The following is a 57,671-nucleotide window of genomic DNA, read 5'->3' as shown; positions in this document are numbered from 1 at the left end:
GTGCCCGGCGCGGCCGGCGCGCTGCAGCAGGCGGGCGAGGCCCTTGGGGCTGCCGACCTGGATCACCTGATCGACCGCGGGGAAATCGACGCCGAGGTCCAGACTCGATGTCGCCACCACGCAGCGCAGGCGCTGCGCGCGCAGGCCATCCTCGACCTGTTCGCGGATCGAACGGTCGAGCGAGCCGTGGTGCAGTGCGAGCGTCGAGTCCTCTTCCAGCCACACCGCGGACAGCGCGCGGTGCCACAGCTCGGCCTGGGCGCGGGTGTTGGTGAACAGCAGGCTGGAGCGCGCAGCGAAGATCCGCGGCAGCACCTCATCCAGCTGGGACAGCCCGAGATGGCCGGCGAAGGGAAAGCGCCGGCCCTCGCGCGGCAGCACGGTGTCGATCTGCGGTGGGGGCTGCTTGAGCGCCTGCGCGGACACCCGCAGAAGTTGTGCGTCGGGCGACTGCGGGCAGAACGTGCGCAGGGCCTCAAAGGCATTGCCGAGCGTGGCCGACAGGCCCCAGCGGCGCAGCTTCGGATTCAAGGCCTGCAGGCGGGCGAGGCAGAGCTCCAGCAGCACGCCGCGCTTGCTGCCCAACAGCTCGTGCCATTCGTCGACGACGACCGCGGACAGGCCGGCGAGCACCTCGGCGGTGTCGGCATAGCTCAGCAGCAGGGCCAGGCTTTCGGGCGTGGTGATCAGCACATCGCAGTCCCCGCGGCGCGCGCGGGCGCGTGCGCCGCTGCCGGAGTCGCCGGTGCGCAGCTCGATGCGCAGGTCGAGGCCGACGCCTTTCGATGCGTTGCCGAGCGCCTCGCGCGTATCGGCGGCCAGCGCGCGCAGCGGGGTGATCCACAGCCAGCGCAGGCGGGGTTTGGGCAAGGGATTGCGCAGCGCTTCGATCAGCGCGCCGCCGAACACGGCCAGCGTTTTGCCGCTGCCGGTGGGGGCCAGCAGCAGGCCGGATTCGCCGGCTTCCCACGCGCGCCAGAGCTCGCGCTGGAAGCTCTGGACGTGCCAGCCGCGGGAGGCGAAGAAGGCTTCGAGGCGTGCTTCGGCGACGTGCGGGGAGAACGCTTCGGGTGCGCGTTCCCTAGTGGACGGGGCCCTCGTGCGAGGCATCAGCCGGAGCTCCATCGGGTGGTCCCTGCGGAACCCCATAGGGTGGGCCCCGGCCCACCATGGCCTTGACCTTGTTGGGACGTTTGCATGCGGCACATCGGTGGCGCGCGCAAGCGTTGCTGCCTTGCGTGACCGAGGCGAGCGTGGAGCTCATGGTGGGCCAGGGCCCACCCTATACGGGTGAGGTGGGCCAGGGCCCACCCTATGCGGGTGAGGTGGGCCAGGGCCCACCTTGTGGGCTTCGATGTCATTCGACTGGCCCGGCAGGCGCCCGCGCCAATCGTTCTGCCAGGCGACGAAGCGCGCTGAGCTGGTCCGCCTCGCGCGCAAGCTTGTCCTCGCGCCAGCGCAGGATGCGCGGAAAGCGCAGGGCGACGCCCGATTTGTGGCGGGACGACAGGTTGACGCCCTCGAAGCCCAGCTCGAACACTAGCTCGGCCTTGACCGATCGCACGGGTCCGAAGCGCTCCAGCGTGTTGGCGCGGATCCAGCGGTCGAGGCGCAGGATCTCGGCGTCGTCTAGTCCGGAGTAGGCCTTGGCGATCGGCAGCAGCTGCTCACCGTCCCACAGGGCGAAGGTGTAGTCGGTGTAGAGCGTCGCGCGGCGGCCGTGGCCGGCCTGGGCGTAGATCAGCACCGCGTCGATGCTCAGCGGGTCCAGCTTCCATTTCCACCAGGCGCCGCGCTTGCGGCCGGGCTGCCAGGGGCTGTCGGCGAGCTTGAGCATCAGGCCCTCGACGCCGCGCTCGCGGGCGCTGGCGCGCAGGGCCTCGGCTGCAGTCCAGTCCCGCACATCGATCCGCTGTGAAATGCCAAGCGTCGGCAAGCGGCCTCCGAAGACACTGTCTGGGGACTCGTGTGTTTCCGGGAGGAGCGCGCCCTCAACCGTGGCTGCGCTGATGTCGTTCGAGACTGGAGCACTTGCCTGTGCCGAAACGCCCGGTGTCGGCAGATCAGCTGAGCTCTCGACGCTTGCTCGCACCTGCGCCGTCGCGCGGGCACTACGCCGTGCGCCGACGCTCGGGGCGGCGGCTTGCACCTGCGGGTTCTCACCGGGGCTCGATCCCGTCGGGCTCTCAAGAAACAGAACCCTGAGCGATTGATCGTATTGGAGTGCTCTCACTGCCACGTTGCAGGGATGGGCGGTCGAAGACGACTCTGGCGACCCCGGTATTCGTCGCCCCCGCGAAGAGCCTGTCCTCGCGAAGGCGGGGACGGGGTCCAAGAGTAGTGGCCTCGGTCGCGAGAGGTCTGGATCCCCGCCTTCGCGGGGATGACGAACCCATGTTTCTTCGAGAACACCTGGCCCGCAATGCGGGGCTGAGAGGCTCTCAATCAGCAGGGCTTCAAGCGCGGATCGCCGCTGCGAAAGCGGCGACCCCCGCAGATCTTCCCCGCGCACGAACAGCGCGTCATAGGCGAGGAAGCGCAGCGGGCATTCGGCCAGCAGTCTGGGCCCGGGCTTCAGCCGGTTGATGCGCTTCTGCAGCTGCACGAAGGGCAGGGGAGCGCCGTCTTTCCAGGCGAGGATCTCGCCATCGAGCAGGCAGCCCTCGGGCAGACGCAGGGCGGCGGCTTCGAGTTCGGGGAAGCGGCCGTCGAGGCGCTCTTCGCCGCGCGACCAGAACACCACGCCGTCGGCCGTCCGCAGCAGCTGGGCGCGGATGCCGTCCCACTTCCATTCGAGCTGCCAGTCTTCGATCGCGCCCAGCGCCTCGGGCGGATCTTCCAGCGGCGAGGCGAGCTGGAAGGGCTGGATGGCGACGGCGTCGGCGCCGGCGGGTGCGAGCACGCGTGCCATGAACTCTGCCGCGGGCGTCCAGTCGCCGAGCAGACGCTGGGCGATCAGCGCCGCATTGACGCCAGCGATCTGCGCCAGCGCCTGCTGGACCAGGCCGGCGGACACGCCGATCCGCAGCGCGCCGGTCAGCAGCTTGTTGAAGACCAGGCGCTCCAGCTCGCGCAACTCGGCCCAGGCGGCGCTGAGCGCGCGCTGTCGCGTCTCGGCCGGCGCGCCGCGCAGGGGCAGCAGCACGTCCTCGACCCAGCTCGACAGCGCGCGCTCCCGGGGGGCAGTCGTGGGCTCGGGCAGCAGCAGGCTGAGCGTTTCGGCGAGATCGCCGACGTGGGCATAGCTGTCCTCGACCAGCCAGGGCGCGAGTCCGCTCGCGTCGCACACCCACGCCCGTAGCTCGCCGCTGCTGGCGATACGCGCGAGTTTTCGGCCGAGCAGGAAGTGCAGGGCCCAGGCGGCGTCGGCCTGCGGGGCGCGCTGGAAGTAGGCGACCAGCGCCTCGCGCTTGCGCTTCAGCGAGGTGCTGCCCTCGATCTCGCGATAGAGCCCGGCGAAGGCGCGCATCAGTTCTCGCCGCCCAGCTCGGTGGCCAGCGCGGCCGCTTCGACGCCGCGTTCGTTCAAGTAGCGCACGAACACGTCGGTGCTGCCGTGGGTGGCCAGCACGCGGCGGGCGCCGGTGGCGAGCACCGTGTCGATCAGGCCCGGCCAGTCGGCGTGGTCGCTCAGCACGAAGCCGCGATCGAAGCCGCGCCGGCGGCGATTGCCGCGCAGGCGCATCCAGCCGGACGCAAAGCCGGTGGACACCTGGCGGAAGCGGCGCATCCACGGCGTGCCGAGCGCGGACGGTGGCGCCAGCACCAGTTCGCCGGCGAGATCCTTGCCGCGCGCCTGCTCGCTGACGGCTTCGGTCGGCGGCAGGGCGATGCCGGCCTCGCGATAGATCTCCACCGCCGGCGCCATCGCCCCATGCAGCAGGATGCGTCGGCCGCGCGAACCTTCCAGCGCGCCGATCTCGGCGAGCAGACGCTGCGCCTTGCCCAGCGCGTAGCAGCCCAGCACGGCGGTCTCGCCGCGCGCCGCGCAGGCGTCCCACCAGGCCAGCACTTCTGCGGCGACGTCGCGGGTCGGGCGCCAGCGGTAGACGGGCAGGGCGAAGGTGGCCTCGGTGATGAAGGTGTCGCAGGGCACCACTTCGAAACCCGCGCAGGTCGGGTCGGGGTCGCGCTTGTAGTCGCCGGAGATGACCCAGACCTCGCCGCCGTGCTCGATCCGCACCTGCGCCGACCCCAGCACGTGGCCGGCGGGATGCAGGCTGACCTCGGCGTCGCCGAGGCGGAAGCGTTCGCCATAGGCGACCGGCTGCAGGTTCGCGTCCTCGCCCAGGCGCCAGCGCAGCAGGGGCAGGCTGTCGATGTGGGCGAAGTAGAGCGCGCTGCCGGCGCGGGCGTGGTCGCTGTGGGCGTGCGTGATCACCGCCCGCGGCACGGGGCGCCAGGGGTCGATGTGGAAGTCCCCGGCCGGGCAGTAGAGGCCGGAGGGGCTGAGCTGGATCAGGGCGCCTTGGCCGCGTCGAGACATGCGTGAAGCCTGCGGCAGCGCGCGTGTAGCCCGCGGCAAGCGTTGCTCCGGTGGCGGTCGACGCGGCTCCGTCAGCGCAGGCGGATGTAGTGTTCTCGATGAGCACTGCATCACACTTTTTCGCGGCGCCTAGGTACACTCGCGGCCTCTCTCCTCCCCACGCACGTCGGCATGCCTGCACTGCTGGAAACGCTGTTGGCCGTGCTGCTGTGCGTGGGCGTGGCCTTCCTGCCGCCCTGGCTGGTGGCATTGATCTGGCTGGGCGCCCTGGGGGCCTTCGCGCTGAGTTTCGCAATCGAGCGGCGCGGCCATCGACGCGCGCCGCATTTTCCGCGGGCACTGTCTGGACTGATGCCGCTCGCCCTGGCCGCGAGCCTGACGGCCTGGGCCCTGCCGATCCTCGGGCTCTGGCTGGCCGTGGTGCTGGGCCTGTGCGCCGCACTGCTCGGCTTCGTCCTGCACAGCCGCGTGTTCGGCTGGATGCTGCGGCCCGCGCCAGAGCTGGCGGCGCGCTATCCCTTCACCAGCGAGCATGCGCTGAGCGGCCCCGGTGGCCACGTGTGGTCACGTCTGCCCGGCAGCGGCCTGCGCTTCCGCATGGTGCCCGGCGCCAAGCCGCGTTCCTCGCAGCCGCAGGGCTGCACCTGGGTGTTCGAGGACGGCCACGTGCTCGAAGGTCGGGACCGCAGCCTGCACGTTTCGCGTGACGGTCGCTGGCTGGTGGCCCGCAGCCTGCGCAACGGCGGCGTGGTGGCGCTGGATCGACAGGCCTCAAGGCGCTATGTCTGGCAGGACGGCGCCGAGCTGTGGTCCACCGTCGAGGCGAGTGAGCGCTGGCCCAAGGCGATCGAGCACTGGCGAAGCCTGGCCGATGTGGACGAGCCCCTGCTGCTGAGGTTCGGGCTGTGGCTCAGCGAAGACGACTGCCAGCGGGCGGGGCCGGAGCGCATCGAGATTCCCGACCCTCTCGGCCGGCCGCGTCTGGCCTTTATCGCCCAGCGCGATTCTGCGCGCGTGGCGGAAGCGCTGAATCCGGCGGCGTATGCGCTGTCGCCACGCTATGAGGTCCGTCTCGACCGCGACCGCCTGCCGTTCACCGTGGCCGGACCCGACTCGGCCGTCTGGCGCGCCGACGGGGGCGCCCTGCTGCTGGTGCCGGATGACGGCGGCGGCGCGTGGCTGCACGAGGACGGCCTTGCGCCGCGGCGCGTGCCGCTGCGTTGGGATGCGCCGCATGGCCATCCCGCGCTGACCCTTGGACGCGTGCGCGTATTGGACCTGCAGCGCATCGGCATCGAGCTGAAGCAGGCGCATCCTGCGGCGAACTATCCGCAGCACTGGGACGCGGCCAGCGGCGAACTCGGGCAGCGCTTCGGCGGCAGCGTGGTCTGGGCGGAAGCGCTACCGGACGGCGCGGTCAGCTGCGTCGATGCTGTGGTGCCCGGCGAGTCCCTCCTGTGGCTGCCGCTGGACGATCTCACCGACAGCGAAAGTCGCGCTGAGGTCGAGAGTCTGGGCCCGGGCGGCCATGTCGCCGTGTTCCAGCGCCAGGCCGAGCGCTGCTGGCGCTGTCGCCTGGACGGCGAGTTGCTGCCCTTCAGTCCGCTGGCCCTGGTCCATCTGTGGTCCGACGACGGCCGCCATCTCGTGCTGCAGGCCGCCGCTGCCGGAGGCGCAGTACCGGACACCTGCATCGTGGTCGATACCTCCAGCCGCATGGTGCTCGCCGGCTCCGCGCGCGGCTTCGACCTGCGGCCCATTGCGATGCGCGAGGGCAGGCTGCAGGTGCGTCGCGTGCTGGGCCGGGTGCGAACGCCCGGAGGCCCGCTGCAGCAGGCGGTACCCGCTGCTGCGCAGGGTCCCGCCTTCCTGCAGCCGCGCCGCAACAGCTGGCTCCGTTTCGGCTGTGACCGCTATGAAGTCGGTGCGGACGGTCAGCGGCTGCTCGGACCGGTGCCGCGGCACGTGCGGGTGCGTGTGTCGCCTTCACCGCTGGCGGCATTCGATCTGCTGTACCCGGGGCCGATGGACAACTGGGCCTATCTCGAAGCCGCGCGCGGCCGCTACGACGATGCCGGCGTGCGTCCCCAGGATGCGCGCTTCGGTGCAGTCGCCTGCACCCGCGGTGGGCTCGGCTGTGCTGGATTGAGCCCGGCCATGGTGTGGTCCGCCGACGGCCGCTGGCTGCTGCTGGTGCATGCGCCCGACGCCAGTCGGCCGACCTGGACCCCTTGGCTGATCGATTCGGAGAACTCGATCCTGCATCGTCCGCATCCCGACGATCAGGGCCCCAGCGCGCTGCCCGGAATGCCCTTTTTTCTCGGCTTCCACGCGGGTGTGGCGCGCTACGAGTGGTGCGAGCATCCATGGTGGACCGCCGGCACGCCGCGGCGCAGCGGCGTGATTCCTCTGGATTCGTTGCTCGCCCGCTACGCGCGGGTCGCGCTGGTGGAGGCTGGCGGCCTGCGGGTTCCCGCTGAGCAGGCCGGCGCCCATGACTGGCGAGCCTTGGCACAGCGCGCCGCGCGCGCGGGCGGATGAGCGTGTCCGGCCCATCGGCTGCCTGGCCAAACGCGACCTGCCCCCTGTGTCTGTCGCATGCGCTGGCGGCGCTGCCGCCTGTCCGCGGTCGCGCGTATGCAGAGTGCGTGCGCTGCGGCCTCTCCTTCATGCGGCCAGCGGACTGGCCGACGCCATCCGCCGCACGTGCCGAATACGCGTTGCACCAGAACCTGCCCGGTGATCCCGGCTATCGCGGCTTCCTGGATCGTCTGGCGGCGCCGCTGTGCGAGCGCCTTGCGCCCGCGGCGCGCGGCCTCGACTACGGCTGCGGGCCCGGCCCGGCGCTGGTGGCGATGCTGCGCGAGCGCGGCTTCGACTGCCGCGGCTATGACCCCGAGTTCGCCAGGGACGTGGCCCTTCTGCAGCAGCGCTACGACTTCGTCACCTGCACCGAAGTGGCCGAGCACTTCACCTATCCGCACGCGGAGTTTCTGCGCCTGCGCGCCCTGCTTGCCCCCGGCGGCTGGCTGGCGCTGATGACGCAGTGGCGGCGCGATGGCCATCCGTTTGAACAATGGCGCTACGTGCACGATCCGACCCACGTCAGCTTCTACCGCGAGCACAGCCTGCGCTGGATCGCCGAGTGGCTGGGTCTCGCGTTCGAAAGCCCGGTGGCGAACGTGGTGCTGATGCGCGCTCCGCCGGATTGATCGCACGCTGATCATGGCGTGTCCGTCGCGGTGGGCACGCAAGTTGCTTCTGCAGTGGGAGGCGTGGCAATCACCCGCTCCGGAGCTCGCCATGGACGCGCACTACCATCTGCAGTCGCTCTCGCTGGCCATGGTTGTCGCCAGCCTGTTCAGCCTGGCCTGTCTCACGCCAGCCCTGCTGCGCCTGGCCAGCGAGTTCGGCGCCAGCCAGCGGGCCTGGTTGCTGGGTACCGCCCTGATCGTTGCCAGCGACGTTCTGTTCTTTGTCGGCTGGGAGCCGCACGCCCTCACCGCCGTGCTGACGGCGCTGGCCGGGCTGGGCATCGCCGAGTGGCTGCATGCGCTGCGTCTGTATCGTGGTGAGAGCCGCCGCCTGCGCTGGCCCTATGTGTTGATCGGCCTGGCCGGGCTGGGACTGCTGCAGGTCGAGGCCTATCCGCTCAGCGTGCTGCTGATGTCGACCCTGTTCGCCGGGCTGTATCTCGGCGGTGCGTGGCAGGCGCTGCAGATCGACACGCCGCCGCGCTCGGTCGGACGTTGGCTGCTGGTGGCGGTGCTGTCGCTGCTCGCCGTCGTCGCGCTGGTGCGGCTCGGCCTGCTGTTCTCGGGCCTGCGCTCCGGCGCACCCGCGGGATTCACCAGCGCACCGCGGGCCTGGCTGTTCGTGCTCAGTTCGATCGGGCCGGTGCTCGGCTCCTTCGCCTTCGTGCTCGCCTGCGGTGAGCGACTGGGTCAGCGCCTGCTGACCAGCAGCCTCAGCGACGGGCTCACCGGGGTGCCGAACCGCCGCGCCTTTCTGGAAGCCGTGCACCGCGCGCTGGCCGGCGCGCGCCGCCATCACAGCCCACTGGCGCTGCTGATGCTCGACGTCGACCATTTCAAGCGCATCAATGACGCAGCCGGTCACGCGGGCGGTGATCTGGTCTTGGTCGAGGTCTGCCGCCGCATCAACGCGGCGCTGCGCCCCGAGGACAGCCTCGCCCGCCTGGGCGGCGAGGAGTTCGGCGTGCTGCTGCCGGGCTGCGAGGGCGATGCCGCGCGCGAGGTTGCCGAGCGCATCCGCCGGCGGATCGCCGAGGCGCCGGTGCTGATCGAGGGCGAGCACCACCCGATCAGCGTCTCGATCGGCGTGGTGGCTTCATTGGCGGGCGAAGGCACGCCCGAGCTGCTGATGGAGGCGGCCGACCGGCACCTGTACGCGGCCAAGGCGCAGGGCCGCAACAGGGTGGTGGATGGGCTGGGGACGGGCGCCGCTGCGTAGGCGGGCGCGGAAACCGACGTGGACCGAAGGCCCTGACCGCGCGAGCGCCCTCCGGCGCCCGCGCTGTTCGGTCAGCTCGACATCACAGCCGCGCGCGCTGGGCGGCGAGGCCCTTCAGCTGGGCGCTGAAATCGCCGATGCGCTGGCGCTCCTGCATCACCACCTCGGCCGGCGCATTGGCGACGAAGTTGGCGTTGCCGAGCTTGCCCTCGCACTTGGCGATCTCGCCCTGGATGCGCTTGATCTCCTTGTCGAGGCGGGCGCGCTCGGCGTCGAGATCGACCAGACCTTCGAGCGGGATCAACAGGGTCAGCTCGCCCAGCACGGCCGGTGCGGCGGCGGGTGCGTCCGCTTCGCTGGCCAGCCAGGTCTGCGACTCCAGCTTGCACAGGAAGCCGATCTGCCGGCCGAAGCGTTCAAAGCGCGAACGGTCCGCGGCATCGCCACCGGCCAGCAGCAGGGGCACCGGCTTGCCGGGCGAGAGCTGCAGCTCGCTGCGGATCTGCCGCAGCGCGCTCACCACCTTCTTCAGCCACTCGATGTCGGCCTCGGACTGCGCGTAGTCGCTGCCGGCGCTGGCCTCGGGGTAACTGACTCGGCTGATGCTGTCGGCGCCGCGGCCCAGCTTGGGCGCCACGTGCTGCCAGATTTCTTCGGTGACGAACGGGATCAGCGGGTGCAGGGCGCGCAGCAGGGTTTCGAGCACGTGCAGCAGGGTGTGGCGGGTGCTGCTGGCGGCGTCGGCGTCCTCGCCAGTGAGCGCCGGCTTGGCCAGCTCGACGAACCAGTCGCAGAACTCGTTCCAGGCGAACTCGTACATGGCCTGCGAGGCCAGGTCGAAGCGATAGCCGGCGAACTGCGCGTGCACCTCGGCGACCATGCGGTCGAGCCGCGCCAGGATCCAGCGCTCGGCGTCGGTGCGCGGATTGGGGTGGCCTTCGAAGCTGGCCTCGCCAACGTTCATCAGCACGAAGCGCGCGGCGTTCCACAGCTTGTTGCAGAAGTTCTTGTAGCCCTCGCAGCGATTGAGGTCGAACTTGATGTCGCGGCCGTGGGTGGCGAGGCTGGCGAAGGTGAAGCGCAAGGCATCCGCACCGAAGGCGGGAATGCCCTCCGGGAACTCCTTGCGCGTGGCCTTCTCGATCTTCGGCGCGTCCTGCGGCTTCATGAGCCCGCTGGTGCGCTTGGCGACGAGATCATCGGCGCTGATGCCGTCGATCAGGTCGATCGGGTCGAGCACATTGCCCTTCGACTTCGACATCTTCTGGCCCTGCGCATCGCGCACCAGGCCGGTGATGTAGACGTGCTTGAACGGGATCTGGCCGGTGAAGTGGTCGGTCATCATCACCATCCGGGCGACCCAGAAGAAGATGATGTCGAAGCCGGTCACCAGCACCGAGGACGGCAGATAGCGATCGAAACCGCGCTCGGCCATGGCGGCCTCATCCGGCCAGCCTTGGGTGGAGAAGGGCCACAGCGCGGAGCTGAACCAGGTTTCCAGCACATCCTTGTCCCTGGATAGGGTGGGCCCTGGCCCACCATGGGCTGAAGCCTTGGCGTAGGCCTCCTCCTCCGAGCGCGCCACGATGATGTTGCCGGCTTCGTCATACCAGGCCGGAATGCGATGGCCCCACCAGAGCTGGCGGCTGATGCACCAGTCCTGGATATTCTCCATCCAGTGACGGTAGGTGTTGATCCAGTTCGGCGGCACGAACTCGATGGTTCCGTTCTCGACCAGCTCCAGCCCGCGCTTGCCCATGGCGTCCATGCGCACGAACCACTGGTCGGTCAGGTAGGGCTCGATCACCTGGCCGGTGCGGTCGCCTCTGGGCACCATCAGCTTGTGCTTCTTCTCCTCCAGCAGCCAGCCTTCGGCTTCGAGGTCGGCAAGCACCACCTTGCGTGCGGCGAAGCGGTCGAGGCCACGGTACTTCTCCGGCCCGTTGTCGTTGATCGCGGCCTCATCAGTGAGGATGTTGATCATCGGCAGGCCGTGCCGCTGGCCGACCGCATGGTCATTGAAATCATGCGCCGGCGTGACCTTGACGCAGCCGGTGCCAAAGGCCTTGTCGACGTAGGCATCCGCGATGATCGGGATCTCGCGGTTCGACAGCGGCAGGCGCACGGTCTTGCCGATCAGGCTGGCGTAGCGCGCGTCTTCCGGGTGCACCATCACCGCGGTGTCGCCGAGCATGGTCTCGGGGCGGGTGGTCGCCACCACAAGGTAGTCGCGGGTTTCTCGCAGGGTCTCGACGCCCTCGGCATCGACCTCGACGTGCTCGTAGCTCACGCCGTCCGCCAGCGGGTAGCGGATCGACCACAGCCGCCCTTCCTCTTCCTCGCTGACCACTTCGAGGTCGGAGATCGCGGTCTTCAGCACCGGGTCCCAGTTGACCAGCTTCTTGCCGCGGTAGATCAGGCCCTGCTCGTAGAGCTTCACGAAGCACTCGATAACGGCCTCGGACGGCATCGGGTCCATCGTGAACACGCTGCGCGACCAGTCGCCGGAGGTGCCCATGCGCCGCATCTGCCGCTCGATGGTGTCGCCGGATTCCTGCTTCCAGGCCCAGACGCGCTCGATGAAGCCGTCGCGGCCCAGGCTGTCGCGGGTTTCGCCCTTGCCCTCGAGCGCGAGGTTGCGGCTCACCACCATCTCGGTGGCGATGCCGGCATGGTCGGTGCCCATCTGCCACAGGGTGTCGTAGCCGCGCATGCGGTGGTAGCGCACCAGCGTGTCCATCAGGGTGTGCTGGAACGCATGGCCCATGTGCAGGGTGCCGGTGACGTTCGGCGGCGGCAGCAGGATGCTGTAGGCGGGGCCGGTGCCGGTCGGCTTGAAGCAGCCGCTCTGTTCCCAGCGTGCGTACCAGCTCGACTCGAAATCCTGCGGGTTGAAGCTCTTGTCCATGCGCGCGTTCGATGGGGCCGGCAGCGCAAGCCTGCGCGCGGCGCCCGCTCCGGGGTGGTAAGGGGGGCGCCAATTGTAGGGGAGGGGGCTGGAGCCCGAAAGCGCGCAGCTGCAGGCCATGGAAACGCTGCGGGTGTCGACCATGGCCGCATTCGCCCGGCTCGGTCAGGCGGGTCCCGCATGCTAGACTTCGGCGGTTTTCTGCCCGCGCCTGCGCCGCTTCGGGAGAAGCCGCGCACGTCGCCGGGTTGGCCCACCACACGAGGGTGCACATGCCCAAGCTTGCCCAGCGCATGGGGCGCGCGAAGCCCAGCGCGATCATGCAGATCGTCGAGAAGACCCGGCAGATGAAGGCCGCCGGCCGCGAGGTCATCAGCTTCTCGATCGGCGTGCCGAATTTCCTGCCCGGTCCGCATGTGTATGCCGCCGCGCGCGAGGCGCTGGAGCACGACAGCGGCCAGTACGGCAGCAACCGCGGCCCGGATGCGCTGCTCGATGCCTTCCTGAAGCACATCGGCGCAGCCGGTCTGACCGGCTACCAGCGCAAGCACTGCGCCACCGGCATTGGTGCCAAGCACATCCTCTACAACCTGGCCGAAGCCCTGCTCGATCCAGGCGACGAGATCGTCTTCCCCTCGCCCTACTGGACGACCTACGCCGACATCGCCGAGATCGTCGGCGCACGCGCTACCGCGCTGCCGTGTCCGGCCAGCCAGAACTACAAGCTGACGCCGGAGCAGCTGGATGCCGCGCTCGCGCGCGGGCCCAAGGTGTTCCTGTTCAACAATCCGTCCAACCCGACCGGCATGGTCTACAGCGGCGAAGAGATCGCCGCCATCGCCGACGTGGTGGCGCGGCATCCCGACGTCTGGATGATCTGCGACGACATCTACCACCGCATGGTGTTCAGCGGTCAGAGCTACCACAACGTGCTGCACTTCCGCCCGGAGCTGGCGGACCGCGTGATCTTCGTCGACTCGCTGTCCAAGACCTATGGCATGCCGGGCTGGCGCGTGGGCTTCATGGCCGGGCCGGAGTCGGTGGCGCAGGCGCTGACCACGCTCAACTCCAACCACATCACCAACGTGCCCGAGGTGGTGATCGCCGCCGCCATCGCGGCACTGTCGGGGCCGCAAGACGTGCCGGCTGCCAAGGTGCGCGAGTTCGAGGCCAAGCGCGACCAGGTGCTGGCGGCGCTGGCGCAGATCCCTGGCGTGGTATGCCCGAAGCCGGAGGGCGCCTTCTACGTCTTCCCCGACATCGCCTGCGCCTTCGGCCGCCGGCACGGCGATCGCGTGATCGCCAGCGACGTGGATTTCTGCGCGGCCCTGCTCGAAGCCAAGGGCGTGGCCTGCGTGCCGGGCTCGGCCTTCGGCGAGCCACGTGCGCTGCGCATTTCCTACACCTGCCCGGATGAGCAGCTCACCGAGGGTCTGAAGCGCATCCAGGCTTTCTTCGCGGAGCTTGCGTGAGCGCTCGCGTCTGGCTGCTGCTCCTTGCGGCGCTGGTGGCCATCGGCTTCTGGCGCTCGGGGCGGTCGCTCGACGCCGCCTTGAACAGCCTGCCGGGCGCGGGGGATCCCTCTCGCGTGGTGATGGTCAGCGCCGAGTGGTGCGGCTATTGCCAGAAGCAGCTGGCCGAGTTCCGTGCCGCCGGCGTGCGCTTCACCGAGCTCGATTTCGACACCGCTGCCGGACGTGATGCAGTCGAGGCCCTGGGCGGTCGCGGCGTGCCGACGACCGTCATCGGCGACGAGATCATCCATGGCTACAACCGGCCGGCGCTGCAGCAGCACCTCGCGGTGCTCGGCTACGAGATGCGCTGAGGCCAGTCATTGCCCCAGCGATGCAAGTGCAGACCTTCCACCCACCCCAGAAGACGACACAGGACCCTCCCATGAAGACCCCCGTCCGCGTTGCAGTCACCGGCGCCGCCGGCCAGATCGGCTACTCCCTGCTGTTCCGCATCGCTTCCGGCGAGATGCTCGGCAAGGACCAGCCGGTGATCCTGCAGATGCTCGAGCTGCCGATGGAGAAGGCCCAGGCGGCGCTCAAGGGCGTGATGATGGAGCTCGAAGACTGCGCCTTCCCGCTGCTGGCGGGCATGGTCGGCACCGATGATCCGGAAGTGGCCTTCAAGGATGCGGACGTCGCCCTGCTGGTCGGCGCCATGCCGCGCGGCCCGGGCATGGAGCGCAAGGATCTGCTGCTGAAGAACGCCGAGATCTTCACCGTGCAGGGCCGCGCCCTGAACAAGGTCGCCTCGCGCAACGTCAAGGTGCTGGTGGTCGGCAACCCGGCCAACACCAATGCCTACATCGCGATGAAGTCGGCGCCGGACCTGCCGGCGAAGAACTTCACCGCGATGCTGCGCCTGGACCACAACCGCGCGCTGTCGCAGCTGGCCAACAAGGCCGGCGTGGCCGTGGCCGACATCGAGAAGCTGGTGGTGTGGGGCAACCACAGCCCGACCATGTACCCCGACTACCGCTTCGCCACCGCCGGCGGCGCCTCGCTGAAGGACACGATCGCCGACGAGGCCTGGAACCGCGAGACGTTCATCCCCAAGGTCGCCAAGCGCGGCGCGGCGATCATCGAAGCCCGCGGCCTGTCCTCGGCGGCTTCGGCAGCCAATGCGGCCATCGACCACATCCGCGACTGGGTGCTGGGCACGAACGGCAAGTGGGTCACGATGGGCATTCCGTCGGACGGCAGCTACGGCATTCCGAAGGACGTGATGTTCGGCTACCCGGTCACCTGCACGAATGGCAAGTACGAGATCGTGCAGGGCCTCGCGATTGACGAATTCTCGCAGGAGCGCATCAACTTCACGCTCAACGAGCTGGAAGAAGAGCGCGCCGGCGTGGCGCATCTGCTGGGCTGAAGCCTGCACCGCAGTTGTCCCAGGAAAGGGCGGCCAAAGGGCCGCCCTTTTCGCTTCCAGCGCTGTGAGGCCCCGGGCTCAGCCCTGCCGCGACCTGCTCTGACGAATCCCGAATCCCGAATCCCGATTCCCGGCCCTTCAGACCAACGTCGACAGGCGCGCCACCCCGCATCGGTCTAGGCTTCGTGAATCCCCTGCGGAGCACCGGCCATGCGCTACGACGACCTCTATCGTCACTCGATCGAACAGCCTGAGGCCTTCTGGGCCGAGGCCGCCAAGGCCATTGATTGGGAGACGCCACCACAGCAGATCCTCGATGATTCCAGGCCACCGTTCCGGCGCTGGTTCGTCGGCGGGCGCACCAACCTTTGCCACAACGCGATCGACCGCCATCTGGCGGCGCGCGCCGATCTGCCCGCTCTCATCGCGGTCTCGACCGAGACCGGAAAGCGCCAGACCTGGACCTACGCGCAGCTGCATCGGGCGGTCAGCCAGTGCGCCGCGACGATCCGTTCGCTCGGCGTGGGGGAGGGCGACCGCGTGGTCATCTACATGCCGAACACGGGCGAGGCGGTGATCGCCATGCTCGCCTGTGCGCGCATCGGCGCGATCCACTCGGTGGTGTTCGGCGGCTTTGCCGCCCACAACCTCGCCCTGCGCATCGACGACGCCCAGCCCAGGCTGCTGATCTGCGCCGATGCCGGCCTGCGCTCGGGCAAGGTGATCCGCTACAAGCCGCTGGTCGACGCCGCGCTGGCCGAGGCGAAGCATCCGCCGGCGCAGGTTCTGGTGATGAACCGCGGGCTCGATGCCGACATGCCGCGTACGGCGGGGCGTGACGTTGATTACGCGGAGGCCTCGGCGCCCTTTGTCGAAGTGACGGTTCCCGTGGTCTGGCGCGAGAGCAACGAGCCCAGCTACCTGCTCTACACCTCGGGCACCACCGGCAAGCCCAAGGGTGTGCAGCGCGATACCGGCGGCTACGCGGTGGCGCTGGCCCTGTCGATGCGCACCGTGTTCGACGTCGGTCCCGGCCAGGTGATGTTCTCGACCTCGGACGTCGGCTGGGTGGTCGGCCACTCCTACATCGTTTACGGGCCGCTGATCGTCGGCGCCACCACGATCGTCTACGAGGGCTTGCCGACCACGCCCGATCCCGGCATCTGGTGGGAGCTGTGCGCGCAATACGGCGTGCGCACGCTGTTCTCGTCGCCGACGGCGGTGCGCGTGCTGAAGAAACAGGATCCGTCGTGGCTGAAGAAGCACGACCTGTCGGCGCTGAAGTGGCTGTTCCTGGCCGGCGAGCCGCTCGACGAGCCCACCGCGCGCTGGATCAACGAGGCCCTGGGCGTACCGGTCATCGACAACTACTGGCAGACCGAAACCGGCTGGCCGGTGCTCTGCCTGCAGCCGGGGCTGGAGCTCAAGCCCACGAAGTTCGGTTCGCCCGGCCTGCCCAACCTCGGCTTCAATCTGAAACTCATCAATGAGGTGAGCGGCGAGCCCTGCGGCGCGGGCGAGAAGGGCGTGCTGGCGATCGTGCCGCCGCTTCCGCCCGGATGCCTGAGTACGGTTTGGGGCGACGATGCGCGCTTCCTCTCCAGCTACTTCAGCCATTTCAAGGAGCTGCTGTACAGCTCCCTGGACTGGGCGATTCGCGATGAGGACGGCTACTACTTCATCCTTGGTCGCACCGACGACGTCATCAATGTCGCCGGCCATCGCCTGGGCACACGCGAGATCGAGGAATCCGTGTCCGGCTGCGGCGTGGTCGCCGAGGCCGCGGTGATCGGGGCGGCCGACGAGCTGAAGGGCCAGGTGCCGGTCGTGTTCGCGACGCTCAGGGGGGGCGACGGCGCCGATCGGCGCGCAGCGGCGGAGGCGATGATGCGTCAGGTGGTGGAACAGTTGGGCGCAGTCGCGAAGCCGGCGCGCGTGTACGTCGTCGATGCGCTGCCCAAAACGCGCTCAGGCAAGCTGCTGCGGCGTTCGCTGCAGGCCCTGGTCGAGAGCCGCGATCCGGGTGACCTGTCCACGCTGGATGATCCGTCGGCGCTGGAAGCCGTGCGTGCCGCCCTCCTGCGCGGACCGGATGTCGGCTGAACTTCGATTCGCCGAGTCTGAAAGCACGAAGGGCGTCCCGCTGGACGCCCTTCGTGCTTTCCATGGCTGAAGTCGCGCCTAGAGTTCAGTCACACTGTAGAACGCGTGATCGCCGATCAAGGCGACCGGAGTGCCCTGCGCCCAGTTGGGGCGTTTGACAAGATCGTTGACCAGGAAGTGGCTGGCACCTGGCACGACCTGCCGGCGGTTGCCGCTGGGCTTGCTCCAGTCCCGCAGGGCGTCGAAGGCGATCGCCGCAGCGCGCTCCCAGGCTTTCGGGTTCTTGATGACGAACCTGCCAGAAACCAGCGTGGGCGCGAACTGCCGGGGTGCAGTCACCACCTCGCAGACCGAATCGCCCCAACGCCCGTCTTCCAGGCGACGCAGCGCGACTTCGGCAACCGCGCGCTGGCCGAGGATCGACTGGTTGCGGGCTTCAAGATAGATTGTGGTGGTAAGACACAGAGGATCGGCGACGGGCTGCGGCAGCACGTTGGCCAACCAGAGGATCCAGGCCAGTTTCATGCGGACTCCTGTTCCGTTGCGTCGACGTCAGAACCACACCGTCCGCATCGCCACTTGGGCGATTGGTGAAGCTGCGGGGGAGGGGAGCTACGCCGACATGGCGTTGAAGGTCACGCCTGACGGGGGCAGGAAGGGCGCCTCGCCGTCAGCCGCTCTACGGATGTGAACGGACGGCCTGCACGGGGGGCGGTCGCGTTCGCGCCCCCGGCACCGGCCAGGTCACCTCGGGGCGAGCTGGCGGCGAGAGTACAGCGGCAAAGTAAATACAACCTGAATGGAACCGGTGACAGCTGAACGCCTGTTCCGGCGCGGGTTTGTCATCCAATGGAGCAAAGCCGCACTGGCATGCCCGCGCGGGCATCAAAGGGCGGCCGCGGCGCGCACGCCCTCCTCGATGGCGCGCTTGGCATCGACCTCGCTGGCCAGCAGTGCGCCTCCGATCAGCACCGCACTGATTCCCGCGGACTGCAGCTCGCGATACAGGCGATTCTCCGATTCCTGTCCGGCGCACACCACGATAGTGTCAACGCTGAACAACCTGTCCTTGCCTTCCACCCTGCAGTGCAGGCCGGCGTCGTCGATGCGCAGGTACTCGACGCCAGCGATGGCGGCGACACCCTTGCCCTTCAGCGCAGCGCGGTGCACCCAGCCTGTCGTCTTGTTCAAGCGCGCACCGGGACGCCCGCTGCTGCGCTGGAGCATCCAGATCTGGCGCGGCGAGTCCTCGACCCGGGCAGGCTTCAGGCCTGCGCCCTCGGTGTAGTGGATGTCGACGCCCCATTCTTCCATCCAGCGCTCGGGCTCGACGGTCGGCGAGGGCTGGGGCGTGCTCAGGAACTCGCAGACATCGAAGCCGATTCCGCCGGCACCGATCACCGCCACGCGCTGGCCGACCGGCGCGCCGCGCAGCGCGTCCGCGTAGCCCACCACCATCGGGTGTTCGATGCCGTCGATCTGCGGCATGCGCGGCCGAACGCCTGTCGCCACGATGATCGCGTCGAAGCCTTCCGCTCGCAGTCGTTCGGCCTCTGCGCGCGTGCCCAGCCTCAGCTCGACGCCGAGCTCGTCGATGCGCGTCTGGAAATAGCGCAGCGTTTCGCTGAATTCCTCCTTGCCCGGAATACGTCGCGCGAGGTTGAACTGTCCGCCGAGCTGCTCGGCAGCCTCGAACAGGACCACGCGATGGCCGCGCTCGGCTGCGGCGCAGGCGCTGGCCAGGCCGGCCGGCCCGGCACCGACCACAGCGACGCGCCTGGGGGCGGTGGCGGGGCGCAGCACGATCTCGGTTTCCCTGCAGGCCATGGGATTGACCAGGCAGCTGGCCGGCTTGTTCTCGAACACGTGGTCCAGGCAGGCCTGGTTGCAGGCGATGCAGGTGTTGATCGCCGCACTGCGCCCCGCCCGGGCCTTGTTCACCCAGGCGGGGTCGGCCAGCAGCGGGCGCGCCATGGAGACCAGATCGGCGGTTCCCGCAGCCAGCAGGGCTTCGGCGACTTCAGGCGTGTTGATCCGGTTGCTGGTGATCAGCGGCAGGCTGACTTCGGGGCGCAGGCGCGCGGTGATGCCGGCGAAGGCTGCCCGCGGCACCGAGGTCACGATCGTCGGCACCCGCGCCTCATGCCAGCCGATGCCGGTATTGATCAGGCTGGCGCCGGCCGCTTCGATCGCTTTGGCGGTCGCGACCACTTCCTCCCAGCGGCTGCCGCCTTCGACCAGATCGAGCATCGAGAGGCGATAGATGATCAGGAAGTCAGGGCCCAGTGCGACGCGGGTCCGGCGCACGATTTCGACCGCGAAGCGCATGCGGTTCTCCAGGCTTCCGCCGTAGCGGTCCTCGCGGTGGTTGGTGCGCGGCGCGAGGAACTCGTTGATCAGATAGCCCTCCGAGCCCATGACCTCGACGCCGTCGTAGCCGGCTTCGCGGGCCAGCTGGGCGCAGCGGACGAAGTCGCGGATCTGCGCTTCGACGCCGCGCTCGCTCAGCGCCCGCGGCTTGAAGGGTGAGATCGGCGCTTTCAGCGCTGACGGCGCCACCGCCAGCGGGTGGTAGGCATAGCGACCTGCGTGCAGGATCTGCATGCAGATGTGGGCGCCCTCGGCGTGGACCGCCGAGGTGACCTTGCGATGCCGGCGCACTTCCCAGGGCCAGGACAGCTTGCCGGCAAAGGGTTTGACCCAGCCGCTCATGTTCGGCGCAATGCCGCCGGTGACGATCAGGCCGACGCCGCCCCTTGCGCGCTCGGCGAAGTAGGCAGCAAGGCGCGGGAAGTCGCTGGCGCGATCCTCAAGGCCCGTATGCATGGACCCCATCAGCACCCGGTTGCGCAGGGTCAGATGGCCCAGATCGAGCGGGCTCAGGAGATTCGGAAAGCTGGGCGCGGTCATTGCGATGGATCCGTGGGGAAACGCGATCACGATGCCCAAGGCAGCGTCGACCGGCAAGGACTCCATCGGCCGCGGGCTTCAGGCGCAGCGTGCCCCGATCGCTACCGCCGGCCGGGTTGTCGATGGCGGGTCCCAATCGCCTCGGCAAGCGCAAAGAGGCCGGTTTCCGGATGTCCGCCCATTCCGGGCACCACAAAGCCGTGCTCACGTTTGCGAACCCTGTTACAAATGCGTTAACGTGGCCGTCATCGCTTGGGTCTACAGTGGTTCCCGCTGTGCTGTCTTCCAGCAGCGCATTGTTCTGGACTCAATCAGTCCGTCGTTGCATCACCCGTCTCATCAGGAGAACACCAATGCAGAAGAAACTCCTTTGCTGCGCGCTGCTGGCCGGCGTCGGTTTCATGGGCGCTGTCAGTGCGCAGGATTTCGATGATCGCTGGTACGTCGGCGCCTCCGCGGGCATCGTCGAGTTCGACGACACCCGTGGCCTGAAGGACAACGGCCAGCTTGGCCTGAACTTCGGCAAGTTCTTCACCCCCAACTGGTCGCTGGATGCCGAGATCGGTTACACCAACCCGCAGCTGCGCGGCAACTCGCTGAACTGGAGCCAGTACGGCTTGGGTCTGACCGGTCGCTACCACTTCCGCGAAGCCGGCGACAACTGGGGCCCGTACCTGGCGCTGGGCGCCGGCGTGTGGCGCCACGAGCGCGAGTTCGAGAGCCCGCTGGGTGCGCCCGGCGAAGTCAAGGGCAACAACCTGGCCATGAACCTGGGCGTCGGCATCCAGCGTGACTTCGGCCGCGCCATGGTGCGCGCCGAGTACGGCGCCCGCTTCGACTTCGACGACAGCAGCGTCGCCAGCGAGGACTGGTTCGCCGACCGCGTGATGTCGATCGGCGTGATGTTCCCGCTGGGCGCCAAGGCTGAGGCGCCTGTCGAGGCCCCGGCCCCCACTCCGGACCCGGCTCCGCAGGTCAGCTGCGCGGACCTGGATGACGACGGCGACGGCGTCAACAACTGCGAAGACAAGTGCCCGAACAGCACGCCCGGCCAGACCGTGGGCCCGGATGGCTGCCCGGTTCCGGTGACGATCGACCTGCGCGGCGTGAACTTCGACTTCGACAAGGCGACCCTGCGTCCTGACGCGGTGGCGACCCTGAACGAAGTGGTCAGCATCCTGCGCCAGTACAGCGACCTGCGCGTGGAAGTGGCCGGCCACACCGACCTGTGCGGTTCGGACGCCTACAACCAGACCCTGTCGCAGAGCCGCGCCAAGGCGGTGTATGACTTCCTGACGCAGAACGGCATCAGCGCCTCGCGTCTGGTGGGCCCGACCGGCTACGGCGAGAGCCGTCCGCTGGTGCCGACCGGCCAGAACCTGCCGGAGTGCAAGAACGAGACGAACCGCCGCACCGAGCTGAACGTGCAGAACTGATCTGCCCGCGCAGCCTGCAAGACCCGAAAGCCCGGCCTTGTGCCGGGCTTTCGCCTTTTTCGGCTCACGGCACGTGCTGTGGCGAAGCAGGGTCGCCGGGCGATGCGATCGGCACTTGACCGATGATCCGCGCAGTCGCGATGGTGCCGGACCCATCCTCAGAGCAGCGCCCCAAGCCATGACTGTCCGCCGCTCGCGTCTCTGCCTTGCCCTCTCGCTTGCCCTGCCGTTCGCCGCGCACGCTGAGGATGGCCGCTTCGCCTTGGTCATCCACGGCGGCGCCGGCACCCTCACCCGCGAGGCGATCACCCCGGAGATCGATGCTGCCATCCGCGCCGATCTCAACCGCGCGCTGGACGCAGGTTCGGCCGTGCTGTCCGAGGGCGGGGCCAGCCTCGACGCCGTGGTGGCCGCGGTGAAGGTGCTGGAGGACTCGCCCTACTTCAACGCCGGCAAGGGTGCGGTCTTTACGCACGAGGGCCACAACGAGCTCGACGCCTCGATCATGGACGGCAGTACGCGGCGCGCCGGGGCCGTGGCGGGCCTGCGCACGGTGCGCAATCCGATTGATCTCGCGCGCAAGGTGATGGACGACTCGCCGCACGTGATGCTGATCGGCGAGGGCGCGGAGCGCTTCGCCGCAGAGCGCGGCATCGAGCAGGTGGACCCGTCCTACTTCCGCACCGAGCAGCGCTGGAACCAGCTGCAGACCGTGCTCGAACGCGAGAAGGCGCAGGCGGCGATTCCCGCCTCGACCTATTTCGGCACGGTCGGTGCCGTGGCATTCGATCAGCGCGGGCGCATCGCTGCGGCCACCTCGACCGGCGGCATGGTCAACAAGCGCTGGGGCCGGGTCGGCGATGCGCCGATCATCGGCGCCGGCACCTATGCCGACGCCCACTGCGGCGTCTCGGCGACCGGCTGGGGTGAATACTTCATCCGCCTGTCGGTGGCGCACGACATCTGTGCGCGCATGCGTTACGGCGGGCAGACCCTGGCAGTCGCCGCCGATGCCGTGCTGATGGACGAGGTGCCCAGACTGGGCGGCGATGGTGGGGTCATCGCCATCGATGGCCAGGGTGCGATCCGCATGCCCTTCAATACCGCCGGCATGTACCGCGGCTGGGTCACCGTCGCTGGCGATCGGGGTGTGGCGATCTTCGCCGATGAGGCTGATCCCGATGGGCGCACCACGCCCGACAAGGCCGACTGAAACGCTCCGGCTGAAACCTCGGCAGAGGATCAATCCACGGCAAAGCAGAAAGGCGCCGCGCTGCGTGCGGCGCCTTTCTGCGTTTCACGCCGTGCTCAGAAGCCGCGATCGCCCGACAGGATGCCGCCGAGGCCGCCCAGCACCGAGCCTTCCTCCTTGCTGCCACCGCGCTGGTAGGCCGCAGCGAACATGCGCCCGGCCATGCGCGAGAAGGGCAGGGACTGCAGCCACACGTGGCCGGGACCGGTCAGCGTGGCCAGAAAGACGCCCTCGCCGCCGAACAGCATCGACTTGATGCCGCCCACGGGCTTGACGTCGAAGCCCACGGTCTGGGTGAGCGCGACCACGCAGCCGGTGTCGACATCCAGGCGCTCACCGGCCTTCAGCTCGCGCTCGACCACGGTGCCGCCTGCATGCACGAAGACCTGACCGTCACCTTCGAGCTTCTGCATGATGAAGCCCTCGCCGCCGAACAGCGCGGTCATGATCTTCTTCTGGAAGAAGATGCCGATGCTGACCCCGCGCGCAGCGCACAGGAAGCTGTCCTTCTGGCAGATCAGGCGGCCGCCGTGATTCTTCAGCGACAGCGGGATGATCGTGCCCGGATAGGGCGAGGCGAACGCGACCTTGGCCTTGCCGCTGCCGGCGTTCGAGAACAGCGTGGTGAAAAGGCTCTCGCCGGTGATCACGCGCTTGCCGGCGCCCAGCAGCTTGTCCATGAAGCTGCCGCCCTGGCCGCTGTGGCTGCCGTCGCCGAACACGGTCTCCATCTGGATCTGCGCGTCCTTGAACATCATCGCGCCGGCTTCGGCGACGGCGCTTTCGCCGGGATCCAGCTCGATCTCGACGAACTGCATGTCGTGGCCGAAGACCTGGAAGTCGATCTCATCGGCGCTGCGCTGCCCCACTGGCGGCGGTGCGGCAGGCGTCACCATCGCGCCGCCGGCGGCGCCGGTGAGCTCGGTGCAGGCGTTGATCGGCATCCACTCGGCAAAGCCGGCGCGCCAGCAGTGGCCGTTGGGGTTCTGCCGCGCCTGCGCGGCGGCGGCGGCGTGGTCGAGCGGGCCGATCTGCTGGCCGCCGTAGCTGAGGTACCAAGCGTGCATGGGGTCGTCCTTTACTGCGGAAGGGAGGCGAACTGCGCGTCGAGCTGGGCGCGCCGCGAATCATCGAGCTTCAGGCCTTCGGCCAGGCGCTGCATCCAGCGCCGCTCGGCCTCGGTGTCGACGCTGACGGTGATCAGCGCGGCGGCATAGACCTCGGCGGCCAGATGCGCCGGCGTCTGCGCCAGCAGCTCTGGCATCGACAGCGGCTGTGCCAGCTCCTGGCGCAGGGCGGCGAGGTCATCGGCGTCGAGGCCCGCATCCTGGGCGCGACCGAGGATGGCCTCGCGCTCGTTGCCGTCGATCAGACCGTCGGCGGCGGCGGCTGCGATCATGCTGCGGATCACCAGCAGGGCCTCAGGCACCAGCGCCTGGGGCGCTGCCGAGGACGCCGTCAGTGCGGCGGGCGCGGGCGGCGGTGGCGGAGGGGGCGGCGGTGGCGGCGGGCTCATCGCCGGCAGTGGCTGTGCGGCTGGCGCAGGCTGCGCCGTGGAGGCGGACTGGCCCTTGTAGTGCTCCCACGCGGCCATCGCCACGCCGAGCGCGCCCAAGCCCAGGGCGGCCTTCTGGCCGGTGCCCAGGCCGCCCAGGGCGCCGCCGATGCCGCCGCGCGACTTGTATTTCTTGCGGCCGCGATCGCCGCCCAGGGTGCCGCCCAGGGCACCGCCCAGCATCTGCTTCAGTAGTCGCTCGGGGTCGAACATGGTTGTGTTTCTCCGTGGAGTGGATCGCGGCATCGGGGATGTGCGACGCGCGCGCACCGACGCTGTGACGGCCGGAGGCGGATGGTAGCGCCTGTCGGCGCTTCGCCAAGCCGGGCGCGCCGACTACACTATCCGGCCTGCCGTGCCTTCGCGGCTGCCGCCGCCCTGGACTTCGCAACACATGCCCGACCGCGTCAACTCCCTGATTCCACGCGGCCCCGGCGGCATGTGGAAGGCCTTCAAATGGTCGATGCAGGGCTTGGCGGCGGCCTTCCGGCTGGAGGCCTCGTTCCGGCTGGAGGTTTACCTGTTCGTGATCCTCTGTCCGCTGGGCCTGTGGCTGGGGCAGACGCCGCTGGAGCGTGCGCTGCTGGTCGGCAGCCTGCTGCTGGTGCTGTCGGCCGAGCTGCTGAACTCGGCCATCGAGTCGGCGGTCGACCGCATGGGGCCCGAACACAATGAATTCGCCGGCCGCGCCAAGGACATGGGCTCGGCCGCGGTCTTCGTGCTGATGATGAACGTACTGCTGTGCTGGGCGCTGCTGCTTCTGCCGCGCGTCTGGCCCTGACCCCGCCGCGCTGAACGCCGGCCACAAGGAAATACCCGCAATGACTGCTGCCGATTACCCCGCCCTGATCCTGAAGCGCGGCGAAGACCGCCGACTGCGCGCCGGCCACCTGTGGGTGTTCAGCAACGAGGTCGACGTGGCGCGTTCGCCGCTGACGGCGATGGAAGCCGGCAGCCCGGTGCACGTGCTGGACGCAGGCGGCAAGCCGGTCGGCACCGGCTACGTGAACCCCTCGACCCTGATCTGCGCGCGCCTGCTCGACCGCGGCGGCCACGCGCTGGACCGCTCGCTGCTCGTACATCGTCTGAACGTGGCCCTGGCCCTGCGCGAGCGCCTGTTCGATACGCCGCACTACCGCCTGGTCTACGGCGAATCCGATGGCCTGCCGGGCCTGGTGATCGACCGTTTCGGCGACGTCGTCGTCGCCCAGCTCGGCACCGCCGGCATGGAGCGCATGAAGGACGCCATCGTCGATGCCGTGCGCAAGGTGCTGAACCCGGCCGCCCTGCTGTTCCGCAACGACGGCGGCGCACGCGCCATCGAAGGGCTGCCCTCCTATGTCGAAGTGGCCTTCGGCGAGGTGCCGGAGCGGGTCATCGTCGACGAGGGCGGGCTCAAGTTTGCGGTCGATGTGCAGCACGGCCAGAAGACGGGCTGGTTTTTCGACCAGCAGGACAATCGCGACCGCCTGCGCAAACTGGTCCCGGGCCTGCGCGTGCTGGATGTCTTCAGCTACGTTGGCGCCTGGGGCATCCGTGCCGCCGGCTTCGGCGCAAGTGAAGTCACCTGCGTCGACGCCTCGGGCCCGGCCTGCGAGCAGATCCGCGACAACGCCCGGCGCAATGGCTTCGGCGATACCGTCGAAGCGGTCTGTGCCGATGCCTTCGAGTACCTGAAGCAGGCGAGGGCGGAACGCCGCCGTTGGGACGTGGTGATCCTCGACCCGCCGGCCTTCGTCAAGCGCCGCAAGGATTTCAAGGAAGGCGCGCTGGCCTATCGCCGCATCAACGAGATGGCCATGCAGGTGCTGGAGCGCGACGGCCTGCTGGTGAGTGCGTCCTGCAGCTACCACATGGGCCGCGATGCCCTGCTGGAGGCCATCCAGGCCGGCGCGCGCCATCTCGATCGGCAGGTGCAGGTGCTCTGCCAGCTGCAGCAGTCCGCCGATCATCCGGTGCATGCCGCCATCGTCGAGACGGACTACCTGAAGGGCTACGTCTGCCGCGTGCTGCCGGCCTGATCGCATGAGCGCGTCGAACTTCCACCTGCACCAGATCGACCCGATCGCGATCAGCGTCTTCGGCTGGCCCGTGCACTGGTACGGAATCATGTACCTGCTGGCCTTTGGTGCCGCCTGGTGGCTGGGCCGGCAACGCCTGCGTCAGGGCCGCTTCGGTGTCAGCGAGCAGGCCTTCGGCGACCTGATGTTCTACGGCATGCTTGGCGTGGTGCTGGGCGGCCGCCTCGGCTACATCGTGTTCTACGGCTGGCAGGAGGCGCTGGCGGATCCGCTGTCGATCCTGCGCGTATGGAAGGGTGGCATGAGCTTCCACGGCGGCCTGCTCGGCGTGATGGCGGCCGTCTGGTGGTGGTCGCGTGGGCAGGGGCGCTCGATCTGGGAGACGCTCGACTTCGTTGCCCCGCTGGTGCCGCTGGGTCTGCTGTTCGGCCGCATCGGCAATTACATCGGCGGCGAGCTCTGGGGCCGCACCAGCGACGTCGCCTGGGCGGTGATCTTCCCCAGCGGCCTGCCGCGCGAGTACCGCGATCTGCCCGCGGCCGAGCTGCAGCAGCTGCATGCGCAGGGCGCGCTCGACGCCTTCGCCCGCCACCCCTCGCAGCTGTATGAGGCCTTCCTTGAAGGCCTGGTGCTGTTCGGCCTGCTGTGGTGGTTCTCGGCCCAGCCGCGCAAGCGCTATGCGGTGTCCGGCGCCTTCGCGCTGGGCTACGGGCTGTTCCGCTTCGCCGTCGAGTTCGTGCGTGAGCCGGATGCGCACATCGGTTACCTCGCCTTCGACTGGTTCACCATGGGCATGCTGCTGAGCCTGCCGCTGGTGCTGATCGGGCTGCTGCTGATCGGGCTGTCGCTGCGCGCGACTACGCCTCGTTCGGTCTGACACGACATCAGGAGATTCGGATGCAGGCCTATCTCGATCTGCTGCGCCACGTGCTCGAACAGGGCACGGAGAAGTCGGACCGCACCGGCACCGGCACGCGCTCGGTGTTCGGCTGGCAGATGCGCTTCGATCTGCGCGAAGGCTTCCCGCTGGTCACCACCAAGAAGCTGCACCTGCGCTCGATCATCCACGAGCTGCTGTGGTTCCTGCGCGGCGAGACCAATATCGCCTATCTCAGGGAGCACAAGGTCAGCATCTGGGACGAGTGGGCGGATGCGGACGGCGAGCTGGGGCCGGTCTACGGCAAGCAGTGGCGGGCCTGGCGGGCCGCGGATGGCCGCACGATCGACCAGATGCGCTGGGTGCTGGATGAGATCCGCCGCAACCCGGATTCGCGCCGGCTGATCGTTTCGGCCTGGAACGTCGGCGAGCTGGAGCGGATGGCGCTGATGCCCTGCCACAGCCTGTTCCAGTTCTACGTGGCGCAGGGGCGGCTGTCCTGCCAGCTCTACCAGCGCTCCGGCGACATCTTCCTCGGCGTGCCCTTCAACATCGCGAGCTATGCGCTGCTGACCCACATGGTCGCCCAGGTCTGCGAGCTCGAGGTCGGCGACTTCGTTCACACGCTGGGCGATGCGCATCTGTACTCCAACCATTTCGAGCAGGCGCGCGAGCAGCTCGCACGCAGTCCGCGCGCGTTGCCGCGGCTCAGGTTGAACCCCGAGGTGCGCGATCTGTTCGCCTTCCGTTTCGAGGACATCGCGATCGAGGGCTATGACCCGCATCCCGCGATCAAGGCGCCGGTGGCGGTGTGAGCCCGCGCATCGAGCTGGTCGTCGCGATGGACCGCGCGCGGGCGATCGGCCGCGGCAATGCGCTGCCCTGGTCGCTGCCGGATGACTTGAAGCACTTCAAGGCGCTGACGCTGGGCAAGCCGCTGCTGATGGGCCGCAGGACTGCGGAGTCGCTGGGCCGCGCCCTGCCGGGGCGGCTCAACCTGGTGCTGACCCGCAGCGGTCGCGTGCCCTTCGAGGGCATGCAGGCCGTCGCCAGCGTCGAGGCGGCGCTGGGCATCGCTGAAGAATCCCGCGCCGAGGCACTGATGGTGATCGGCGGCGGCGAGCTCTACGCGCAGCTGCTGCCGCAGGCGCAGCGCCTGCATCTGACCGAGGTGGACGCCCTGGTCGATGGTGCGGACACCTGGTTCCCGGACTTCGATCGCAGCGCTTGGGCGGAGCGCGCACGCAGTCACCATCCGCCGGACGCTCGCCATGCGCTGGCCTTCGATTTCGTCGAGCTTGAACGCCGTCCCTGAAACCGGATCCGGCTGAACGCGGCGCTTTCACCCGCCCTTGAAATCCTGCGCGGCGCTCGCACCTTTGGCAGCGTCGGCGGCTGCGGTGCCGCCCGTTTCCAGCAGGAGAGCAGACATGAGCACGTCACGTTATCCCTGGGTCGATCACAGCCGGGCTGTCCAGGGCGGCCTGCAGAACGAACTGAAGCAGGTCTTCGAGCGCTTCTTCGGCGAGCCCGCCGAAGGGGATCAGTCGAACGTCGTCACCAGCCAGTGGGCGCCGCGGGTCGACATCCGCGAGGAGCCAAGCCGTTTCGTGATCGAGGCCGACATTCCGGGCGTCGACCCGAAGAACATCGAGATCCACATGGACAAGGGCATCCTTTCGATCCGCGGCGAGCGCAGCAGCGAGAGCAAGGAAGAGGGCGCCAACTACACCCGCATCGAGCGCTCGCGCGGCAGCTTCTACCGTCGCTTCGCCCTGCCTGACACCGCCAATCCGGACGGCATCGAGGCCAAGGGCGCGCACGGGGTGCCGGAGATCGTGATTCCCAAGCGGCCCGAGACCACGCCGCGCCGGATCTCTGTCAACGCCGGCTGAGGCCGGTCCAGCGGTTAAGCTTGCAAAGCCCGCGGCCGGTCCGCGGGCTTTGCATGATCGGGCGGGCTTCGTCGAGCGAGGCCTCAACCTGGTCGATCACACGAGTTGGCAGCACAGAGCTTTCGGAAGCCTCATGGAGTTCAAGGACTACTACAAGACGCTGGGCGTGGAGCCGGGCGCCAGCGACGCGGACATCAAGGCCGCCTACCGTCGGCTGGCCCGCAAGTACCACCCCGACGTCAGCAAGGAGGCCGGGGCCGAGGAGCGCTTCAAGGCGATCAACGAGGCCTACGAAGTGCTGAAGGATCCGGGCAAGCGCAACGCCTACGAGCAGCTGCGCGCCGGCGGATTCCGTCAGGGCCAGGACTTCCGTCCGCCGCCGGGCTGGGACTATGACGGTGGCCAGGGCGATTTCGGAGGCGGTGGCTTCAGCGACTTCTTCGACTCGCTGTTTGGAAGCGCGCGCGCGCGCGGTGGTCGCGGATCGGCAGGAAGCGGTCCGGCGCCGCGCGCCGAGCGCAAGATGCGGCTGGAGGTCGAGCTCGAGACCGTCTACGCAGGCGGTCGCCAGCGCGTGGAGATCGACGGGCGCACGCTGGAGGTGAAGATTCCCGCGGGCATCCAGCCGGGACAGAACATCCGTCTTGCAGGGCAGGGCGGTCAGGGGCGCGACCTGCTGCTGGAGATCGCCTATCGCGATCATCCGCGCTTCGAGGTGGATGGCCGCAGCGTGATCCATCGCCTGCCGGTGATGCCCTGGCAGGCCGCGCTCGGCGCGACGTTGAGCGTGCCTACGCTCGGCGGACCGGTCGAACTGAAGATTCCGCCGGAGAGCAATACCGGCAGGCGCCTGCGCCTGCGTGGGCGTGGGCTGCCGGGCACGCCTGCCGGCGACCAGATCGTGCTGCTCGAAGTGCAGGCTCCGCCCGCGCGCGGCGAGCGTCAGCGCGAGCTCTATCGGGAGATGGCAGCGGCCTTCTCCGAGCCGCTGGGCAAATGAACCTGAGAGCTTCTCCGCCCCGCGCGGCGGGCCAGGTGTTCTCGAAGAAATTCGGGTTCGTCATCCCCGCGAAGAGCCTGTCCTCGCGAAGGCGTGGACGGTGATCCAAGGTTCTCCCGACTGCGGCGAGTTTTCCTGAGTGGCTGTACGACAGTGCTGCCGGCCTTCGTGGCGGCGGCGGTGGCAGGGGTTGGGCGAGAGTCCGATCACTCAAGAGGGGTGGTACGGAATCTTGGAATCGCTCGCAGGCGACCCGGCTTCGTGGAGATCTCCGTCAAAGCTTTAAAGCCTTCAGGCGAACCTCGTGCGTGGAAAGCAGCCCTCGCGCCGCGAGTGCCTGCACGACCGTTCTCGCAGCAGCGCAGGCTCGCTGGCCAATCCCGAATCCCGAATCCCGAATCCCTCGGCCAAGGGGCCGCTTCACTGGTAGCCGAAGAAACCCTTCAGCATGTCCTGGCTGCCTGCGTACTCGGCGGCGCGGGTCGGCTCGAAGCGGGTCGATCCGATCTCGACCAGCACCTGGTAGGCCTCGGGGTTCTCGTGCAGCTTGAGCAGGGCTTCGCGAACGGCTGTCGCGACCTCCTCGGGGATGCCCGGCGCGGCCGAAAACGCCATGCCCGGAAACTCGCGGCTGACGCTCATGACCTGAAGATTCGGGTAAAGGTCGGCGATGAAGCGCGGCACCATCGCGGCATCCGCTTCGTCGCCAAAGATCATTTCGACGCCGTCGCGCCAGGAGGCTGCTTCCGAGCGGATGTCAGGCTGCGCGATCGGGTTGGTGAACATCTCGAACAACAGCGCATAGCCGAGGCTGGGCGAGGTCATCGACACCAAGCGCTTGCCGACCAGGGCGTCCATGCCCCCCTCGGCCAGCTCGGGCTGGGCGATCAGGGCGTAGGACGTCCGTTCGGCCAGGCGGGCCAGCGGCCGGAAGCCCTGGCGCTGGGCACGGTAGTCGGTGAAGTGGGCCTCTTCGAAGGCGAAGTCGACGGCGGCCGCCTGGCGGAGGTCGCGCCAGTGGAAATTGTAGTTGCGGGCGCTGACTGCGACGAAGCGATGTCCGGTCTCGCGCGACAGATAGTCGAGCAGTGGCTGGTAGATCTGGACGTTGTTCTCGGGCGGGTAGGCCGGCTCCAGCGCCACCTTGTACTCCGCCGCGCTGGCGGCTGGCCAAGCCGTGAAACCCATCAGCAGTGCGATGGCCCATGCCGCCCACACGCCGACCGCGCGCGAGCGGCGGCCATCCCCCCTGTTGCGATTCGCATTGCTGTCTCCTTGTGCCTGCAGCAAACCGACCCTGTTGACCGGGCCTTCGGGTAGTGCGGATGCGGTCATGCGCATCCGTCACCAAACGCCGCCGTATAGCAGACCCCGTCAGGCAGGGTCCACCTGCTGTCTGGGGGTCGTCGATCAGCGGTTCAGCTGAGCGGCAGCGGCGCCGGTGAAAGTTCCAGTACCTCGGCGCCACGCCCTGCGCATTCGCAGTGCGAACCCGCTTGCAATCCTGATGCCACGGCTTGCACGTAATGGTGACCCGTACTGTCGACAGCGCTGCCCAGCACTTCGCCCGCCGCTGCGCCCGCCGTGTATACGCCCACCCCCGGTTGCGGCGGTTCCCCCGCTTCAAGACGCAGACAGACGAGACCACGCTTCGACTGCCCGAGGTAGTGGGTGCGCGCGACGATCTCCTGCCCGGGGTAGCAGCCCTTGCTCAGGCTGATCGCGCCGAGCCGATCCAGGCCGAGCATGTGCGCTGTGTGGGTGCCGCCCTCGGGGCCGAGGCGAGGCAGGCCACAGAGGATGTCCTGAAGGCGCCATTCCGCGTCGATCACCCTTTCCTCCGGCGCGGGCGCAGTCAACGACTGCCACCGCAGCCAGCGCTCGACCTCGCCGCCAAGCCTCAGCGCGCCCGCTGGCGGTGGCGTGCCAATGCCTGCTTCGAATCGTGTTGGCGCGCTCGCGGCGAGCCGCGCTTTGCTGCGCAGGATGAAGCGCGAAAGCTGCGGCACGAGGCTGTCGGCGGGATGGTCCGGAAGCAGGAGCTCAAAGCTCTGCTCTTCGCTGCGCAGCAGCAGGATCAGCGCGATCACGCGCCCTTTCGGATTGAGCCATGCGCTCCATTGCGACTGGCCGACCTGCAGTGACTGGACATCCGAGCTCAGCTGCGACTGCAGGAACGCGGCGGCTTCCGGCCCGCCCGCATGGGCCGCCGACCAGCCTTCAAGTCGTCCTTCGACGGGCGTGGAAGGGCTTGCTGACAAGGGTTTCACGGGAGCTTGCGACCTTTGTTGTCTTGCGACATCGGGGGCCGCGAAGTACCCTTCCGCGGCTTGATAACCCCGAGATGATAGGCCAAGTGCAGCCAGCCCCGACGCCCGCGACGCCGCCTGATCCAACCCCGACCGAGGCCCCCGACGCGGGTGCCGACGCGGTGGCGAAGGACATGCCGCGCGAGATCGGCGGCCGAGAAGGCCCCGAGCCCACCCGCTACGGCGACTGGGAAAAGAACGGCCGCTGCATCGACTTCTGAGCTCCGGCGCGGTGGTCTCCGCGGCCTGCGGAGCTGTCGTCCGGAATCGTTCGTCGCCCCCTGCATCCCGCGGTGCCTTGCATGCCGCGTTCACGCGTTGGATCACGCACCGATTCGACGCGGCGTTCGCGCGCTTTCGCAGAACATTGCGCGTCACGAATCGGGATCCAGGAATGAGCACACGCAAGCGACCCCTCTCGCCGCATCTGCAGGTCTACCGGCCGCAGATCACCTCGGTGCTGTCGATCAGCCACCGCATCTCCGGCATCGTCAACGCGCTGGTCGCGCTCGGTATCGCGGTCATACTGGTCAGCATTGCGGCCGGGCCCGAGGCCTACGCGCGCTTCGCCGCCATCGCCGGCTCGGTTCCGGGGCAAGTCGCGTTGTTCCTGTTCACGCTGGCCATCTGCTACCACCTGTTCAACGGTATCCGCCATCTGTTCTGGGACGCGGGTCGTGGCTTCGAGATGTCCAAGGTGTATGCCTCGGGCTACACCGTGATCGCGCTGGCGATCGTGTCGGCGCTGGGTATCTGGGCCGTGGTGCTGGGAGGTGCGGCATGAGCCTGCGCAACCCGCTCGCCAAGGCCCGCGGCCTCGGCTCGGCCAAGGACGGCACCGCCCACTGGTGGGCGCAGCGCGTGTCGGCCATCGCACTGGTGCCGCTGGTGCTGTACGTGCTGTACCTGCTGGTGTCGCTGGCAGGAGCCGATTACGCCACCGTGCGTCTCACCATCGCGCAGCCGGTCAACGCGCTGCTGCTGATCCTGTTCATCGGCACTGCGTTCTGGCACGCCCGCCTGGGCCTGCAGGTGGTGATCGAGGACTACATCCACGTCGGCTGGCTGGAGATCACCCTGATGATCGCCGTCAAGTTCGTCTACGTCGTGCTGGGCCTGGCCGCGGTCATCGCGATCGGCCGCATCGCCTTCAGCGCCTGAGCCAGCCCGAGCGAGTACCCATGAGCGCTTACAAGATCATCGAACACAAGTACGACATGGTCGTGGTGGGAGCCGGCGGCGCCGGCCTGCGCGCGACCTTCGGCCTCGCCCAGAAGGGCTTGAACACCGCCTGCATCAGCAAGGTTTTCCCGACCCGCTCGCATACCGTCGCGGCGCAGGGCGGCATTTCCGCCGCGCTCGCCAACATGGGCGAGGACGATTGGCGCTTCCACTTCTACGACACCATCAAGGGCTCGGACTGGCTGGGCGACCAGGATGCCATCGAGTACATGTGCCGCGAGGCCATCCCGGCGATCATCGAGCTCGAGCACTACGGCGTGCCCTTCTCGCGCACCGAGGACGGCAAGATCTACCAGCGTCCGTTCGGCGGCATGACGACGCATTACGGCAAAGGCACGGCGCAGCGCACCTGCGCCGCCGCCGACCGCACCGGTCACGCCATCCTGCACACGCTCTATCAACAGTCGCTGGCCCATGACGCGCGTTTCTTCATCGAGTTCTTCGCGCTCGACCTGATCATGGATGAGGAAGGCGCCTGCCGCGGCGTGCTGGCTCTGGAAATGGCCACCGGCGACCTGCACCTGTTCCGCGCCCAGGGCGTGGTGCTGGCGACGGGCGGCTACGGCCGCGCCTACTTCTCGGCGACCTCGGCCCACACCTGCACCGGCGACGGCGGCGGCATGGCCCTGCGCGCCGGCCTGCCGCTGCAGGACATGGAGTTCGTGCAGTTCCACCCGACCGGCATCTACGGCGCCGGCTGCCTGATCACCGAGGGCGTGCGCGGCGAAGGCGGCATCCTGCGCAATTCCAAGGGCGAGCGCTTCATGGAGCGCTACGCGCCCAACGCCAAGGACCTGGCCTCGCGCGACGTCGTGTCGCGCTCGATGACCATCGAGATCCGCGAAGGCCGCGGCGTGGGCGCCAAGGGCGACCACATCCACCTCGACCTGACCCACCTCAACCCGGCCGACATCCACGAGAAGCTGCCGGGCATCGCCGAGACCGCCAAGATCTTCGCCGGCGTCGACGTCACCAAGCAGCCCATCCCGGTGCTGCCGACCGTGCACTACAACATGGGCGGCCTGCAGACCAACTACCACGGCGAAGTGGTCACGCTGAAGAACGGCAACCCCGATACCGTGGTGCCGGGCCTGTACGCCATCGGCGAGGCGGCCTGCGTGTCGGTGCACGGCGCCAACCGCCTGGGCTCGAACTCGCTGCTCGACCTGGTGGTGTTCGGCCGTGCGGTGGCCAACCGCTGCGCCGAGACCATCAAGCCGGGCGCGCCGCACAGGTCGCTGCCGGCGTCGGCCTGCGACAAGTCGCTGGCCAACCTCGACAAGCTGCGCAATGCCAACGGCGGCACGCCGACCGCGGAGATCCGCGACAAGATGCAGCAGGTCATGCAGAACAACGCCGCGGTGTTCCGCACCGGCGAGACCCTGCTCGAGGGCGTGCAGAAGATCACCGAGGTCAACAAGAGCTTCGCCGACGTGCGCGTCTCCGACCGCTCGATGGTCTGGAACTCCGACCTGATAGAAACGCTCGAGCTGCAGAACCTGCTGGGCCAGGCCGTGGCCACCCTGGTCTCGGCAGAGAACCGCAAGGAGTCGCGTGGCGCCCACGCCCGCGAGGACTTCTCCGAGCGCGACGACGTGAACTGGCACAAGCACACGCTGTGCTGGGTGGACGAGGCGGGCAACACCCGCATCGACTACCGCCCGGTGCACATGTACACCCTGAGCAACGACGTCGAAGTGGTGCCCCTCAAGGCCCGCACCTATTGATCTCCCCGTAGGAGCGCCTTCAGGCGCGAATTGCTCTTCGGAGAAAAGATTCGCGCCTGAAGGCGCTCCTACAGGACCCAGCAAGTTCCCAGGAACCTAGCAAAATGGCCGAGTTCACCCTCCCGAAGAATTCCAAGGTCACCAAGGGCAAGCACTTCGCCGCCCAAGGCGCGAAGAACGTGCGCGTGTTCAAGGTCTACCGCTGGAACCCGGACGACAGCGCCAACCCGCGCACCGACACCTACGAAGTCGACATGGATTCGTGCGGCCCGATGGTCCTGGACGCGCTGATCAAGATCAAGAACGAGATCGACCCCACGCTCACCTTCCGCCGCTCCTGCCGCGAGGGCATCTGCGGTTCGTGCGCGATGAACATCGACGGCACCAATACGCTGGCCTGCACCAAGGCGATCAGCGACTGCGGTGGCAAGCAGGTGCCGGTGTATCCGCTGCCGCACATGGAAGTGATCAAGGACCTGGTGCCGGACCTGACCCACTTCTACGCGCAGTACGCCTCGATCCGCCCCTGGCTGCGCACGCAGTCGGCGCCGCCGGCCTCGGGCGAGCGCCTGCAGTCGAAGGAAGACCGCGCCAAGCTCGATGGCCTCTATGAGTGCATCCTCTGCGCCTGCTGCAGCACCAGCTGCCCGAGCTACTGGTGGAACGGCGACCGCTACCTCGGCCCGGCGATCCTGCTGCAGGCCTACCGCTGGATCATCGACTCGCGCGACGAGGACACCGGTGCGCGCCTGGATGATCTGGAAGATCCGTTCCGCCTGTACCGCTGCCACACGATCATGAACTGCGCCCGCACCTGCCCGAAGGGCCTGAACCCGGCCAAGGCGATCGCCGAGATCAAGAAGCTGATGATCCAGCGGCGAGGGGTTTGAAGCTCGGCAAGAAGGCGCCCTCGGGCGCCTTTTTGTTTTGGGGGCGGCGGATATGCGGCAGACCCTGGCTTCAGCAGATTCAGCGCAGGCTGGAGCGCACGAGTCTTCATAGGGTGGGCCCCGGCCCACCGTGGCCCGAATGCGCGCCTCGCGCGTCACTGGCCCTCCGCCACTCGACCGCGCGCTCGCGATGATCGTCGGATTGACCGGGGCGAGAGTGGCGCTCATGGTGGGCCAGGGCCCACCCTATGCCCGCATCCCGCATCCCGCATCCCGCATCCCGCATCCCGCATCCCGCATCCCGCATCCTGCATCCTGCATCCTGCATCCTGCATCCTGCATCCCGCATCCCGCATCCCGCATCCCGCATCCCGCACCCCGCACCCCGCACCCCGCACCCCGCACCCCGCACCTCGCACCCGGCACGCCGAATCCCGAATCCCGAAACTTCGTTCCCATGCAAAGCATCCTTCTCCCCGGCTTCGCACTCGCAGCGCTGACGTTCCTGGTCTGGTGCCGGCTCTACGTCGAGCGCCTCGGCCAGATGAAGCGTGAGCGCATCCACCCGCAGACAGTCGCGACTTCGGCGCAGATGTCGGCCAAGCTGAAGGACACGCGCGCGGCCGACAATTTCCGCAACCTGTTCGAGCTGCCGGTGCTGTTCTATTTCGCCATCGCGGTGGCGGCACAGACGGGGCAGGGCGGGGCGCTCGTGCTCGGGCTGGCCTGGGCCTTCGTCGCCCTGCGGGTTGTCCACAGCGCCATCCACTGCAGCTACAACAAGGTCATGCACCGCTTCACGGTCTATGTGCTGGGTGCGCTGTGTTTGTGGACGCTGCTCGCGGTTCTGGCGCTGCGTCTTCTGCAGCTTGGCTAGTGCCTCCCGCCTCGCTCCTCTTGAATCCCGAATCCCGAACCGACAGGCATGTCAGAAGCCATCACTCCCGAAGATCTCCGCCGCTGGCGCTGGCGCTCGCGCCGCGGCATGCGCGAGCTGGACCAGCTGTTCGAGCGCTATCTCGATCTTGCCGAGCGCCAGCCTGCAGCCTTCGATCGCGAGGCGTTCGAAGCCCTGCTGGTCTGCGAGGACGATGCGCTGTGGCGCTGGTTCATCGGGCGTGAGCGGCCCTCCGATCCGGTGATCGCCCGTCTTGTCGAAACGATCAGTGCGCTCCCTCCCGCTTGAGCTGAGGCCTTCGCGGGCCCTGCAGGGCGCTCTGCTCGCGCTGGCCCTGCTGGGCGTGCTCGCGCTCTGGCTGTCGGATCTGCCCGTGGCCATGCTGCCGCTGCCCCCGCTGCTGTTGGGCTTGAGCCTGTGGCGGATGCGCCGGCTCCCGCGCGGCCGGCTGCAGCTGCACGACAGCGGGCAGGCCGAATGGTGGTCCTCGGCCGCGCCGGGCATGGCGGCACCAGAAGCGTCGCCGGCCGAACTGCTCGGCCTCGAATCGCGCGGGCCGATCGCCGTGCTGACACTGCGGATTCAGGGCCGGCTACTCCGCTGGCCGCTGGCATCGGATACCCTGCCGGGCCCGCAGCTGCGGGTGCTGCGGCTCTGGCTGGATCGTCACGGCGAGCGCGCGCAGGCACCGAGCTCGACTCCGACCCACTGACAGGCCGACCGCCCCGTGTTCCGCCCCATCGAAATCGCCATCGGCCTGCGCTACACGCGCGCCAAACGGCGCAACCACTTCATTTCCTTCATCTCGCTGGCCTCGATGCTGGGCATTGCGATTGGCGTCACCGCGCTGATCACGGTGATCTCGGTGATGAACGGCTTCGAGCAGGAGCTGCGTGCGCGCATCCTGGGCATGGTCGCCCACGCCACCATCAGCGGCGCCGGTGAGGACCTGCAGGACTGGCCGCGTGCGGTCGAGCTGGCGAAGTCGGATGCCCGCGTGCTCGGTGCCGCGCCCTACGTCGAGCGCGAATCGCTGCTGCAGGCTGGTCGCAGCCAGGGCGCCCTGCTGCGCGGCGTGGACCCCTCGCGCGAGCCCGAGGTCAGCGAGATTGCCGAGCTGATGAAGGAAGGTGCGCTCACCGACCTCGAACCCGGCGCCTTCCGCGTGCTGGTGGGCGCCGATCTGGCGCTCTACCTCGGCGTTGGCGTGGGCGACAGCATCACGGTGATGGTGCCGGAGTTCCGCAGCACGCCGGTTGGCGTGGCGCCGCAGATGCGCCGCTTCACCGTCGCCGGCATCTTCAGCGCCGGCATGCAGGAGTACGACCGCCAGCTCGCCATCATCCACATGCAGGATGCGCAGCGCCTGCTGCGTTTGGGTGAGGGCGTGACCGGCGTGCGGCTCAAGCTCACCGACATGATGCAGGGCTGGCAGGTGGCCCGCGATCTCACCGACAAGCTCGACCGCTACTACCGCATCCGCGACTGGAGTGCCGACCACAGCAACTTCTTCCGCGCGATCCAGATGGAGAAGACGGTGATGTTCATCATCCTCTCGCTGATCGTCGGCGTGGCCGCCTTCAACCTGGTCAGCTCGCTGGTGATGCTGGTCACCGACAAGCAGGCCGACATCGCCATCCTGCGGACGCTGGGCATGAGCCCGCGCTCGATCATGGGCTTGTTCGTGGTGCAGGGCAGTCTGATCGGCGTGGTCGGTGTACTGCTCGGGCTGATTGGCGGGGTCAGCTTGACCTTGAACCTCGACCATGTGGTCAAGGCGATCGAGACGACCTTCGGCTTCGAGGTGATGCCGGCTGACGTCTACTACATCACCGGCCTGCCGACCGACCTGCGCGGCGATGACGTCGGCCTGATCGTGGGGGTGGCGCTGGTGATGAGCATGATCGCGACCCTGTATCCGGCCTGGCGCGCCTCGCGCACCGAGCCTGCCGCCGCCCTGCGCTACGAGTGATGCGCCATGACTGAGTCGAATGCCGTCATCGCCTGCCGCGGGCTGGCCAAGACCTATGCCGAGGGCGATCTGCGTACGCCGGTCTTCGAGTCGATCGACTTCGAGGTCGCGCGTGGCGAGACCGTGGCCATCGTTGGCGTCTCGGGCGCCGGCAAGAGCACCCTGCTGCACATCCTCGGCGGGCTGGATACGCCAAGCGCAGGCGAAGTCTTCGTCGCCGGCGAGGCGATGAGCCGGCTCTCCGACGCCGAGCGCGGACGCCTGCGCAACCGCGCGCTGGGCTTCGTCTACCAGTTCCATCACCTGCTGCCCGAGTTCACCGCGCTGGAGAACGTCTGCATGCCGCTGCTGATCGCCGGCCGCAGCGTCGCCGAGGCCGAGCGCCAGGCGGCGGCCCTGCTCGATCGCGTGGGCCTCGGCGCACGCCTGCGCCACAAGCCGGGCGAGCTCTCCGGCGGCGAACGCCAGCGCTGCGCGGTGGCGCGCGCGCTGGTCACGCGACCGGCCTGCGTGCTCGGCGACGAGCCGACCGGCAATCTCGACGAGAAGACCGCGGCTTCGGTCTACGGGCTGATGCTGGAGCTCAACCGCGAGGTTGGCACCAGCTTCGTGCTGGTGACGCACGACCGCGCGCTGGCCCGCAAGATGGACCGCGCGCTCGAACTCTCGGGCGGTCGGCTGCGGCCGCTGGCGGCGGCCTGAGGCGAGGCGGCATGGCGACCGTGCCCCAGCCGGCAGGGTCTGCCTCGATTCGCGCGGTTCCCGCTGCGCCGGCATTCGGTATCGGCAGTGCGCTCAGCCTGCTGGTCGGTGTCTCGGCGGCGCTGACCCTGCCGCGCTTCCCGCCCGAGTGGGTGCCCTGGCTGGCCCTCGTGCTGGGCCTGCTGGCCTGGCTGTCGCCGCGACCACGCTCGAGCCTGCTGCGCTGGGGCGGGGCCGCGCTGTTCGGCGCAGCGCTGGCTTTGCTTGCGGCACAGTCGGCCCTGCAGCAGCGTTTGCCGGCGGAGCTGGCGGGTCGCGACCTGCGCGTGCAGGGCCGCATCGAGGGGCTGCCGCAGCGCGGCCCGGATGCGGTGCGCTTCGACTTCCGGGTCGAGGCCGGCGAGGGCGAGGCGGCTGTGCTGGCCGGCCGGCTGCTGCGCATCGGCTGGTACCGCAGCGAGCAGGCGCCCGCTGCCGGCAGTCGCTGGAGCCTGCAGCTGCGCCTGAAGGCGCCGCGCGGGGTGGTCAATCCTGGCGGCTTCGATTTCGAACGGCACGCGCTGCAGCGCCGGCTCGCGGCGACCGGTTATGTGCGCGAACATCCGGACAATCGCGAACTCTCGCCTGGCGCGGGGCTGGATGCGCTGCGCGCCGGGCTGTCGCAGCAGATCGTCGAAGCGCTGGACGGAGATGGCCCGCTGCACGCCGAGTCGCGCTTCGTACGCGCGCTGAGCGTGGCCGACACGCGCGGTTTTGGCGAGCGCGACTGGGAGACCCTGCGTGCCACAGGCGTCAGCCACCTGATGGCGATCTCCGGCCTGCATGTCGGGCTGATCGCCGGTCTGTTCGCGCTGTGCGCGCGCGCCCTCTACCGGCTGTGGCCGGGACTCGGCCTGCGGCTCCCTTTGCCGCAGGGCGCCGCCTTCGCAGCGCTCTGCGGTGCCGCCGCCTATGCGGCGCTGGCCGGCTTCGGGCTGCCGACCGTGCGTGCGCTGATGATGGTGGCCGCGGCCCTGCTGGCCGTGCTGGCGCGGCGCCGCAGCAGCACCTGGCAGGCCTATGCGCTTGCCCTGTTCGTGCTGCTGCTGAGCGATCCGCTGTCGGTGCTGGGGGCGGGCTTCTGGCTGTCCTTCATCGGCGTGGCCTGGCTGCTCTGGTGCATGCCTGCCGACCTGCAGCAGCTGCCGGGCTGGCGACGCATGCTGGGCGCGCAGCTGGTGGCCAGCTTGGGTCTGCTGCCCTTGACGGTGTTCTTCTTCGGCCAGGCCTCGGTGGCGGGAGCAGTGGCCAACCTGCTCGCCGTGCCCTGGGTCAGCCTGGGCGTGGTGCCACTGGCCCTGCTCGGCGCCGGCCTGCTGCTGCTCGGTGTGCCCGCCCTCGCGACGCCGCTGCTGATGCTGGCGGCCTGGCTGATGGATCTGCTGTGGTGGCTGCTGGAGTGGGCTGCGGCCCTGCCGCGTGCCCAGGTCTTCTTGCCCGAGCCCGGTGCTCTCGCGCTGCTGTTGGCGGGGCTGGGCGTGCTCTGGCTGCTGATGCCGCGCGGCACGCCCGCGCGGGCGCTGGGCGCCCTGTTGCTGCTGGCGCTGCTGATGCCGCGGCAGCCAGCTCTTGCCCCTGGCGAGGTCGAGCTGACCTTGCTGGATGTCGGCCAGGGGCTCGCGGCACTCGTTCGCACGCAGACCCACGCGCTGCTGGTCGACACCGGCCCGGCCTTCGGCAGTGGACTCGATATGGGCGAGGCCGCAGTGGTGCCGGCGCTGCGCGCACTCGGGCTGGCCGGGCTCGACCGGGTGCTGGTCTCGCATGGCGATGCCGACCATGCGGGTGGCGCCGGCAGCGTGCTGCGCGCGTTCCCCGCGCCCTTGACCAGTTCGGACCGCGCGCGTTTTCCGCAGGCGCAGGCCTGCATCGCCGGTGAGCGCTGGCGCTGGGACGGCGTCGACTTCGAGCTGCTGCATCCACCCGAGCACTTTCCCTACCTGCGCAATGAGAGCAGCTGCGTGCTGCGCGTACAGGCCGGCGAACAGGTCGCGCTGCTCGCGGGCGATATCGGCGCGCTGATCGAACAGCGCCTGCTGCGCGAGCAGCCCGAGCGGCTGCGTGCCGACATCGTGCTGGTGCCGCACCACGGCAGCGCCAGCTCCAGCAGCGAGGGCTTCGTGCGTGCCGTGAGCGCAGAACATGCCCTGGTCGCCGCCGGGCACGCCAATCGCTTCGGGCATCCGCGCGCCGAGGTGGTCGAGCGCTGGCAGGCGGCGGGCGCAAGGGTGTGGAACACGGCCGAGCACGGGGCACTGCAGCTCAGGTTCGGCGCGCAGGACGTCGAACCGTTGGCGCTGCGGTCTGCGCGGCCGCGGCTCTGGCGTGATCGCCAGGAGCTGCCCGACTAGCTTTTCCCCGGGCGGCGGGAGAACCGCGACCTCGGGACGTCACTGCGGGCGGGTTCGGAATCGCCATGGCTGCACCCTCGCCGCGCCCGGTCCTTTCGATGCAAGCACTTCGCCCGCGGTCGCGCGTTCCCGGGCGAGACTGGCTTGCGGGTTCGAAGCGTCATGCCCGCCCGGCTGCGGCAGTGGAGCGCGCGTGCGCAGGCGTGGCGCATGAACGCTCCCACGGCCGCCGCGTGGGAGCGAGGTCGGCAAACTGCTAGAGTTCCGGGCCATCCGATCACGCTCCGCAGGGCCGCGGCGCGCGTCCATCCCCGTCCGGGACTTCGCCGCCCGCTGCCGTCGGTGCGCTCACCAGCGCCCGAAGCAGCCTTGGTGTGAGTGGCTGCCGTGATCGAACCGACGCAATGCAGGCCACGACACTCCATGGATCCCACCCAGCTCCGCATCATCCTCCTCGTTCTCGGCATCGGGTTCATCGCGGCGGTGTATTGGTTCGGCCGGCCGCAGAAGCCTGGGCAGGGTCGGCGCCAGGCCGAGCGCGGCGAGCCAGAGGCGCGCGCGGAGCCGGCCTTCAGCGGTGGCGAGCAGGAAAGCCTGGACAAGGTGATCCAGGCCGAGCTGGCCCGGCTGGAGAAGACCCTGGCTGGCGAAGACGCCGAAGGGGCGGGCGCCAGCCGGCTACCCGGCATCCAGTTCGAGCCCGACCTGGACGCACGGCCGCAGGCCCGCGCTGCTGCAGCCTCCGAGGCGCCCGCGCCAGCCGCGACCTCCAGTCTCGGCGTGCGTCCCAACCCCGAGTTCGACAAGGTGGTGAGCCTGATCGTGGCCGCACGTGCCGGCACCCTGCTGCATGGCGGCGACATTCTGGTGGCGGCGGAGAAGGCCGGGCTGGTGTTTGGCGACATGCAGATCTTCCACCGCCTGCCGGACAATCGTCCCGAAGCCGGGCCGATCTTCAGCGTCGCCAATGTGGTCAAGCCCGGCAATTTCGATCTGCGCCAGCCCGACCAGACGCAGACGCCGGGCGTCACCTTCTTCATGACCCTGCCGGGCCCGCTGCCCGCGCTGGATGCCTGGGAGGCCATGCTGCCGGCCGCACAGCGCTTCGCTGAACTGCTCGATGCGGTGGTGCTGGACGACGAGCGCAATGCCCTGGGTCGGCAGCGCATCCAGTTCCTGCGCGACGAGCTGCGCGCCTACGATCGCGAGCGCGAGCGGCAGTCCAAGCGGCCCTGGTAGGCCTCAGGCCGGGATTCGGGATTGGGGATTGGAGATTTGCAGGCCTGCGGACGCCTTCGCGATTCCGTCAGGGCCCGCGCGTCTCCGCGCTTCGCTTTCGAAGACTCGACGTTCTCGCTGTCCCGTAGGCAAGGCGTCCGAGCTGACAAATCCCAAATCCCTAATCCCGAATCCCAGCTTCAAAACAACAGCGAAGCCATCTTGCGGCGGTAGCGACCGACCAGATCCTCGTCCTCGACCAGGCTGAAAGCTTCGATCAGGCGCTTGCGCGGCTGGCCTTCGTTCCAGGCCTTGTCCCGACGCAGCAGCTCCAGCAGGGTCTCGAAGCCCGCTTCGCTTTCGCCGGCCACGATCTGATGCACGCCCAGCAGGTGCAACGCGTCGAGATCCTGCGGATCGGCTGCCAGTCGCGCCTGCAGTACGGTCGGTGCTGGGGCTCCTGCCAGCAGTCGCGCGAAGCCCAGTCGGGCGCGGGCGCGCTTCGCGCGGTCGTCGGTCGCGAGGTTGGCGGGCAGGCCGTCGAGCAGGGTCTCGGCTTCCGCGCTTTCGCCGATCGACAGCAGGGCCATCGCGAGGTCGAGCTTCAGCTCCGTGCGCTCCGGCTCCGCTTCGATCTGCGCGCGCAGCTGCGCGACGCGCTCCTGAGGCAGCAGTTCTTCGACCTCGGCCTCTGCCGGTTCGTCCGCCGACTCGCGTGGCTGGATGCCATGCTGGGCCAGGAATGCGCGCAGCTGGGCCTCGGGCAAGGCACCGGGGAAGCCGTCGACGATCTGGCCGTCCTTCAGCAGCAGAATGGTCGGCACCGAGCGGATGCCGACCATGCCTGCGAGCTGCTGCTCGGCGTCGACGTCGACCTTGGCGAGCACGAAGCCACCGTTGTACTCGGCCGCCAGCTTCTCAAGGATGGGCTTCACCTGCTTGCAGGGGCCGCACCAGGTCGCCCAGAAGTCCACCAGCACCGGCACCTGTTTCGAACGCAGGATCACCTCCTGTTCGAAGGTGGCAGTGGTGGCATCGAAACTGTAGGCGCTGTCGCTCATTTGGGGCTCCGGAAGAATCGTGGTCAGGGGGCGCTGCCGCGTCAGCTCCCCTGAATGCGGGCATGCGCGCGGCAACGCAAGGGGCCGGCGCACGCGGCAGTCGCCGCACTGTGTTGCCAACAGCAGCTGCTGGCGTCACCAACAAAAACCCCGCGACAGGCGCGGGGTCGTTGCATCAGTGAGGAGTTCTGGCCTGCTTACTTGAGTTCGCGAAGGTCGCTGAGCGGGCCCTTCTGCGAGGCGAAGAAGGCGGCGAGGTCGGCCATGTTCTGCTCATCGAGGCCAGCGACAAAGCCCGCCATGATGGCGTTGTTGCGCTCGCCCGACTTGTAGGCCTTCAGGGAGTGCAGCAGATAGTCCTCGTACTGGCCGGCGAGATTCGGGTACTGCCCATCGCCGATGCCATTGCCGTCGGGGCCATGACAGGCCTGGCAGGTCTTGGCGAGTTCGCGCCCGGCTTCGACGTTGCCGCGGCGCGCATCGGCGGCGCTGGAGGCGAGGGTCAAGAGGGCGGCCAGCGCCGCGGTGGTCAGGATCTTCGGGCTCACTGGGCGTCACCCTTCTTGTAGCTGGAGAGGAAAGCCGCGATGTCGCTCAGCTCCTGGGTGCTGTAACCCTCGGCCTGGGCGCGCATGGTCGGGTGGGGGCGCTCGCCCTTCTGGTAGGCGTTCAGCGCAGCCACGAGGTATTCGTAATTCTGTCCGGCGATCTTCGGCACGTGGTAGTGCGGATACACGTTCTTGTAGCCCGGGATGCCATGACAGCCGGTGCAGGTGTAGGCCAGCAGCTTTCCGTTCTCGGGATCGCCTTCGGCAAACGCAGGCAGGGCGGCAGTCGCGAGGGCAAGACTTGCGACGATTCGCAGGATCGGCTTCATCGATGGGTTCCAGCGTCGGGGCGTTTTCGGTTTGCGCGCGCAGACCTGACTTCAGACAGGTTCACGGCGCGTTGGAAAGCGCAGGAGTATAGCGTCTGCCGCAATCATCGGGCCAGCGGCGGGCCGTTCCGACACCCGCCACGCGTGGTGCGGACCGTGCCCTCCTGCACGCGCGCTGCTGACGTCACAAACGTCAATCTCATGCCTCAGGCATCGCGTTCTTCCCGCGTGGCGCCGAGCGCCGCTTGGCGGCGAACTGGTGCTTGACAAGGGTGGTGTTGTAGATGACTATAACACCACTCACCCCCACTTCCTCCCCGGAAACCGCCATGCGCAGTTCAGCGATGCCTACCCCCAAGACTCCCACCGTCCTGCGGCTGACCGGTACCGCCTTGCTGGCGGCGGCGCTCCTGCTGGGCGCGGGCTGCGCCAATGACCAGGCGCCGGCTGACAAGGCCGAGTCCAGCGCCGAGTCCAAGAACGGCAAGGACGGAAAGCGCGAGGAGCAGGCCGTTGCCGTCGAGACTGCCATCGCTCAGCGGCAGTCCATCACCGCAAGCTACAGCGGCACCGCGCCGCTGGAAGCGCGCGGCGAAGCGCAGGTGGTGGCCAAGACGTCCGGGGTGCTGCTCAGCCTTCTGGCCGAGGAGGGCGATCGGGTCAAGGCCGGCCAGGTGCTGGCGCGCATCGATCCCGAACGCCCGCGCCTCGAACTGCAGCGCAACGAGGCCATGCTGCGCAAGCTGGAAGCGGAGTACCGCCGCGCCCAGGAGCTGTTCGAGCGCAAGCTGCTGGCCGCCGAGGCGCATGAGCGCCTGCGCTTCGATCTCGACACCCAGCGTGCGGCCTATGAGATGGCCAAGCTGGAGCTGTCCTACACTAATATCGTGGCGCCCTTCGATGGCGTGGTCGCCCAGCGCATGGCCAAGGAGGGCAACCTCATCCAGATCAACCAGGCCATGTTCAAGGTGGTCGACACCTCGCGGCTTGAGGCCGTGCTGAACGTGCCCGAGCGCGAACTCGCCACCCTGAAGGCCGGACAGACCGTTGCCCTGCGCGTCGATGCAGCGCCGGGCGTGGCCTTCGACGGTGCGATCGATCGCGTCAGCCCGGTGGTCGACGCGGCCAGCGGTACCTTTCGCGTGGTCGCGGCCTTCTCGGATGCCTCGGGCGTGCTGAAGCCCGGCATGTTCGGCCGCGTCGAGGTCGTCTACGACGAACGTGCGCAGGCGCTGACGGTGCCGCGTGAGGCCCTGATCGAGGGCGAGGGCGTGCCCGCCGTCTTCGTGGTGCGCGAGGGCCGCGCGGTGCGCACACCGATCGAGGTTGGACACTTGAGCGGCAGCCTCGCCGAAGTGCGTGGTGGCCTCACTGAAGGCGATCGCGTCGTCACCACCGGCAAGGTCACGCTGCGCGATGGTGCACTGCTGCAGTTGATCGGCGTACCCAGCGCGGCCGTCGAGGCCGACGCCATTGCCCAGGGCAAGCCCGCCGCCGGCACCGCCGGCTGATCCGTCCTGGGGGGACATCGATGAACATTGCCGAGATTGCCACCCGCCGTCGCGTGACGGTGGGCATGGTGACGATCACCTTCCTTTTGTTCGGTTTCATCGCGCTGCGTGACCTCAAGGTCAACCTGCTGCCGGACCTGAGCTATCCCACGCTGACGGTGCGCACCGAGTACACCGGTGCGGCTCCCACCGAGATCGAGAACCTGATCACCGAGCCGGTCGAAGAGGCCGTCGGCGTGGTCAAGAACCTGCGCCGCCTGCGCTCGGTTTCGCGCACCGGTCAGAGCGACGTGATCCTCGAGTTCGCCTGGGGCACGGACATGGACCGCGCGGGCATCGAGGTGCGCGACAAGCTCGAACTCCTGCGCCTGCCGCTGGAAGCGGAGAAGCCCGTGCTGCTGCGCTTCGATCCGTCCACCGAACCGATCATGCGGCTCGGCCTCGCCGGTCGCGCCGACAGCAGCGGCTTCGATGTCGCCGAGCTGAAGGACCTGCGCCGCTACGCCGATGAGACCCTGAAGAAGCGCCTGGAGCCGGTCGATGGCGTGGCCGCGGTCAAGGTCAGCGGTGGCCTTGAGGATGAGGTCCAGGTGCTGCTGGATCCGCAGAAGCTGGCGCGCCTGAACCTGACGCCGGCGCGCGTCATCGAGCGCCTGAAGCAGGAGAACATCAACATCTCCGGCGGCGCCATCGACGAGGGCAACCAGCGCTTCCTGGTGCGGACGGTCAACCAGTTCGCCAACGTCGAGCAGATGCAGGAGCTGCTGGTCGCTGTCGACCAGGGCGTGCCGGTGCGCCTGCGCGACGTCGCGTCCGTCGGCCAGGGCTTCAAGGAGCGCGAGGCGATCATCCGCATGGACGGCCGCGAAGCGGTCGAGCTCGCGGTCTACAAGGAAGGCGACGCCAACACCGTCGCGGCGGCAGCCGGCGTGCGCGAGCAGCTCGATCGCCTGCGCGAGAACCTGCCCGCGAATGCCAGCCTAATCACGGTCGACGACCAGTCGGTGTTCATCCAGAACTCGCTGGACGAAGTGAGCTCGGCCGCGCTGATGGGCGGCCTGCTGGCGGTGCTGATCATTTTCTTCTTCCTGCGCGACGGCTGGAGCACCTTCGTCATCGCGGTGTCGCTGCCGGTCTCGATCATCGCCACCTTCTTCTTCATGCAGCAGGTGGGCCTCAGCCTCAACGTGATGTCGCTGGGTGGGTTGGCGTTGGCCACCGGCATGGTGGTGGACGACTCGATCGTGGTGCTGGAATCGATCGCCAAGGCGCGAGAGCGTGGCCTCGGCGTGATCGAGGCGGCGATCGTGGGTGCGTCCGAAGTGCGGCTGGCCGTGGTCGCATCCACGCTGACCACCGTGGCCGTGTTCTTCCCGCTGGTGTTCGTCGAGGGGGTCGCCGGCCAGCTGTTCGGCGACCAGGCGCTGACGGTGAGTATCGCCATCGTGATCTCGACCGTGGTCGCAATGGCCCTGGTGCCGATGCTGGCCTCCCTGCGATCGCGGCCGCCCCTGGCCTATCCGGAAGACCAGAAAGACGTGGATGTCGAAAGCGGCCGCATCGCCCGCGCGCGCCTGTGGATCGCGCGCCAGATCCTGCGCGTGCTGCGCTTCGTCGGTCGCGTCGTCGGTGGAACCCTCTCCGCCATCGGTCGCGTGCTGCTCAAGCCCTACGACTGGCTGGAAGCCGCCTATCGGCGCGCGCTGCCGAAAGCGTTGGCTCGACCTGCGCCGATCCTGCTCGCTTCGACCGCCGCCTTCGTGTTTACCCTGGCCCTGGTGCCTGGACTGGGCATGGACCTGATCCCGCAGCTGGCCCAGGGTCGCTTCGAGATGACGGTCAAGCTGCCGCCCGGCACGCCGCTGGCCGAAAGCGATGCGGTGGTGCGCGAACTGCAGCGTCGCCATGCCGAGGATCCGCGCCTGCGCACCATCCACGGCGTCAGCGGCAGCGGCACCCGGCTCGATGCCAACCCCACCGAGTCGGGCGAGAACATCGGCAAGCTGCTGATCGTGCTGGCGGACGGCGCCGGTGACTCGGCGGAGGCCGAACTCACCGAGGTCCTCCGCGAAAGCGCCGAAGCCTGGCCACGCGCGGAAGTGAAGTTCTCGCGCCCGCAGCTGTTCTCCTTCGCCACCCCGCTGGAAATCGAGATCCGTGGCTATGACCTCGAACAATTGCGGAAGGCCGGCCAGGAGCTGGCGCGCCGTCTGCAGGCGGACGACCGCTACGCCGACGTCAAGTCGACGGTGGAGCAGGGCTTCCCCGAGATCCAGGTGCTGTTCGACGCCGAGCGCGCCGCGGCGCTGAACCTCACCACCCGGCAGATCGCCGATCAGGTGGTGCGCCAGGTGCGCGGCGAAGTCGCCACCCGCTACAGCTTCCGCAACCGCAAGATCGACGTGCTGGTGCGCGCCGAGGAGTCCGCGCGCGCGTCTGCCGCGGACATCGGCCAGCTGATCGTCAACCCCGAGAGCGATCGCCCGGTGCGGCTGTCGGCGGTCGCCGAGATCCTCAGCACCGAGGGCCCCAGCGAGATCCATCGCGTCGACCAGGAGCGCGTGGCCGTGGTCTCGGCCAACCTGCGCTATGGCGATCTCGGCACGGCCGTCGCCAACATCGAGCGCATGCTCGCGGAGGATCCGCTGGGCGCGGGGCTGGGCGTCAACATCGGCGGTCAGAACGAGGAGCTGCAGGCCTCGGTCAACTCGCTGATCTTCGCCCTGGTGCTGGCGATCTTCATGGTCTATCTGGTCATGGCCTCGCAGTTCGAGTCGCTGCTGCATCCCTTCGTCATCATGTTCACCATCCCGCTGGCCGCGGTCGGCGCCATCCTGGCGCTGAAGCTGGTCGGCAGCGGACTGTCGGTGGTGGTGTTCATCGGCCTGATCCTGCTGGCTGGCATCGTGGTCAAGAACGCGATCGTGCTGATCGACCGCGTCAACCAGCTGCGCGAGGAAGGCGTGCCCAAGCTCAAGGCGATCGTTGACGGCTCGCACGAGCGCCTGCGCCCGATCGTGATGACCACGCTGACCACGCTGTTCGGCTTCCTGCCGCTGGCGATCGGCGGTGGCGAGGGCGCCGAGGTGCGCGCGCCGATGGCGATCACGGTGATCGGCGGCCTGCTGGTGTCGACCCTGCTGACCCTGCTGGTGATTCCCGTGGTCTACAAGCTGCTGGATCGCAAGCCGGACGGCTTCTACTTCGAGCGCGGCGAGCGCGCGCGCGCCGCGGCGCGGGCCGAGATGGAAGCTCGGGCGGCGTTGGCGGAGTCGCAGCCGTGAGCATGGCGCGGGTCAGTCTGGCGCGGCCGGTGACGGCCACGATGTTCTTCGTGTCGATGGTGCTGATCGGCCTGATCGCCGGCTTTCGCCTGCCGCTGGAATTCCTGCCCGAGGTCGAGGCGCCCTTCCTCTACGTCGACCTGCCGTATCCCGGCTCCAGTCCGGCGGAGATCGAGGAGACCATCACCCGGCCTGCCGAAGAGGCGCTGGCCACGCTGCCCGGCATCAAGCGGATGTTCTCGCAGTCGCGCTCGGAAGGCGCGGGCGTGTTCATGGAGTTCCAGTGGGATCGCGACATCCAGATCGCGGCCTCCGAGGCGCGCGAGCGGCTGGATGCGATCCGTGACGAGCTGCCCTCGGACTTCCAGCGTTACCTGGTGCTGAAGTTCGGCACCGCCGATGAGCCGGTGCTGCGGATCCGCGTGTCCAGCGAGCTCGATCTGGCCAACCAGTACGACCTGATCGATCGTGAGGTCAAGCGGCGCCTGGAGCGCGTGCCCGGCGTCGCCCGCGTCGACATTTCCGGCATTGCGCCGCCCGAGGTCGAGATCCGCCTCGACAATGATCGCGTGACCGCGCACGGCGTCGACCTGGCCGGCCTCGCCCAGCGCCTGAGCGCCTCCAATTTTTCGGTCTCGGCCGGTCAGATCACCGAGATCGACCGCCGCCTGCGGGTCCAGCCCGTCGGTGAGCTGCGCTCGCTGGAGGAGCTGCGTCGCCTGCCCATCAACGCCAGCGGCCTGCGCCTTTCCGACATCGCCGAGGTCAGACTGGCGCCGGGCCGCATGGATTACGGTCGCCGCCTTGATGGCCGCCCGGCCGTGGGTATCGACGTCATGAAGGAGCGCTCGGCCAATCTGGTCGACGTCTCGCGCGGCGTGCTGGCTGAGGTCGAAGAGATCCGGGCCATGCCGGCGTTTTCCGACATCCAGCTGTTCGTGATGCACGACCAGGCCGAGGGTGTCACCAGTTCGTTGAGCGAGCTGGCCAATGCCGGCCTGCTCGGCACCGCGCTGTCGGTGCTGGTGCTGTACTTCTTCCTGCGCCACTGGCCCTCGACCCTGATGGTCGCGCTGTCGATCCCGATCTGCATCGTGATGACGCTGGGCTGCATGCACTTCCTCGGGCTGTCGCTGAACATCCTGTCGATGATGGGCCTCCTGCTCGGCATCGGCATGCTGGTCGACAACTCGGTCGTGGTGGTCGAGAGCATCTACCAGAAACGCGAGAAGTACCCGGACAACCCCTTCCGCTGCGCGCTGGAAGGCACCCGCGAAGTGCAGATCGCGATCACGGCCGGCACCCTGACCAGCATCATCGTGTTCCTGCCGAACATCTTCGGCGAGCGCAACTTCATCGCCATCTACCTGAGCCAGGTGGCCTTCACCATCACCATCTCGCTGCTGTGCTCGTGGCTGGTGGCGATCAGCCTGATCCCGATGATCAGCGCACGCATCCGCGCGCCGCGCCACCTGCAGGAGGCCGCCAGCCAGGCCAACCGCTTCCAGGATCGCTACGCCCGCGTGCTGGACTGGTCGCTGCGGCACCGCTGGAAGACTCTGCTGGCGATCGCTGCCGTGGTGGTCGTCAGCATCGTGCCCATGCGCGGCATGAAGACCGACATGTTCCCGCAGGGCGAACGCCGAGAGGCCCAGCTCACCTACCGTTGGAACGGCAGCTATCGGCTGGAGGATCTGTCGCTTGCGGTGAAGCAGGTCGAGGACTACCTCGAAGCCAATCGCGAGACTTTCGAGATCACCCAGATCTACAGCTGGTACAGCGAGCGTGGCTGGGCCGGCACGCGCATCGATTTCGCCGAGGACGGCGACACGCCGACGCCGCAGCTGATGGAGCGGATCACCGAAGGCTTGCCCAAGCTCGCCATGGGCGAGGTCACCTTCCAGCAGAACCAGGGCGGTGGTCCGGGCGGTGGCGACGGCATGCAGGTGGCCCTGATCGGCGACAGCTCGATGGTGCTGGAGGAGCTCTCGGAATCGATCGTGCCGGTGCTGAACGCGCAGGACTTCGTCCGCGACGCCTACGCCGACCTCGGCGCCAAGTCGCGCGAGATCCAGGTGCGCGTGGACCGCGAGCGCGCCCTGCAGTACGGCTTCTCGGCCCAGCAGGTGGCGCAGTACATCGGCATCGCCCTGCGCGGCACGCCGCTGCGCGAGTTCCGTGCCGACACCACTGAAGTCCCCGTGTGGATGCGCTTCGCCGAATCGGACGAGGCCAGCGTGGACGACCTGCGCGACTTCAAGCTGTCCAGTCCGATCGCTGGCCAGGTGCCGCTGCTGGCCATGGTCGAGGTGCAGGTGGTCGCCAGCCCGAGCACGATCAACCGGCAGAGCCGCCAGACCGCGCTGCCGATCCGCATCGCGCTGGCAGACGGCGTCACCATGGATGACGCGCGCAAGCAGATCGAACCCCTGATGGAGCAGTTCGACCTGCCGGCGGGCTACCGCTGGAGCTTCGGCACCAGCTTCGACCAGAACGACCAGGCTGGCGCGCAGATGGCCTTCAATACCCTGATCGCGCTGGTGATGGTCTACATCGTGATGGCGGCGGTGTTCGAGTCGATCAGCTTTCCGGCGGTGATCGTGACCACGATCTTTTTCTCCGCACTTGGCGTGTTCTGGCTGTTCTGGCTGACCGGCACGACCTTCTCGATCATGGCGGCGATCGGCATCCTGGTGCTGATGGGCGTGGTGGTGAACAACGGCATCGTCATGGTCGAGCACATCAACACGTTGCGGCGCAGCGGCATGGATCGCCACGAGGCGCTGGTGGCCGGCTGCCGCGACCGCCTGCGACCCATCCTGATGACCATGGGCACGACCATCCTGAGCATGCTTCCGCTCACCATCGGCGGCACCGAGATGGGCGGCGATGGCCCGCCCTACTACCCGATGGCGCGTGCCATCGTCGGCGGGCTGGTGTTCTCGACCCTGATTTCGCTGTTTGCCCTGCCGACCTTCTATGCCATGGTCGACCAGTGGCGACTGAACTCGCGGGCGCGCTGGAAAGCCGCCTGGGCACAGATCCAGCCAGCGGGCGCAGGCTGACGCACCGGGTCGACCCATGACCCGGTGCCGCGCGTCGAAAGGGCGGAGGCGCCCTGCTTTCGCGGGCTGCGTCGCAGTCCCTGCGCAGGCTGGGCCGGCGCCTTGCCCCGGCACGAAAGCTGCACGCTCCCGGTCTGTCGATCTGCCGGTCGGGTGCTCCGATGCGATGGCTGCTCCTGCTGTTGTGCTGTGCCTGCACCCTGATCGCCCGGGCCGACGGCGGGCTCAGGGGCAGGCCGCCGGTCCAGCAGCTGCTGCCCGGCGTCGCTGTCTACCCGCAGAACTTCGGGCTGCTTGAGCTCGACCAGGGTGGCCTTGCGGTCGCGAGCCGCGAGGGTGTCCTGCTGTTCGATGGCGAGCGCTGGAATCTGCAGCGCCTTCCCAATCGCGAGATGGTCCGCTCGCTGGCACCGGGCGCCGAGGGCTCGGTCTGGGTCGGTGGCTACAACAGCTTTGGCGTCCTGGAGCGCGCTCCGAACGGGGAATGGACCTACCGGGAGCTCAGCGGCGACAGTCTTGAGCCGGGTGAGCCGGCGCAGTTCGCGGACATCTGGAGCATCGTGGTCGCCCCCGAGGGCACCTACTTCCGCGCCCTGCGCGACGTGTTCTTCGTCTCCGCCGATGGTCTGCAGCGGCAGCGCTGGCGCCACGAGGGCCGATTCGGTGGCATGGCGCGCCTGCAGGGCGAGGTGATCCTGCAGTTTCGCGGCGAGGGCTTCCGGGTGCGTCGCGGTGACGCCTGGGAGCCCTTGAGCCACAGCACCGAGTTGACCCAGCTTGTACACACCCTGGTGCCGCTGGATGAGGGCACCCTGCTGGGCCTTGGTTCTGACGGACGATGGTGGGGGCTGGGGCTGGAGTCACTCCGTGAAATCGAGATGCCGGAGGGACTCCCGCCTTCTTCCGAGTTCCAGAAAGCCACCCGACTGCGCGACGGCCATCTGGTCCTGGCCTCGGGCGACGGCCAGCTCTGGATGCTGCCGCCGGACCGCCGCAGCTTTCTCAGCCTTCGCCTGGAGCAGGGATTCCTGAGCGGCCTGTGGCAGGCTCGCGATGGCAGCGTGCTGGCGTCGGGCGACACGCGAATTCATCGCGTGGTGTGGCCGCCGCGGTGGACAGCCCTCGACGAGACGCTGGGCTTGTCAGGCAACCTCCACCTTGCCCGCGAGCAGGACGGCGAGCTGCTGGCGTTCGGCAGCGCCGGCGCGCTTCGGGCGCAGGTCCGGGCGAACGCACCCAGCCTGTGGCAGAACGTTCCCGATCTGGCGCAAACCCTCTATGACCGCTTGCCGCTCGCACAGGGAGGCGAGGTGTATGCCGGCGGGCATCACCTGCTGCTGCGGCAGGGCGGCGTGCTGCGCACTCTGACCGATGAGCTGGTGTATCCGCGCGAACTGCGGCCCAGCGCCCGGCATGAGGGCGTGATCTGGGTGTTTACCGAGCACGGCCTGCGCCGCCTTGAAGTGCAACCGAGGCTCTCGCTGAGCGCGCCCCTGCAGCGCGCCGACGACCTGCGCGTGGCGTCGATGGTGGAGCCCTCTGCCGACGAACTCTGGCTGGGCACCGAGCGGAGCGGGCTCTGGCGTTACCGACTGGCTTCCGGCGGCAGCCTGCGCTCCGCCGAGCGGATGGGCGAGGCGCATGGCATCGAGTATGGCCCGATCGCGTATGCCCACGTCAGCGTGTGGAGGGACGGCGAGGTTCGCGCCAGTACCGCCAGGGGGCTATGGCGCTGGGACGGAGTGCGCGGCTTCGTCCGCGACGATGTGCATGGGCTCGCGCCCCTGCGTCGGCCCGAAGAACACCTGCGCCTTGCGCCCGACCTCCACGGCGAGGACTGGGCGTTCAGCCCGACCCGGGTTCTGCGGCGGTCGCCTGAAGGCTGGCGTGAACTCGATCTCGGTGGAATGTGCCGGGGCGCCATCGAGCAGGTCGGTGCCTTGGCCGACGGACGCCCCTTCGTGGTGTGCCACGGCGCCCTGCTGCTGCAGTCGGATGCGTCCATCGAGGCGCCGGTGTACACGCCCGAGGTGCGCCTGACTCGCGTGCTGCGGAGCCGCGGCAGTGCGGTGCCGGAGCCGCTGCCGCTCGCGATGCCGGCCGAGCTGGAGGAGCCCGCGCAGGGATTCAATATCGCCTTCGAGTTCGCGATCGCGGAGCTGGATCAGTCGACCAGCCCGCAGTACCGCTGGCGGCTGCTGGGGCTGCGCGAGACCTGGAGCCCCTGGGTGCGTTCGACCCGCGTCAACTACACGAAGCTGGATCCCGGCGTCTATCGCTTCGAGCTGGAGGCGCGCGATGCGCGTGGCCACATCAGCCGAGCGACACCCTGGTCCTTCACCCTCCTGCCGCCCTGGCACGAAACTGCTTGGGCGCGAGCGGCGTTTGCACTGCTGCTGGTGACGATGGCAGCGCTGTGGACGCGTGCCTATATCCGCACTCGCACGGCCCGAATCGAGGCCGAGCGCAGGCGCCTGTCGGCTCTCGTGGAGGCGCGCACGGCGGAGCTGGCCGAAGCCAACCGGCGGTTGGAGGACATCGCCAACCGCGATGGGTTGACCGGGCTGGCCAACCGTCGCCGGCAGGATGCCTACCTGCGCATGGCTTGGTTCCAGTGCCAGGAACGGCAGCGGCCGCTGAGCGTGCTGATCGTCGACGTCGACCACTTCAAACGCTACAACGACCAGCATGGGCACCCGGCTGGCGACGCACTGCTGCAGGGTCTGGCCGAGCTGCTGGCCAACAGCTTGCGGCGCAGCGAGGATCTGGTGGCCCGCTACGGCGGCGAGGAGTTCCTGCTGGTGCTGCCGGGGGCGCCAGCGGAACTGGCTTTCGAGCTTGCCGAGTCGCTCTGCCAGACCGTGCGCGCCTCACCGCTGGGCGTCACGGTGTCGATCGGTGCTGCCACCGTCGTTCCCACCGAGGAGGCGCGGCTGTCCGTGCTGATCGAGCGCGCCGATCAGGCGCTGTATCGCGCCAAGTCGGGAGGACGCGATCGCGCGGTGAGTGCGGCGGAGGAGGCGCAGACGCCTTTGGCTCAGGGCAATGCCGGGAGCGTGTGAGAACCATCCGCCGAACTCGGCCGCCTCTGGACGCCCGTGGCGGCAGCGCGCTACGCGAATGCTGCGGTCACTGGCTCGCCAAACGCCCTTGAGTTGGCCTACCGCACCTTGCGACGAACGTCCCCGGACGCCTTCGCAACGGCGTCCGGATTCTCACGCCCTCCGAGGCGTTCAGCATTGCGGCGCGCTGGTCAGAGCGGGCCCGCGGATCGCAGGCGAACCGGTTTGATCCAGCGCGACCGGGCCGAGCAGAGGCATCGCCGCGCAGCGGATGAATGCGTCGGGACCTTGGCCGGACGTGCCGGCCTCGGCCAAGGCCAGGATGGACTGGATCCGTGCAGCCCAAGGCTGCTTCCGGCGCCGCAGGAATCGGCCAGAAAGTCCCGCGCGCGGGCTCCCTCTGCAGCCAACTACAATGACGGTCTCGCTGGCGGGCGCTCCGCCTCACCACTCTGCAAGCTTGAAGGGAATTCCCATGTCGCTCGACCAGGATGCCGTGCGCGCGCGGCTCGCCCCTCTCATCGACGAGAACACCGGCCAGAGCCTCGCCGACAGCGTGCGTGCGGTTGGCGTCGACGGCGCCCGCGTGCTGGTCGAGCTGCAGCTCAGCTATCCCGCCGCCGGCTTCCACGCTGAGCTGGCGGAGCGCGTGCGCACCGCGCTGGAGGCCGACCCGCGCATCGAGCGCGCAACGGTCGATGTGTCCTCGCGCGTGCTGGCGCACAAGGTGCGCGAAGGCCTGAGCCCGCTGCCGGGCGTCAAGAACATCATCGCCGTGGCCTCGGGCAAGGGCGGGGTGGGCAAGTCGACCACCTCGGTCAATCTCGCGCTGGCGCTGATGGCAGAAGGCGCGCGCGTCGGCGTGCTCGATGCCGACATCTACGGGCCCAGCATCCCCCGCATGCTCGGGCTCAGCGGCAAGCCCGACAGCCCCGACGGCAAGAGCATCACGCCCAAGCGCGGGCACGGTCTGCAGGCGATGTCGATCGGCTTCCTGATCGAAGAAGACACGCCGATGATCTGGCGTGGGCCGATGGTCACCCAGGCGCTGCAGCAGCTGCTGAACGAGACCGCCTGGGACAACCTGGATTACCTGATCATCGACCTGCCGCCGGGGACCGGCGACATCCAGCTCACCCTGTGCCAGAAGGTGCCGGTGTCGGCGGCGATCATCGTCACCACCCCGCAGGACATCGCCCTGCTCGATGCGAAGAAGGCCCTGCAGATGTTCCGCAAAGTCGAGGTGCCGGTGCTCGGCATTGTCGAGAACATGGCTATCCACGTCTGCTCGAACTGCGGCCACGCCGAGCACATCTTCGGCGAGGGCGGCGGTGCGCGCATGGCCGCGCAGTACGAGGTGCCGCTGCTGGGCGCGCTGCCGCTCGACATCCGCATCCGTGAGCAGGCCGACGGCGGCGCGCCGACCGTGGCGGTGGACGCCGAATCCGATCTGTCGAAGCGCTACCGCGGGATCGCCCGTCACGCCGCCGGGCGGCTGTCCCTGCGCGCGAAGAACAAGGCCTTCGGGTTTCCGAATATCGTCATCAAGAGTGATTGATGGAGCTTGGGATTCGGGATTGGGCGTTCGGCGTCTCGCGCGGCAGTGCCGTGCAAGCGAGCCGCCTGCCTCCGGCCCGGCCCTCGCGCACAGCGCTCGGGCGTTCG

44 protein-coding genes and 3 pseudogenes (1 of these 47 running past the window's edge) are annotated in these 57,671 nt (G+C 68.6%); 33 read left to right on the top strand and 14 right to left on the bottom strand.

Going from position 1 to position 57,671, the window contains the following annotated elements; genetic code table 11:
• The 4 genes and pseudogenes from Q0654_RS14820 to Q0654_RS14805 form a co-directional block, all read right to left on the bottom strand.
• A pseudogene (locus Q0654_RS14820) lies at nt 1–1,110 on the bottom strand (ligase-associated DNA damage response DEXH box helicase); its annotated part reaches 1,386 nt to the left of the window's first position; the annotation flags it as partial.
• Nucleotides 1,111–1,357: 247 nt separating this feature from the next.
• Nucleotides 1,358–1,909: pseudogene (locus tag Q0654_RS14815) on the bottom strand (ATP-dependent DNA ligase); the annotation flags it as partial.
• A gap of 543 nt (nt 1,910–2,452) precedes the next feature.
• Nucleotides 2,453–3,469, bottom strand: a pseudogene (locus Q0654_RS14810) (ATP-dependent DNA ligase); the annotation flags it as partial.
• A complete protein-coding gene (locus Q0654_RS14805; RefSeq protein ID WP_298855154.1) occupies nt 3,469–4,485 on the bottom strand; it encodes a ligase-associated DNA damage response exonuclease in 1,017 nt (338 codons plus the stop codon). The gene Q0654_RS14805 and the pseudogene Q0654_RS14810, both read right to left, overlap by 1 nt.
• A 171-nt stretch (nt 4,486–4,656) precedes the next feature.
• Between Q0654_RS14805 and Q0654_RS14800 the strand changes: the two genes are divergently transcribed.
• The 3 genes from Q0654_RS14800 to Q0654_RS14790 all read left to right on the top strand — a co-directional run bounded on the left by Q0654_RS14800 (nt 4,657) and on the right by Q0654_RS14790 (nt 8,958).
• Nucleotides 4,657–7,026 carry a hypothetical protein gene (locus tag Q0654_RS14800; protein ID WP_298855151.1) on the top strand — a complete coding sequence of 790 codons (2,370 nt, stop codon included), beginning with the start codon at nt 4,657–4,659 and terminating at the stop codon, nt 7,024–7,026.
• A gap of 179 nt (nt 7,027–7,205) precedes the next feature.
• Nucleotides 7,206–7,697 (top strand): class I SAM-dependent methyltransferase, encoded by a 492-nt coding sequence (locus Q0654_RS14795; RefSeq protein ID WP_298855148.1) that lies wholly within the window; start codon nt 7,206–7,208, stop codon nt 7,695–7,697.
• Between the two features lie 91 nt (nt 7,698–7,788).
• Nucleotides 7,789–8,958: a GGDEF domain-containing protein gene (locus tag Q0654_RS14790; protein ID WP_298855145.1), complete on the top strand. Its 1,170-nt coding sequence runs from the start codon at nt 7,789–7,791 to the stop codon at nt 8,956–8,958.
• A gap of 82 nt (nt 8,959–9,040) precedes the next feature.
• Here the strand turns inward: Q0654_RS14790 and Q0654_RS14785 are convergent, their stop codons facing one another.
• Entirely contained in the window at nt 9,041–11,866 is a 2,826-nt protein-coding gene (locus Q0654_RS14785) for a valine--tRNA ligase (protein ID WP_298855142.1), read from the bottom strand.
• A gap of 272 nt (nt 11,867–12,138) precedes the next feature.
• Between Q0654_RS14785 and Q0654_RS14780 the strand changes: the two genes are divergently transcribed.
• The 4 genes from Q0654_RS14780 to prpE all read left to right on the top strand — a co-directional run bounded on the left by Q0654_RS14780 (nt 12,139) and on the right by prpE (nt 16,852).
• Nucleotides 12,139–13,338 carry a pyridoxal phosphate-dependent aminotransferase gene (locus Q0654_RS14780; protein WP_298855140.1) on the top strand — a complete coding sequence of 400 codons (1,200 nt, stop codon included), beginning with the start codon at nt 12,139–12,141 and terminating at the stop codon, nt 13,336–13,338.
• Complete coding sequence (locus Q0654_RS14775; RefSeq protein ID WP_298855137.1) at nt 13,335–13,691, top strand: glutaredoxin domain-containing protein; 357 nt, start codon at nt 13,335–13,337, stop codon at nt 13,689–13,691. The genes Q0654_RS14780 and Q0654_RS14775 overlap by 4 nt, the downstream gene beginning before the upstream one ends.
• Nucleotides 13,692–13,762: 71 nt before the next feature.
• Complete coding sequence (locus Q0654_RS14770; protein WP_298855134.1) at nt 13,763–14,749, top strand: malate dehydrogenase; 987 nt, start codon at nt 13,763–13,765, stop codon at nt 14,747–14,749.
• A 210-nt stretch (nt 14,750–14,959) separates the two neighbouring features.
• Nucleotides 14,960–16,852 (top strand): propionate--CoA ligase, encoded by a 1,893-nt coding sequence (gene prpE, locus Q0654_RS14765; protein ID WP_298855131.1) that lies wholly within the window; start codon nt 14,960–14,962, stop codon nt 16,850–16,852.
• 78 nt (nt 16,853–16,930) lie between these two features.
• Here the strand turns inward: prpE and Q0654_RS14760 are convergent, their stop codons facing one another.
• Both Q0654_RS14760 and Q0654_RS14755 read right to left on the bottom strand, forming a co-directional pair.
• A complete protein-coding gene (locus tag Q0654_RS14760) occupies nt 16,931–17,377 on the bottom strand; it encodes a cell wall hydrolase (protein ID WP_298855128.1) in 447 nt (148 codons plus the stop codon).
• Nucleotides 17,378–17,737: 360 nt separating this feature from the next.
• Entirely contained in the window at nt 17,738–19,762 is a 2,025-nt protein-coding gene (locus Q0654_RS14755) for an NADPH-dependent 2,4-dienoyl-CoA reductase (protein ID WP_298855125.1), read from the bottom strand.
• A 353-nt stretch (nt 19,763–20,115) separates the two neighbouring features.
• Here Q0654_RS14755 and Q0654_RS14750 point away from each other — a divergent pair, with 353 nt between their 5' ends.
• Nucleotides 20,116–21,198, top strand: coding sequence for an OmpA family protein (locus Q0654_RS14750; RefSeq protein ID WP_298855122.1), 1,083 nt, complete (start codon nt 20,116–20,118; stop codon nt 21,196–21,198).
• A 178-nt stretch (nt 21,199–21,376) separates the two neighbouring features.
• On the top strand, nt 21,377–22,411 hold the full coding sequence (locus Q0654_RS14745; RefSeq protein WP_298855119.1) for an isoaspartyl peptidase/L-asparaginase: 1,035 nt from the start codon (nt 21,377–21,379) through the stop codon (nt 22,409–22,411).
• 95 nt (nt 22,412–22,506) lie between these two features.
• On the opposite strand, the gene Q0654_RS14740 is transcribed toward Q0654_RS14745, so the two are convergent.
• On the bottom strand, nt 22,507–23,517 hold the full coding sequence (locus tag Q0654_RS14740) for a TIGR00266 family protein (RefSeq protein WP_298855116.1): 1,011 nt from the start codon (nt 23,515–23,517) through the stop codon (nt 22,507–22,509).
• 11 nt (nt 23,518–23,528) lie between these two features.
• The gene (locus Q0654_RS14735) at nt 23,529–24,218 is read right to left on the bottom strand and encodes a DUF533 domain-containing protein (RefSeq protein ID WP_298855113.1); all 690 of its coding nucleotides are present in this window, start codon (nt 24,216–24,218) and stop codon (nt 23,529–23,531) included.
• 181 nt (nt 24,219–24,399) lie between these two features.
• Between Q0654_RS14735 and Q0654_RS14730 the strand changes: the two genes are divergently transcribed.
• From Q0654_RS14730 to Q0654_RS14700, 7 genes are all read left to right on the top strand, one after another.
• Entirely contained in the window at nt 24,400–24,786 is a 387-nt protein-coding gene (locus tag Q0654_RS14730) for a diacylglycerol kinase (protein WP_298855108.1), read from the top strand.
• 40 nt (nt 24,787–24,826) lie between these two features.
• A complete protein-coding gene (locus tag Q0654_RS14725; protein ID WP_298855102.1) occupies nt 24,827–26,026 on the top strand; it encodes a class I SAM-dependent rRNA methyltransferase in 1,200 nt (399 codons plus the stop codon).
• A gap of 4 nt (nt 26,027–26,030) precedes the next feature.
• Nucleotides 26,031–26,903 carry a prolipoprotein diacylglyceryl transferase gene (lgt, locus tag Q0654_RS14720; RefSeq protein WP_298855099.1) on the top strand — a complete coding sequence of 291 codons (873 nt, stop codon included), beginning with the start codon at nt 26,031–26,033 and terminating at the stop codon, nt 26,901–26,903.
• A 20-nt stretch (nt 26,904–26,923) separates the two neighbouring features.
• Entirely contained in the window at nt 26,924–27,718 is a 795-nt protein-coding gene (locus Q0654_RS14715; protein ID WP_298855095.1) for a thymidylate synthase, read from the top strand.
• Nucleotides 27,715–28,218, top strand: coding sequence for a dihydrofolate reductase (locus tag Q0654_RS14710; RefSeq protein WP_298855092.1), 504 nt, complete (start codon nt 27,715–27,717; stop codon nt 28,216–28,218). The genes Q0654_RS14715 and Q0654_RS14710 overlap by 4 nt, the downstream gene beginning before the upstream one ends.
• A 115-nt stretch (nt 28,219–28,333) precedes the next feature.
• Nucleotides 28,334–28,798 (top strand): Hsp20/alpha crystallin family protein, encoded by a 465-nt coding sequence (locus Q0654_RS14705; RefSeq protein ID WP_298855089.1) that lies wholly within the window; start codon nt 28,334–28,336, stop codon nt 28,796–28,798.
• Nucleotides 28,799–28,931: 133 nt separating this feature from the next.
• Nucleotides 28,932–29,798, top strand: coding sequence for a DnaJ C-terminal domain-containing protein (locus Q0654_RS14700; protein WP_298855086.1), 867 nt, complete (start codon nt 28,932–28,934; stop codon nt 29,796–29,798).
• Nucleotides 29,799–30,218: 420 nt separating this feature from the next.
• On the opposite strand, the gene Q0654_RS14695 is transcribed toward Q0654_RS14700, so the two are convergent.
• Both Q0654_RS14695 and Q0654_RS14690 read right to left on the bottom strand, forming a co-directional pair.
• On the bottom strand, nt 30,219–31,133 hold the full coding sequence (locus Q0654_RS14695) for a PhnD/SsuA/transferrin family substrate-binding protein (RefSeq protein WP_298855083.1): 915 nt from the start codon (nt 31,131–31,133) through the stop codon (nt 30,219–30,221).
• Between the two features lie 83 nt (nt 31,134–31,216).
• On the bottom strand, nt 31,217–31,888 hold the full coding sequence (locus Q0654_RS14690) for a hypothetical protein (protein ID WP_298855081.1): 672 nt from the start codon (nt 31,886–31,888) through the stop codon (nt 31,217–31,219).
• A gap of 266 nt (nt 31,889–32,154) precedes the next feature.
• Between Q0654_RS14690 and Q0654_RS14685 the strand changes: the two genes are divergently transcribed.
• The 12 genes from Q0654_RS14685 (at nt 32,155) to zipA (ending at nt 43,167) form a co-directional block, all read left to right on the top strand.
• Complete coding sequence (locus Q0654_RS14685) at nt 32,155–32,328, top strand: DUF1674 domain-containing protein (protein WP_298855079.1); 174 nt, start codon at nt 32,155–32,157, stop codon at nt 32,326–32,328.
• A 173-nt stretch (nt 32,329–32,501) separates the two neighbouring features.
• Nucleotides 32,502–32,891: a succinate dehydrogenase, cytochrome b556 subunit gene (gene sdhC / locus Q0654_RS14680; protein ID WP_298855077.1), complete on the top strand. Its 390-nt coding sequence runs from the start codon at nt 32,502–32,504 to the stop codon at nt 32,889–32,891.
• Complete coding sequence (gene sdhD, locus Q0654_RS14675; protein WP_298855075.1) at nt 32,888–33,268, top strand: succinate dehydrogenase, hydrophobic membrane anchor protein; 381 nt, start codon at nt 32,888–32,890, stop codon at nt 33,266–33,268. Before sdhC ends, sdhD begins: the two co-directional genes overlap by 4 nt.
• A gap of 20 nt (nt 33,269–33,288) precedes the next feature.
• Nucleotides 33,289–35,076 (top strand): succinate dehydrogenase flavoprotein subunit, encoded by a 1,788-nt coding sequence (sdhA, locus tag Q0654_RS14670; RefSeq protein ID WP_298855073.1) that lies wholly within the window; start codon nt 33,289–33,291, stop codon nt 35,074–35,076.
• A 104-nt stretch (nt 35,077–35,180) separates the two neighbouring features.
• Nucleotides 35,181–35,966, top strand: a complete 786-nt coding sequence (locus Q0654_RS14665) for a succinate dehydrogenase iron-sulfur subunit (protein ID WP_298855071.1) — start codon at nt 35,181–35,183, stop codon at nt 35,964–35,966.
• A gap of 139 nt (nt 35,967–36,105) precedes the next feature.
• Nucleotides 36,106–36,843, top strand: a complete 738-nt coding sequence (locus Q0654_RS14660; protein ID WP_298855069.1) for an MAPEG family protein — start codon at nt 36,106–36,108, stop codon at nt 36,841–36,843.
• Between the two features lie 48 nt (nt 36,844–36,891).
• Nucleotides 36,892–37,152, top strand: coding sequence for a succinate dehydrogenase assembly factor 2 (locus Q0654_RS14655; protein ID WP_298855067.1), 261 nt, complete (start codon nt 36,892–36,894; stop codon nt 37,150–37,152).
• Entirely contained in the window at nt 37,133–37,576 is a 444-nt protein-coding gene (locus Q0654_RS14650; RefSeq protein ID WP_298855064.1) for a hypothetical protein, read from the top strand. Before Q0654_RS14655 ends, Q0654_RS14650 begins: the two co-directional genes overlap by 20 nt.
• Nucleotides 37,577–37,591: 15 nt before the next feature.
• Nucleotides 37,592–38,836: a lipoprotein-releasing ABC transporter permease subunit gene (locus Q0654_RS14645; protein WP_298855062.1), complete on the top strand. Its 1,245-nt coding sequence runs from the start codon at nt 37,592–37,594 to the stop codon at nt 38,834–38,836.
• A 6-nt stretch (nt 38,837–38,842) separates the two neighbouring features.
• Nucleotides 38,843–39,538: a lipoprotein-releasing ABC transporter ATP-binding protein LolD gene (gene lolD / locus Q0654_RS14640; RefSeq protein WP_298855060.1), complete on the top strand. Its 696-nt coding sequence runs from the start codon at nt 38,843–38,845 to the stop codon at nt 39,536–39,538.
• A gap of 11 nt (nt 39,539–39,549) precedes the next feature.
• A complete protein-coding gene (locus Q0654_RS14635) occupies nt 39,550–41,928 on the top strand; it encodes a DNA internalization-related competence protein ComEC/Rec2 (protein ID WP_298855059.1) in 2,379 nt (792 codons plus the stop codon).
• A 423-nt stretch (nt 41,929–42,351) separates the two neighbouring features.
• The gene (gene zipA, locus Q0654_RS14630) at nt 42,352–43,167 is read left to right on the top strand and encodes a cell division protein ZipA (RefSeq protein WP_298855058.1); all 816 of its coding nucleotides are present in this window, start codon (nt 42,352–42,354) and stop codon (nt 43,165–43,167) included.
• A gap of 179 nt (nt 43,168–43,346) precedes the next feature.
• Here the strand turns inward: zipA and trxA are convergent, their stop codons facing one another.
• The 3 genes from trxA to Q0654_RS14615 form a co-directional block, all read right to left on the bottom strand.
• Nucleotides 43,347–44,207 (bottom strand): thioredoxin, encoded by an 861-nt coding sequence (gene trxA / locus Q0654_RS14625; protein ID WP_298855057.1) that lies wholly within the window; start codon nt 44,205–44,207, stop codon nt 43,347–43,349.
• Nucleotides 44,208–44,404: 197 nt separating this feature from the next.
• The gene (locus tag Q0654_RS14620) at nt 44,405–44,755 is read right to left on the bottom strand and encodes a cytochrome c (protein ID WP_298855055.1); all 351 of its coding nucleotides are present in this window, start codon (nt 44,753–44,755) and stop codon (nt 44,405–44,407) included.
• On the bottom strand, nt 44,752–45,084 hold the full coding sequence (locus Q0654_RS14615; RefSeq protein WP_298855053.1) for a cytochrome c: 333 nt from the start codon (nt 45,082–45,084) through the stop codon (nt 44,752–44,754). Before Q0654_RS14615 ends, Q0654_RS14620 begins: the two co-directional genes overlap by 4 nt.
• A gap of 344 nt (nt 45,085–45,428) precedes the next feature.
• Between Q0654_RS14615 and Q0654_RS14610 the strand changes: the two genes are divergently transcribed.
• The 5 genes from Q0654_RS14610 to apbC all read left to right on the top strand — a co-directional run bounded on the left by Q0654_RS14610 (nt 45,429) and on the right by apbC (nt 57,564).
• Nucleotides 45,429–46,595 (top strand): efflux RND transporter periplasmic adaptor subunit, encoded by a 1,167-nt coding sequence (locus tag Q0654_RS14610; RefSeq protein ID WP_298855051.1) that lies wholly within the window; start codon nt 45,429–45,431, stop codon nt 46,593–46,595.
• 20 nt (nt 46,596–46,615) lie between these two features.
• Nucleotides 46,616–49,879, top strand: coding sequence for an efflux RND transporter permease subunit (locus Q0654_RS14605; RefSeq protein WP_298855050.1), 3,264 nt, complete (start codon nt 46,616–46,618; stop codon nt 49,877–49,879).
• A 2-nt stretch (nt 49,880–49,881) separates the two neighbouring features.
• A complete protein-coding gene (locus Q0654_RS14600) occupies nt 49,882–52,944 on the top strand; it encodes an efflux RND transporter permease subunit (RefSeq protein ID WP_298855187.1) in 3,063 nt (1,020 codons plus the stop codon).
• A gap of 161 nt (nt 52,945–53,105) precedes the next feature.
• The gene (locus Q0654_RS14595; protein WP_298855049.1) at nt 53,106–56,006 is read left to right on the top strand and encodes a GGDEF domain-containing protein; all 2,901 of its coding nucleotides are present in this window, start codon (nt 53,106–53,108) and stop codon (nt 56,004–56,006) included.
• A 475-nt stretch (nt 56,007–56,481) separates the two neighbouring features.
• Nucleotides 56,482–57,564, top strand: coding sequence for an iron-sulfur cluster carrier protein ApbC (apbC, locus tag Q0654_RS14590; protein ID WP_298855047.1), 1,083 nt, complete (start codon nt 56,482–56,484; stop codon nt 57,562–57,564).
• Nucleotides 57,565–57,671: the final 107 nt, after the last annotated feature.

Source organism: uncultured Aquimonas sp. (assembly GCF_937888285.1).
In the GTDB taxonomy this organism is placed as follows: Bacteria; Pseudomonadota; Gammaproteobacteria; order Xanthomonadales; family Xanthomonadaceae; genus Aquimonas.
Note: the sequence above shows the minus strand (reverse complement) of the source record. Positions and strands in the feature narration are given on the sequence as shown.

What these genes read in the sequence shown, in the direction of transcription:
- apbC (WP_298855047.1), top strand. Translation starts at nt 56,482, where the DNA reads ATGTCGCTCGACCAGGATGCCGTGCGCGCGCGGCTCGCCCCTCTCATC.
- trxA (WP_298855057.1), bottom strand. Translation starts at nt 44,207, where the DNA reads ATGAGCGACAGCGCCTACAGTTTCGATGCCACCACTGCCACCTTCGAA.
- Q0654_RS14715 (WP_298855095.1), top strand. Translation starts at nt 26,924, where the DNA reads ATGCAGGCCTATCTCGATCTGCTGCGCCACGTGCTCGAACAGGGCACG.
- Q0654_RS14600 (WP_298855187.1), top strand. Translation starts at nt 49,882, where the DNA reads ATGGCGCGGGTCAGTCTGGCGCGGCCGGTGACGGCCACGATGTTCTTC.
- Q0654_RS14610 (WP_298855051.1), top strand. Translation starts at nt 45,429, where the DNA reads ATGCCTACCCCCAAGACTCCCACCGTCCTGCGGCTGACCGGTACCGCC.
- Q0654_RS14790 (WP_298855145.1), top strand. Translation starts at nt 7,789, where the DNA reads ATGGACGCGCACTACCATCTGCAGTCGCTCTCGCTGGCCATGGTTGTC.
- Q0654_RS14605 (WP_298855050.1), top strand. Translation starts at nt 46,616, where the DNA reads ATGAACATTGCCGAGATTGCCACCCGCCGTCGCGTGACGGTGGGCATG.
- sdhD (WP_298855075.1), top strand. Translation starts at nt 32,888, where the DNA reads ATGAGCCTGCGCAACCCGCTCGCCAAGGCCCGCGGCCTCGGCTCGGCC.
- Q0654_RS14725 (WP_298855102.1), top strand. Translation starts at nt 24,827, where the DNA reads ATGACTGCTGCCGATTACCCCGCCCTGATCCTGAAGCGCGGCGAAGAC.
- Q0654_RS14745 (WP_298855119.1), top strand. Translation starts at nt 21,377, where the DNA reads ATGACTGTCCGCCGCTCGCGTCTCTGCCTTGCCCTCTCGCTTGCCCTG.
- Q0654_RS14780 (WP_298855140.1), top strand. Translation starts at nt 12,139, where the DNA reads ATGCCCAAGCTTGCCCAGCGCATGGGGCGCGCGAAGCCCAGCGCGATC.
- Q0654_RS14660 (WP_298855069.1), top strand. Translation starts at nt 36,106, where the DNA reads ATGCGCGCCTCGCGCGTCACTGGCCCTCCGCCACTCGACCGCGCGCTC.
- Q0654_RS14770 (WP_298855134.1), top strand. Translation starts at nt 13,763, where the DNA reads ATGAAGACCCCCGTCCGCGTTGCAGTCACCGGCGCCGCCGGCCAGATC.
- lgt (WP_298855099.1), top strand. Translation starts at nt 26,031, where the DNA reads ATGAGCGCGTCGAACTTCCACCTGCACCAGATCGACCCGATCGCGATC.
- zipA (WP_298855058.1), top strand. Translation starts at nt 42,352, where the DNA reads ATGGATCCCACCCAGCTCCGCATCATCCTCCTCGTTCTCGGCATCGGG.
- Q0654_RS14615 (WP_298855053.1), bottom strand. Translation starts at nt 45,084, where the DNA reads ATGAAGCCGATCCTGCGAATCGTCGCAAGTCTTGCCCTCGCGACTGCC.
- Q0654_RS14785 (WP_298855142.1), bottom strand. Translation starts at nt 11,866, where the DNA reads ATGGACAAGAGCTTCAACCCGCAGGATTTCGAGTCGAGCTGGTACGCA.
- Q0654_RS14750 (WP_298855122.1), top strand. Translation starts at nt 20,116, where the DNA reads ATGCAGAAGAAACTCCTTTGCTGCGCGCTGCTGGCCGGCGTCGGTTTC.
- Q0654_RS14760 (WP_298855128.1), bottom strand. Translation starts at nt 17,377, where the DNA reads ATGAAACTGGCCTGGATCCTCTGGTTGGCCAACGTGCTGCCGCAGCCC.
- sdhA (WP_298855073.1), top strand. Translation starts at nt 33,289, where the DNA reads ATGAGCGCTTACAAGATCATCGAACACAAGTACGACATGGTCGTGGTG.
- Q0654_RS14695 (WP_298855083.1), bottom strand. Translation starts at nt 31,133, where the DNA reads ATGACCGCATCCGCACTACCCGAAGGCCCGGTCAACAGGGTCGGTTTG.
- Q0654_RS14800 (WP_298855151.1), top strand. Translation starts at nt 4,657, where the DNA reads ATGCCTGCACTGCTGGAAACGCTGTTGGCCGTGCTGCTGTGCGTGGGC.
- Q0654_RS14755 (WP_298855125.1), bottom strand. Translation starts at nt 19,762, where the DNA reads ATGACCGCGCCCAGCTTTCCGAATCTCCTGAGCCCGCTCGATCTGGGC.
- prpE (WP_298855131.1), top strand. Translation starts at nt 14,960, where the DNA reads ATGCGCTACGACGACCTCTATCGTCACTCGATCGAACAGCCTGAGGCC.
- Q0654_RS14700 (WP_298855086.1), top strand. Translation starts at nt 28,932, where the DNA reads ATGGAGTTCAAGGACTACTACAAGACGCTGGGCGTGGAGCCGGGCGCC.
- Q0654_RS14805 (WP_298855154.1), bottom strand. Translation starts at nt 4,485, where the DNA reads ATGTCTCGACGCGGCCAAGGCGCCCTGATCCAGCTCAGCCCCTCCGGC.
- Q0654_RS14705 (WP_298855089.1), top strand. Translation starts at nt 28,334, where the DNA reads ATGAGCACGTCACGTTATCCCTGGGTCGATCACAGCCGGGCTGTCCAG.
- Q0654_RS14740 (WP_298855116.1), bottom strand. Translation starts at nt 23,517, where the DNA reads ATGCACGCTTGGTACCTCAGCTACGGCGGCCAGCAGATCGGCCCGCTC.
- Q0654_RS14655 (WP_298855067.1), top strand. Translation starts at nt 36,892, where the DNA reads ATGTCAGAAGCCATCACTCCCGAAGATCTCCGCCGCTGGCGCTGGCGC.
- sdhC (WP_298855077.1), top strand. Translation starts at nt 32,502, where the DNA reads ATGAGCACACGCAAGCGACCCCTCTCGCCGCATCTGCAGGTCTACCGG.
- Q0654_RS14595 (WP_298855049.1), top strand. Translation starts at nt 53,106, where the DNA reads ATGCGATGGCTGCTCCTGCTGTTGTGCTGTGCCTGCACCCTGATCGCC.
- Q0654_RS14635 (WP_298855059.1), top strand. Translation starts at nt 39,550, where the DNA reads ATGGCGACCGTGCCCCAGCCGGCAGGGTCTGCCTCGATTCGCGCGGTT.
- Q0654_RS14665 (WP_298855071.1), top strand. Translation starts at nt 35,181, where the DNA reads ATGGCCGAGTTCACCCTCCCGAAGAATTCCAAGGTCACCAAGGGCAAG.
- lolD (WP_298855060.1), top strand. Translation starts at nt 38,843, where the DNA reads ATGACTGAGTCGAATGCCGTCATCGCCTGCCGCGGGCTGGCCAAGACC.
- Q0654_RS14730 (WP_298855108.1), top strand. Translation starts at nt 24,400, where the DNA reads ATGCCCGACCGCGTCAACTCCCTGATTCCACGCGGCCCCGGCGGCATG.
- Q0654_RS14735 (WP_298855113.1), bottom strand. Translation starts at nt 24,218, where the DNA reads ATGTTCGACCCCGAGCGACTACTGAAGCAGATGCTGGGCGGTGCCCTG.